At 69.5% G+C, this 55,505-nt stretch carries 52 protein-coding genes (1 of these 52 running past the window's edge); 4 read left to right on the forward strand and 48 right to left on the reverse strand.

Annotation, left to right across the window (positions count from 1 at the left end):
- Positions 1 to 177: 177 nt before the first annotated feature.
- From DFP85_RS17380 to yrfG, 9 genes are all read right to left on the reverse strand, one after another.
- On the reverse strand, positions 178 to 1,089 hold the full coding sequence (locus DFP85_RS17380; RefSeq protein ID WP_133637686.1) for an alpha/beta hydrolase: 912 nt from the start codon (positions 1,087 to 1,089) through the stop codon (positions 178 to 180).
- Between the two features lie 6 nt (positions 1,090 to 1,095).
- Positions 1,096 to 1,632, reverse strand: a complete 537-nt coding sequence (locus DFP85_RS17385) for a disulfide bond formation protein B (protein WP_133637687.1) — start codon at positions 1,630 to 1,632, stop codon at positions 1,096 to 1,098.
- Entirely contained in the window at positions 1,629 to 3,302 is a 1,674-nt protein-coding gene (gene gshA / locus DFP85_RS17390) for a glutamate--cysteine ligase (protein WP_133637688.1), read from the reverse strand. The genes DFP85_RS17385 and gshA overlap by 4 nt, the downstream gene beginning before the upstream one ends.
- A gap of 33 nt (positions 3,303 to 3,335) precedes the next feature.
- Positions 3,336 to 5,720, reverse strand: coding sequence for a Tex family protein (locus DFP85_RS17395; protein WP_133637689.1), 2,385 nt, complete (start codon positions 5,718 to 5,720; stop codon positions 3,336 to 3,338).
- Between the two features lie 56 nt (positions 5,721 to 5,776).
- Entirely contained in the window at positions 5,777 to 6,274 is a 498-nt protein-coding gene (msrB, locus tag DFP85_RS17400) for a peptide-methionine (R)-S-oxide reductase MsrB (RefSeq protein WP_133637690.1), read from the reverse strand.
- Positions 6,275 to 6,410: 136 nt separating this feature from the next.
- A complete protein-coding gene (locus DFP85_RS17405) occupies positions 6,411 to 7,979 on the reverse strand; it encodes a phosphoenolpyruvate carboxykinase (RefSeq protein ID WP_133637691.1) in 1,569 nt (522 codons plus the stop codon).
- Between the two features lie 270 nt (positions 7,980 to 8,249).
- Positions 8,250 to 9,125, reverse strand: a complete 876-nt coding sequence (gene hslO, locus DFP85_RS17410; protein WP_133637692.1) for an Hsp33 family molecular chaperone HslO — start codon at positions 9,123 to 9,125, stop codon at positions 8,250 to 8,252.
- 12 nt (positions 9,126 to 9,137) lie between these two features.
- Positions 9,138 to 9,524, reverse strand: coding sequence for a ribosome-associated heat shock protein Hsp15 (gene hslR / locus DFP85_RS17415; RefSeq protein WP_133637693.1), 387 nt, complete (start codon positions 9,522 to 9,524; stop codon positions 9,138 to 9,140).
- Positions 9,517 to 10,206 carry a GMP/IMP nucleotidase gene (gene yrfG, locus DFP85_RS17420; protein ID WP_133637694.1) on the reverse strand — a complete coding sequence of 230 codons (690 nt, stop codon included), beginning with the start codon at positions 10,204 to 10,206 and terminating at the stop codon, positions 9,517 to 9,519. Before yrfG ends, hslR begins: the two co-directional genes overlap by 8 nt.
- 140 nt (positions 10,207 to 10,346) lie before the next feature.
- Here yrfG and nudE point away from each other — a divergent pair, with 140 nt between their 5' ends.
- The gene (nudE, locus tag DFP85_RS17425; RefSeq protein ID WP_106229833.1) at positions 10,347 to 10,952 is read left to right on the forward strand and encodes an ADP compounds hydrolase NudE; all 606 of its coding nucleotides are present in this window, start codon (positions 10,347 to 10,349) and stop codon (positions 10,950 to 10,952) included.
- A gap of 5 nt (positions 10,953 to 10,957) precedes the next feature.
- Here the strand turns inward: nudE and DFP85_RS17430 are convergent, their stop codons facing one another.
- The 14 genes from DFP85_RS17430 to nrdR form a co-directional block, all read right to left on the reverse strand.
- Positions 10,958 to 12,046 (reverse strand): oxidoreductase, encoded by a 1,089-nt coding sequence (locus DFP85_RS17430; RefSeq protein ID WP_133637695.1) that lies wholly within the window; start codon positions 12,044 to 12,046, stop codon positions 10,958 to 10,960.
- A gap of 82 nt (positions 12,047 to 12,128) precedes the next feature.
- Positions 12,129 to 13,973, reverse strand: a complete 1,845-nt coding sequence (gene ilvD / locus DFP85_RS17435) for a dihydroxy-acid dehydratase (protein ID WP_133637696.1) — start codon at positions 13,971 to 13,973, stop codon at positions 12,129 to 12,131.
- Positions 13,974 to 14,070: 97 nt separating this feature from the next.
- Entirely contained in the window at positions 14,071 to 14,724 is a 654-nt protein-coding gene (locus DFP85_RS17440) for a thiamine ABC transporter ATP-binding protein (RefSeq protein WP_133637697.1), read from the reverse strand.
- Complete coding sequence (gene thiP, locus DFP85_RS17445; protein ID WP_208108544.1) at positions 14,708 to 16,411, reverse strand: thiamine/thiamine pyrophosphate ABC transporter permease; 1,704 nt, start codon at positions 16,409 to 16,411, stop codon at positions 14,708 to 14,710. Before thiP ends, DFP85_RS17440 begins: the two co-directional genes overlap by 17 nt.
- Complete coding sequence (gene thiB / locus DFP85_RS17450) at positions 16,387 to 17,385, reverse strand: thiamine ABC transporter substrate binding subunit (RefSeq protein WP_133637698.1); 999 nt, start codon at positions 17,383 to 17,385, stop codon at positions 16,387 to 16,389. The genes thiP and thiB overlap by 25 nt, the downstream gene beginning before the upstream one ends.
- 110 nt (positions 17,386 to 17,495) lie before the next feature.
- Positions 17,496 to 19,928: an endopeptidase La gene (gene lon / locus DFP85_RS17455; RefSeq protein WP_133637699.1), complete on the reverse strand. Its 2,433-nt coding sequence runs from the start codon at positions 19,926 to 19,928 to the stop codon at positions 17,496 to 17,498.
- A gap of 78 nt (positions 19,929 to 20,006) precedes the next feature.
- On the reverse strand, positions 20,007 to 21,266 hold the full coding sequence (locus tag DFP85_RS17460; RefSeq protein WP_133637700.1) for a DUF945 family protein: 1,260 nt from the start codon (positions 21,264 to 21,266) through the stop codon (positions 20,007 to 20,009).
- Between the two features lie 78 nt (positions 21,267 to 21,344).
- Positions 21,345 to 21,818, reverse strand: coding sequence for a phosphatidylglycerophosphatase A family protein (locus DFP85_RS17465; RefSeq protein WP_071942094.1), 474 nt, complete (start codon positions 21,816 to 21,818; stop codon positions 21,345 to 21,347).
- Positions 21,815 to 22,774 carry a thiamine-phosphate kinase gene (gene thiL / locus DFP85_RS17470; RefSeq protein WP_133637701.1) on the reverse strand — a complete coding sequence of 320 codons (960 nt, stop codon included), beginning with the start codon at positions 22,772 to 22,774 and terminating at the stop codon, positions 21,815 to 21,817. The genes DFP85_RS17465 and thiL overlap by 4 nt, the downstream gene beginning before the upstream one ends.
- A gap of 13 nt (positions 22,775 to 22,787) precedes the next feature.
- Positions 22,788 to 23,291, reverse strand: a complete 504-nt coding sequence (gene nusB, locus DFP85_RS17475; RefSeq protein ID WP_133637702.1) for a transcription antitermination factor NusB — start codon at positions 23,289 to 23,291, stop codon at positions 22,788 to 22,790.
- Positions 23,288 to 23,788 (reverse strand): 6,7-dimethyl-8-ribityllumazine synthase, encoded by a 501-nt coding sequence (ribH, locus tag DFP85_RS17480; protein WP_133637703.1) that lies wholly within the window; start codon positions 23,786 to 23,788, stop codon positions 23,288 to 23,290. The genes nusB and ribH overlap by 4 nt, the downstream gene beginning before the upstream one ends.
- An 81-nt stretch (positions 23,789 to 23,869) precedes the next feature.
- Positions 23,870 to 25,033, reverse strand: a complete 1,164-nt coding sequence (gene ribBA / locus DFP85_RS17485) for a bifunctional 3,4-dihydroxy-2-butanone-4-phosphate synthase/GTP cyclohydrolase II (RefSeq protein WP_133637704.1) — start codon at positions 25,031 to 25,033, stop codon at positions 23,870 to 23,872.
- Between the two features lie 274 nt (positions 25,034 to 25,307).
- Complete coding sequence (gene ribD / locus DFP85_RS17490; protein ID WP_133637705.1) at positions 25,308 to 26,456, reverse strand: bifunctional diaminohydroxyphosphoribosylaminopyrimidine deaminase/5-amino-6-(5-phosphoribosylamino)uracil reductase RibD; 1,149 nt, start codon at positions 26,454 to 26,456, stop codon at positions 25,308 to 25,310.
- Positions 26,456 to 26,941, reverse strand: coding sequence for a transcriptional regulator NrdR (gene nrdR, locus DFP85_RS17495; RefSeq protein ID WP_133637706.1), 486 nt, complete (start codon positions 26,939 to 26,941; stop codon positions 26,456 to 26,458). The genes ribD and nrdR overlap by 1 nt, the downstream gene beginning before the upstream one ends.
- A 142-nt stretch (positions 26,942 to 27,083) precedes the next feature.
- Between nrdR and DFP85_RS17500 the strand changes: the two genes are divergently transcribed.
- A complete protein-coding gene (locus DFP85_RS17500) occupies positions 27,084 to 28,919 on the forward strand; it encodes a sugar phosphorylase (protein ID WP_133637707.1) in 1,836 nt (611 codons plus the stop codon).
- On the opposite strand, the gene DFP85_RS17505 is transcribed toward DFP85_RS17500, so the two are convergent.
- Positions 28,920 to 29,384, reverse strand: coding sequence for a copper chaperone PCu(A)C (locus DFP85_RS17505; protein ID WP_133637708.1), 465 nt, complete (start codon positions 29,382 to 29,384; stop codon positions 28,920 to 28,922).
- A gap of 219 nt (positions 29,385 to 29,603) precedes the next feature.
- Between DFP85_RS17505 and dsbG the strand changes: the two genes are divergently transcribed.
- The gene (gene dsbG, locus DFP85_RS17510) at positions 29,604 to 30,368 is read left to right on the forward strand and encodes a thiol:disulfide interchange protein DsbG (RefSeq protein ID WP_133637709.1); all 765 of its coding nucleotides are present in this window, start codon (positions 29,604 to 29,606) and stop codon (positions 30,366 to 30,368) included.
- Positions 30,369 to 30,451: 83 nt separating this feature from the next.
- Here the strand turns inward: dsbG and DFP85_RS17515 are convergent, their stop codons facing one another.
- From DFP85_RS17515 to DFP85_RS17580, 15 genes are all read right to left on the reverse strand, one after another.
- Positions 30,452 to 31,417 (reverse strand): c-type cytochrome, encoded by a 966-nt coding sequence (locus tag DFP85_RS17515; RefSeq protein WP_133637710.1) that lies wholly within the window; start codon positions 31,415 to 31,417, stop codon positions 30,452 to 30,454.
- Positions 31,414 to 32,100, reverse strand: coding sequence for a c-type cytochrome (locus DFP85_RS17520; RefSeq protein WP_243737339.1), 687 nt, complete (start codon positions 32,098 to 32,100; stop codon positions 31,414 to 31,416). The genes DFP85_RS17515 and DFP85_RS17520 overlap by 4 nt, the downstream gene beginning before the upstream one ends.
- A 5-nt stretch (positions 32,101 to 32,105) precedes the next feature.
- The gene (locus tag DFP85_RS17525; RefSeq protein ID WP_133637712.1) at positions 32,106 to 33,500 is read right to left on the reverse strand and encodes an ATP-binding protein; all 1,395 of its coding nucleotides are present in this window, start codon (positions 33,498 to 33,500) and stop codon (positions 32,106 to 32,108) included.
- Positions 33,497 to 34,198 carry a response regulator gene (locus DFP85_RS17530; RefSeq protein WP_133637713.1) on the reverse strand — a complete coding sequence of 234 codons (702 nt, stop codon included), beginning with the start codon at positions 34,196 to 34,198 and terminating at the stop codon, positions 33,497 to 33,499. Before DFP85_RS17530 ends, DFP85_RS17525 begins: the two co-directional genes overlap by 4 nt.
- Before the next feature lie 185 nt (positions 34,199 to 34,383).
- On the reverse strand, positions 34,384 to 34,812 hold the full coding sequence (locus tag DFP85_RS17535; protein WP_133637714.1) for a DUF6691 family protein: 429 nt from the start codon (positions 34,810 to 34,812) through the stop codon (positions 34,384 to 34,386).
- A complete protein-coding gene (locus DFP85_RS17540) occupies positions 34,809 to 35,270 on the reverse strand; it encodes a YeeE/YedE family protein (protein WP_133637715.1) in 462 nt (153 codons plus the stop codon). Before DFP85_RS17540 ends, DFP85_RS17535 begins: the two co-directional genes overlap by 4 nt.
- A 113-nt stretch (positions 35,271 to 35,383) precedes the next feature.
- The gene (locus DFP85_RS17545; protein WP_133637716.1) at positions 35,384 to 37,147 is read right to left on the reverse strand and encodes a SulP family inorganic anion transporter; all 1,764 of its coding nucleotides are present in this window, start codon (positions 37,145 to 37,147) and stop codon (positions 35,384 to 35,386) included.
- 30 nt (positions 37,148 to 37,177) lie between these two features.
- On the reverse strand, positions 37,178 to 38,431 hold the full coding sequence (locus tag DFP85_RS17550) for an NAD(P)/FAD-dependent oxidoreductase (RefSeq protein ID WP_243737340.1): 1,254 nt from the start codon (positions 38,429 to 38,431) through the stop codon (positions 37,178 to 37,180).
- A 48-nt stretch (positions 38,432 to 38,479) separates the two neighbouring features.
- Positions 38,480 to 38,899: a protein tyrosine phosphatase family protein gene (locus DFP85_RS19155; RefSeq protein ID WP_243737341.1), complete on the reverse strand. Its 420-nt coding sequence runs from the start codon at positions 38,897 to 38,899 to the stop codon at positions 38,480 to 38,482.
- 41 nt (positions 38,900 to 38,940) lie between these two features.
- Positions 38,941 to 39,810, reverse strand: a complete 870-nt coding sequence (locus DFP85_RS17555; protein ID WP_133637717.1) for an MBL fold metallo-hydrolase — start codon at positions 39,808 to 39,810, stop codon at positions 38,941 to 38,943.
- A 161-nt stretch (positions 39,811 to 39,971) separates the two neighbouring features.
- The gene (locus DFP85_RS17560; RefSeq protein ID WP_133637718.1) at positions 39,972 to 40,883 is read right to left on the reverse strand and encodes an MBL fold metallo-hydrolase; all 912 of its coding nucleotides are present in this window, start codon (positions 40,881 to 40,883) and stop codon (positions 39,972 to 39,974) included.
- Positions 40,884 to 41,099: 216 nt separating this feature from the next.
- Positions 41,100 to 41,291, reverse strand: a complete 192-nt coding sequence (locus tag DFP85_RS17565) for a YgaP family membrane protein (RefSeq protein WP_133637719.1) — start codon at positions 41,289 to 41,291, stop codon at positions 41,100 to 41,102.
- Positions 41,292 to 41,320: 29 nt separating this feature from the next.
- Complete coding sequence (locus tag DFP85_RS17570; protein ID WP_424955100.1) at positions 41,321 to 41,815, reverse strand: DsrE family protein; 495 nt, start codon at positions 41,813 to 41,815, stop codon at positions 41,321 to 41,323.
- 70 nt (positions 41,816 to 41,885) lie between these two features.
- Positions 41,886 to 42,473 (reverse strand): rhodanese-like domain-containing protein, encoded by a 588-nt coding sequence (locus tag DFP85_RS17575; RefSeq protein WP_133637720.1) that lies wholly within the window; start codon positions 42,471 to 42,473, stop codon positions 41,886 to 41,888.
- Positions 42,474 to 42,659: 186 nt separating this feature from the next.
- On the reverse strand, positions 42,660 to 44,069 hold the full coding sequence (locus DFP85_RS17580) for an MBL fold metallo-hydrolase RNA specificity domain-containing protein (protein ID WP_133637721.1): 1,410 nt from the start codon (positions 44,067 to 44,069) through the stop codon (positions 42,660 to 42,662).
- A 293-nt stretch (positions 44,070 to 44,362) separates the two neighbouring features.
- On the opposite strand from DFP85_RS17580, the gene DFP85_RS17585 reads away from it, so the two are divergent.
- Positions 44,363 to 44,872, forward strand: coding sequence for a gluconokinase (locus DFP85_RS17585; protein ID WP_133637722.1), 510 nt, complete (start codon positions 44,363 to 44,365; stop codon positions 44,870 to 44,872).
- Between the two features lie 101 nt (positions 44,873 to 44,973).
- Here the strand turns inward: DFP85_RS17585 and DFP85_RS17590 are convergent, their stop codons facing one another.
- The 9 genes from DFP85_RS17590 to DFP85_RS17630 form a co-directional block, all read right to left on the reverse strand.
- Complete coding sequence (locus DFP85_RS17590; RefSeq protein WP_133637723.1) at positions 44,974 to 46,275, reverse strand: TRAP transporter large permease; 1,302 nt, start codon at positions 46,273 to 46,275, stop codon at positions 44,974 to 44,976.
- Complete coding sequence (locus tag DFP85_RS17595; RefSeq protein WP_133637724.1) at positions 46,275 to 46,874, reverse strand: TRAP transporter small permease subunit; 600 nt, start codon at positions 46,872 to 46,874, stop codon at positions 46,275 to 46,277. The genes DFP85_RS17590 and DFP85_RS17595 overlap by 1 nt, the downstream gene beginning before the upstream one ends.
- A 75-nt stretch (positions 46,875 to 46,949) precedes the next feature.
- Complete coding sequence (locus DFP85_RS17600) at positions 46,950 to 47,981, reverse strand: TRAP transporter substrate-binding protein (RefSeq protein WP_133637725.1); 1,032 nt, start codon at positions 47,979 to 47,981, stop codon at positions 46,950 to 46,952.
- 71 nt (positions 47,982 to 48,052) lie between these two features.
- The gene (locus DFP85_RS17605) at positions 48,053 to 48,847 is read right to left on the reverse strand and encodes a FadR/GntR family transcriptional regulator (protein WP_133637726.1); all 795 of its coding nucleotides are present in this window, start codon (positions 48,845 to 48,847) and stop codon (positions 48,053 to 48,055) included.
- Between the two features lie 78 nt (positions 48,848 to 48,925).
- Positions 48,926 to 50,164, reverse strand: a complete 1,239-nt coding sequence (locus tag DFP85_RS17610; RefSeq protein ID WP_133637727.1) for a glycosyltransferase family protein — start codon at positions 50,162 to 50,164, stop codon at positions 48,926 to 48,928.
- Positions 50,161 to 51,078, reverse strand: a complete 918-nt coding sequence (locus DFP85_RS17615) for an HAD-IIB family hydrolase (RefSeq protein ID WP_133637728.1) — start codon at positions 51,076 to 51,078, stop codon at positions 50,161 to 50,163. Before DFP85_RS17615 ends, DFP85_RS17610 begins: the two co-directional genes overlap by 4 nt.
- A gap of 216 nt (positions 51,079 to 51,294) precedes the next feature.
- Entirely contained in the window at positions 51,295 to 52,560 is a 1,266-nt protein-coding gene (glyA, locus tag DFP85_RS17620) for a serine hydroxymethyltransferase (RefSeq protein ID WP_133637729.1), read from the reverse strand.
- A 141-nt stretch (positions 52,561 to 52,701) separates the two neighbouring features.
- On the reverse strand, positions 52,702 to 54,096 hold the full coding sequence (locus DFP85_RS17625; protein ID WP_133637730.1) for a hypothetical protein: 1,395 nt from the start codon (positions 54,094 to 54,096) through the stop codon (positions 52,702 to 52,704).
- 73 nt (positions 54,097 to 54,169) lie between these two features.
- On the reverse strand, positions 54,170 to 55,505 hold the 3' portion of the coding sequence (locus DFP85_RS17630; RefSeq protein ID WP_133637731.1) for a polyphosphate:AMP phosphotransferase. The gene runs 92 nt beyond the window's last position; 1,336 of the gene's 1,428 nt are visible here — the last part of the coding sequence; its start codon lies beyond the right edge, outside the window; it ends in the stop codon at positions 54,170 to 54,172.

Genomic DNA, 55,505 nt, shown 5'->3' on the forward strand with positions numbered 1-55,505 from the left:
GGCTCGAGGCCATTCGGTCCTACTCGGGATACACCCAGGCTGTGAGCGGTGGTAGCTAATCACCCCTCACTGGAGAGACACAAGGTCCTACGCCAGGGAAGGCGTCGGTAGCGTACAGGGAGGTATTCACAGCGCCTCCTCGCAGGCTTGTCGACGGATCAGCCCCGAGTGATACCTCTATCTGCGATAGCCTTGGGGGTGGAAGGCGGTGATCCCCTCGACGAAGCGCCCACCGGGGCGATAGTGCTCGAGAAGCGAGAAGTGGTCATCGCCTTCCAGCACGGCTGACTCGACGCCGATACCCTGCCCGCGTAAGTGCTTGGCGTAGGCCTGCATCTGGCGCGCGAACTCGCTGGACTCCTCGCCGCCGGCGACCAGCTGCACCCCCGCTGGGGCGCGGCAGGGCTGCCGCACCGGGCTGTAGTCGCTCACGTCGCGGCCGGTGAGCTGCAGCTTGGGCTGCAGCCATGACCAGGGAAAGGGCCCGAGGTCATAGAGGCCACTGACGCACAGCGTCCCCTTGATCAGGTCGTCAGGCAGGCCATAGTCGCCTTCCCAGTCGGTGGCCAGCAGCATGGCGCAGAGGTGCCCGCCGGCGGAGTGGCCCGAGACGCTGATCTGGCGCGGGTCGACACCCAGTGCCCCCGCGTGCTGATAGACCCACGCCAGCGCCGCCCGGGCCTGGCGCACCACCTCGCCGAACGCCACCGCGGGGCAGAGGGCGTAGTTGACCACCGCCACGGTGATGCCCGACGCCACCAGGCCGTCGACGACGAAGCCGAATTCCTTGTGGCTGAGCGAGCGCCAGTAGCCGCCATGGAAGAAGAGGTGGCAGGGGACAGGCTTGCCCTCCTCTCCCCCCTCTGCTCTCTCCTCCGCTCTCCCCTCCCCCCTGCCCTCGGCGTGGTAGAGGTCCAGGCACTCGGCGAGCGTGGGCCCGTAGGGCAGGTCGCGCGTCACCCGGTGGCGCTGGCGAGACGCCGCACTCCGATCATGCCAGTCGGCGAGCAGTACGGCGGGGTCCCGACCCCGCATGGGGTCGTAGGCGCGGTCGATCGCCTCCTGGGTCGCCAGGTCGCGATAGAGCATGGCGCCCTAGCCCTGCCAGCGATAGCCGCGGCGCGGGCGATTGGCCGCCAGCAGCAGGCCCAGCGGGGCCAGGGCGAGCACCAGGAAGCCGGCCAGGGTCCAGCCGGGCAGCGAGATGCCGAGCAGCAGGAAGTCGATCTCGGCGCACTCTCCCGAGCCCGAGAGCACCTGGGCCAGCACCTGCTGCAGGGGCAGGATCTCCATCATGTAGTCGAGCCCCGGGCCGCAGCTCGGCACCTCGTCGGCCGGCAGCGACTGCAGCCACAGGTGGCGCCCCGCCACGGCGACGCCGCCGCCCACGGCGGCCAGCGACAGCAGGCCGTAGATCACTGCCCCCGCGCGGCCCACGGGGTCGTGGATCGCGGCGACGAGGAAGACGGCGGCGGCGGCCAGCACGGCCACCCGCTGGAAGATGCACAGCGGGCAGGGCTCCAGCCCGACGACATGCTCGAGCCCCAGGGCCACGGCCATCATCAGCACGCAGAAGGCGAGGCCCGCGAGGCTCCACTCGCGGACCGAGAGGCGCCGAAGGTCGTCGATCATGACGTCTCTCCCGTCTGCAGCGGCGTGACGGCCCGCACCTCGCGGGCACGCTCGAAATAGCGGGACAGGAAGGCGTCGAAGCCCTCGGTCTCACCTGCCTCGAGGTCACGCTGCTGCGCCAGGGAGGTCGCCACCAGCTCGTCGAACAGCGCCTCCCGAGACGGGTCCATGGGGGTATCACGGAAGGCTTGCGCCTGTTCCCGGGCGAGGCCCAGCATGGCCTCGACGAAGGACTCCCCGCTAGACTCGAGGCGCGCCAGCAGGCGCGCGGAGGGCGTCAGGGCGGGGTCGTCGAGGCGCGGCGACAGGGCCGCCAGCGCCTCGCCGTGAGGCTCGCCCTCTTCCAGGCGATCGAGCAGCTCGGCCACCGCCACCATCTCGGTGAAGATCTCGCCGCCCCAGTCGGCGATGGAGCGGTGCCGGCCATCCTGCAGCAGGCGCAGCTCGGGGTCCCGGCCACGCTCGACCACCAGGCGGCGATTGTCGTCGAGCCGGTCGCACTCGTCGTCGGGGATCCAGGGGCTCTCGCTGAGCAGGCACCACATCAGGAAGGTGTCGAGGAAGCGGATCTGCGGCTCGTCCACCCCCAGCGGCAGGAAGGGGTTGAGGTCCAGGCAGCGCACCTCGATGTACTCCACGCCGCGAGCCTCCAGCGCCTGGCTGGGGGTCTCGTCATGGCGTGCCACCCGCTTGGGGCGGATGTCGCTGTAGTACTCGTTCTCGATCTGCAGGATGTTGGCGTTGAGCTGGCGCCACTCGTCGCCCTCCTTCACGCCCAGCTTCTGGTAGTCCTGCCAGGGCGTGGCGATGGCGTGGCGCAGGGTATTGACGTAGTTGGAGAGCGAGTTGAAGCAGATCTTCAGCTGCTCCTGGACCTTGTTCTGGTAGCCCAGGTCCGACATGCGCAGGCTGGTGGCGTGGCGCGACACCAGGGTGTCCTCGCCATGCCGCTGGAGCTTCTCGGGCAGCTCGCCGCTCGGCAGGAAGCTGCGGTCCAGCGCCGGCGAGGCGCCGAACAGGTAGAGCAGCAGCCAGCTGTGGCGGCGGAAGTTGCGGATCAGGCCGAAGTAGCGCGACGAGCGGTAGTCGCGCAGGGGGGTGTCGAGGTCACCCTCGAGCTCGCGCAGCAGCTGCCAGAGGTCATCGGGCAGCGAGACGTTGTAATGCACCCCGGCAATGGACTGCATGATCCGCCCGTAGCGCAGGTCCAGGCCCTTGCGGTAGACGTGCTTCATGGTGCCCACGTTGGAGCGGCCGTAGTCGGCGATGGGCACGCTGTCGTTGCCGTCCAGGCGCGCCGGCATGCTCGCCGGCCAGATCAGCTCGTCGTCCAGGTGCCGATAGCTGAAGCGGTGCAGGTCGGCGAGGAAGCCCATGGCATCGACTGGCCGACAGTAGACCGGGGTGATGTACTCCAGCAGCGCCTCGGAGTAGTCGGTGGTGATATGCGGGTGGGTCAGCTTGGAGCCCAGCGCGGCGGGATGGGGGGTGGCGGCGATGCGCCCCTCGCCGTCGACCCGCAACCCCTCCTTCTCGATGCCGCGGCGCAGGCGCCGGACCCGCCCCTGGTCGGCCAGGGACTTGAGGCGATCGACGCGGCTGGTGAACGATTCGGACAAGATGGTCACCCCATGTGTGGAAAGGCGGGCGCCATCGCGCCCGGCAAACATCAGATTATGGTGCCGTCAGGCGACGCTTCAAGGTCAGCGCCCCTTCTTGGCCTGCAGCAGGGCCGCCCCCAGGGCGCCCATCTGGCTGGCCGGCTCGGCCGCCTTGCCGCCGCGACCAGCCTTCCCGGCTCCCTGGCCCCGGGCGTTGCCACGTCCGCGGCGCGGCGGGTCGGAGGGCTGGTCGTCACCCCGGTCGTCCGGCTGGTCATCGAGGCGCATGGTAAGGCCAATGCGCGAGCGCGCGAGGTCCACGCTCATCACCTTGACCCGCACGATGTCGCCGGCCTTGACGACGGTCCGGGGGTCCTCGATGAACTTCTCGGAGAGCGCCGAGATGTGCACCAGGCCATCCTGGTGGACGCCGATGTCGACGAAGGCCCCGAAGTGGGTGACGTTGGTCACGCTGCCCTCGAGGATCATGCCGGGCTCGAGGTCCTTCAGGGTCTCGACCCCCTCGCGGAACTCGGCCGCCTTGAACTCGGGGCGTGGGTCACGCCCCGGCTTGTCGAGCTCGGCGAGGATGTCGGTGACCGTAGGCACGCCGAAGCGCTCGTCGGCGAACTCAGCGGGCTTCAGCGACCTGAGGGTGGCGCTGTCGCCGATCAGCCCGGCCAGGGGACGCCCGCTGCGCTGGGCGATGCGCTCCACCAGCGGATAGGCCTCGGGGTGCACGGCGCTGGCATCCAGCGGGTTGTCGCCGTTCATGATGCGCAGGAAGCCGGCGCACTGCTCGAAGGTCTTGGGCCCGAGGCGGCTGACCTCGAGCAGCGCCCGACGGCTGGTGAAGGGCCCTTGAGCGTTGCGCCGCGCGACGATATTGTCGGCCAGGGCCGCATTGAGGCCGGCGACCCGCGACAGCAGAGCGCTCGACGCCGTGTTGAGGTCCACCCCCACGGCGTTGACGCAATCCTCGATCACCGCCTCCAGGCTCCGGGAGAGCTGCAGCTGCGAGACGTCGTGCTGGTACTGGCCCACGCCGATGGACTTGGGCTCGATCTTGACCAACTCGGCCAGCGGGTCCTGCAGCCGCCGGGCGATGGAGACCGCACCGCGGATGGTGACGTCGAGGTCCGGCAGCTCCCGGGAGGCATACTCCGAAGCGGAGTAGACCGAGGCGCCCGCCTCGCTGACCATCACCTTGGAGAGCACGCGCTTCCCCTGCCCTTCTTGTGAAGAGAACCGTTTCACCAGCTCACCGGCGAGCCTGTCGGTCTCGCGGCTGGCGGTGCCATTGCCCACGGCGACCAGCGCCACGTCGTGCCTCTCCACCAGCCTGGCCAGCTCGGACAGCGACGCGTCCCAGGCATTGCGGGGCGCGTGGGGATAGATGGTGGCGTGCTCCAGGAACTGGCCGGTGGCATCCACCACCGCCACCTTGCAGCCGGTTCGCAGGCCAGGGTCGATGGCCAGGGTCGCCTTCTGTCCCGCCGGAGCAGCCAGCAGCAGGTCCTTGAGGTTGGCGGCGAACACCTCGATGGCCTCGAGCTCCGCGCGCTCGCGCAGCCGACCCATCAACTCGGTCTCCAGGTGGGTGTAGAGCTTGACCCGCCAGGTCCAACGCACCACCTCAGCGAGCCAACGGTCGGCGGGCCGGTCCTGGTCGCCGCTCCCGTTGAAGATACCGAAGTGCCGGGCGATGGCCACCTGTGCCGGATGGAGCGGGGCCTCCTCCTCGCCGGGCAGGCGCAGGGCCAGCGCCAGCACGCCCTCGTTGCGCCCACGGAACATCGCCAGCGCGCGGTGCGAGGGCACCTTGGCGAGCCGCTCGTCGTGCTCGAAGTAGTCGGAGAACTTGGCGCCCTCCTGCTCCTTGCCGGCGATCACCCGTGAGGAGAGCTCGCCCTCGTGCCACAGCCGTTCGCGCAGCTGGCCGACCAGCTCGGGGTCCTCGGCGAAACGCTCCATGAGGATCTGCTTGGCGCCGTCCAGGGCCGCCTTGGCGTCCTCGACGGCGGGGATGTCGCCTTCTGCGGGACGAAGGTAGCTTGCCGCCTCGGCCTCGGGGACCAGGGTCGGGTCGGCCAGCAGGGCATCGGCCAGCGACTCGAGCCCCGCCTCCCGGGCAATCTGCGCCTTGGTGCGCCGCTTCTTCTTGTAGGGCAGGTAGAGGTCTTCCAGGCGCTGCTTGGTCTCGGCGGCACGGATGCTGGCGGCGAGGTCATCGGTGAGCTTTCCCTGCTCGTCGATGGCGGCCAGTACCGCCTCGCGGCGCTCCTCCAGCTCGCGCAGGTAGGACAGGCGCTCGTGGAGTTGGCGCAGCTGGATGTCATCGAGCCCGCCGGTGACTTCCTTGCGATAGCGGGCGATGAAAGGCACGGTGGCCCCGCCGTCGAGCAGTTCCACCGTCGCCTTGACCTGCGGCGGGCGAACGGCGAGCTCCTCGGCGAGGCGGCTGATGATCTTGTCGTGTGCGTCCATGAAATCCTTGGCAATCAAACGTCCAGACGATCGCGACAAGGTACCACAATCGGGATTCAGGCGGGGGCGAATCGCAGCGCCAGGCCGTTGTTGCACCAGCGCAGGCCGGTGGGCTCGGGGCCGTCGTCGAAGACGTGGCCCTGGTGGCCGCCGCACCGCGCGCAATGGTACTCGGTGCGGGGGAAGACCAGGAAGTAGTCGACGCTGGTCAGCAGGTGCCCCTCGACGTGCTCGAAGAAGCTCGGCCAGCCGGTCCCCGAGTCATACTTCATGGCGCTGGTGAACAGCAGCAGGTCACAGCCGGCACAGCGGTACTCGCCCTCGCGGGTCTCCTTGTCCAGCGGGCTCGAGAAGGCCGGCTCGGTGCCCTCCTCGCGCAGGATTTCGAACTGCTCGTCGCTCAGGCGCTCCCGCCACTCGGCCTCGGAGAGCTCCAGCACCTCGAGCCCCTCGGCACGCGAAAGGTCAGGCTTGGGCCGCGCCGAGGCCAGCCCCGGCAGCAGGCCGGCGAGGCTGCCGGCCCCCAGCACGCCTAGAAAATGCCGTCGTTTCATGGTCTCTCTCCGTCGGTGATCGAATCCTGGCGCCAGCCTTCCCCTCGAGATGACGCCAGGACGCAAACGGGGGAAGGAGCTGCCTCCTTCCCCCGCTCAGACCGTCGATGCCACCGACGGTTCGCCTTCGCGCGCCTCAGGTCAGGCTGGGGCCCGCCTTGGCGATCGCCTCGTTGACGCCCTCGAACTTCTTGAAGTTGTCGACGAACTTGGCGGCCAGCTCCTGGCGCTTGCGGTCGTAGGCGTTCTTGTCCTCCCAGGTCTCGCGCGGATCGAGCAGGCGGGAGTCGACACCCGGCACGGCGGTGGGCACCGCCAGGTTCAGGCCCTCGACCTGGCGCGTCTCGACGTCGCGCAGCACGCCGGACTGGATGGCGCTGATGATGGCGCGGGTGGTGGGGATCGAGAAGCGAGAGCCTCCCTCCCCGTAGGCACCCCCGGTCCAGCCGGTGTTGACCAGGTAGACCTGGGCATCCTTCTCGGCCACGCGCCTGACCAGCAGCTCGGCGTACTCGCGCGCCGGACGCGGGAAGAAGGGCGCGCCGAAGCAGGTGGAGAAGGTCGCCTCGAGCCCGGCGGTGGAACCCACCTCGGTAGAGCCCACCTTGGCCGTGTAGCCGGAGAGGAAGTGGTAGGCGGCCGCCTCCTTGGAGAGCACGGAGACCGGGGGCAGCACGCCGGACATGTCACAGGTGAGGAAGACGATGGCGTTGGGCTCGCCGGCGCGGTTCTCGGGCACGCGCTTATCGACGTGCTCCAGCGGGTAGGCGGCGCGGGAGTTCTGGGTCAGGCTGTCGTCGGCGTAGTCCGGCTCGCGGCGGTCGTCGAGGACCACGTTCTCCAGCACGGTGCCGAACTTGATGGCCTGCCAGATGATCGGCTCGTTCTTCTCGGAAAGGTCGATGCACTTGGCGTAGCAGCCGCCCTCGATGTTGAAGACGGTGCCCGGCCCCCAGCCGTGCTCGTCGTCACCGATCAGGTAGCGGGCCGGGTCGGCGGAGAGGGTGGTCTTGCCGGTGCCGGAGAGGCCGAAGAAGAGCGTGGTCTCGCCATCCTCGCCGACGTTGGCGGAACAGTGCATGGGCAGCACGTCGGCGGCCGGCAGCAGGAAGTTCTGCACCGAGAACATCGCCTTCTTCATCTCGCCGGCATAGCGCATGCCGGCGATCAGCACCTTCTTCTGGGCGAAGTTGAGGATCACGCAGCCCTCGGAGTTGGTGCCGTCGCGGGCCGGATCGCACTCGAAGAAGGGGGCGTTGAGGATGGTCCACTCGTCCTTCACGGACGGGTTGTAGGCCTCGGGGCGCACGAACATGGTGCGGCCGAAGAGGTTGTGCCAGGCGGTCTCGGTGGTGACACGCACCGGCAGGTAGTGGACCGGGTCACTGCCCACGTGGAGCTCGGACACATAGTGCTCGCCGTCGGCCAGGTAGGCATCGACGCGGGCCCAGAGGGTATCGAACTTCTCGGCGTCGAACGGGCGGTTGACGCTGCCCCAGTCGATCTGGCCGCTGGTGCTCGCCTCGTCGACGATGAAGCGATCCTTGGGCGAACGGCCGGTGCGCTCGCCGGTGTTCACCACCAGGGCGCCGTTGGCGGCCAGGCGCCCTTCCCCGTTGGCCACTGCCCGCTCGATCAGCTCGGCGCTGCAGAGGTTGACGTGGGAAATGGCGGCTTGCTGGGGGGCGGCTTGAGTCGTGGTCATGTCGTGTCCTGGGCCTTGCGGCCGCTTCTCTCTCGTGTGCCGGGCGTCGGTGACGCAACGTGGGTCATGCCATGATCGCCGTGCGCGGGTCATTGCCGTCTTGTGCTGGGCGATCGACCGGAAAAAACGGCGCCATTATGGCAAAAACCCGGCCGCCGGGAAACGCTGTTCTTGGGCGAAGTTCATGTAGTTTTACTACTACATCGGCACCGTTCACTACCGCTCACCCGATAACGCATGCTGCAACGCAGCGCCGCGGCATGACACTTCTCAGTGCAGGGTCGGCGGCTCCCCCTCGGGGCCCTCGAGCATCGCCTCGACCTCGGACGCCGGGAAGTGGTAGCGGGTATGGCAGAAGTGGCACTGGGTATCGATGGCCCCCTGCTCGGCCAGTACCTCGTGGAGTTCCTGCGCGCCCAGGGTCATCAGCGCCGAGGCGATGCGCTCGCGGGAGCAGGTGCAGCCGAAGCGCAGCGCCTTGGGGTCGAAGACCCGCACCGTCTCCTCGTGGTAGAGACGGCGCAGCACCTCGAGCGGTTCGAGGCCGAGCAGCTCCTCCTCCTTGACGGTATCGGCCAGGTGCACGGTGCGCTCCCAGGCATCCACGTCCTGGTTCTGCGACTCATCGGGCAGGCGCTGCAGCAGCAGGCCGCCGGCCCGTCGACCATCGGCGGCCAGCCACAGCCGCGTCGGCAGCTGCTCGGACTGGGCGAAGTAGGCGGCGAGGCAGCCGGCCAGGCTGTCGTATTCGAGGGCCACGATGCCCTGGTAGCGGTGGCCGTCGGTGGGGTCCAGGGTGATCATGATCTGCCCCTGACCCACCAGCTCACGGAAGCCGGCGTTCTCGCCGGGAATCGCCGCGTCCTCGGCCAGGCGGGCAATGGCACGCAGCTCGCCGCCGGGGTTGGATTCGGCCATCAGCAGGGCGAGCGCGCCCTGGCCGCGCACCTCGATGCTCAGGGTGCCGTCGAGCTTGACGGTGTCGGTGAGCAGCGCCACCGCGGCGAGCAGCTCGCCGAGCAGGTGGTTCACCGCCGGCGGGTAGTCGTGGCGCTCGAGCACCTCGCCGTAGGCGCGCTCGAGGGTGACGATCTCGCCACGCACGTTGGTCTTGTCGAAGAGGAAACGCTGGATCTGGTCGGTCATGAGGCTCTCTGTCTAGTCATCCTGCTGGCGCTGGAAGCGTTGGATCTCCCGGCGCTGCTTCTTGTCGGGGCGCTTGAGCGGGTGCTGCATGACCTGGTTAGTGAGGCGCCGGGCCTCGGCCTCGCGCTCGCGGCGCGCGACGCTCTCCTCGGTCTCGCGGTAGAGCGCGCGGGCCTCGGGGGCACCACGGCGCTGGTCGGAGAGCGCCAGCACCTCCACCTCCAGGATGTCCCAGCCCTGGGGCACACGGATCAGGGCGCCGACCTCGACGGCCTTGCTGGTCTTGGCGCGCCCGCCCTCGTAGTGGACCTTGCCTCCCTCGATGGCCTTCTTGGCGAGTGCCCGGGTCTTGAAGAAGCGCGCCGCCCACAGCCACTTGTCGAGCCTGATGCTATCCATGGACACCTCCCTCGCCCGCCGAAGGCGGCAGGTTGTCGGGCAGGATGCTGGCGAAGCGGTCCAGGGCGATGAACTCCTCGAGCTCCCGCTCCGGCCGGCGACTGTCGGGCTGCTTGATGCCCAGCAGGTGGCGGATGCCGAACTCCCGGGCACTCTCCAGCACCGAGGCGTTGTCGTCGATGAACAGGGTACGCTGCGGGTCGAAGGGCTCGACCTCCTGCAGGGCAAACCAGAAGGCCTGCTCCTCCTTGGGGACCCCGAGGTCCGCCGAGGAGACGATGGCATCCAGGTAATCCTCCAGCCCGGTCAGCGGCAGCTTGAGCGCGAGGCTCGCCCGGTCGGCATTGGTGGCCAGCACCACCCGGGGATGGGCCGCCTTCAGCCAGCGGAGGAAGTCCAGGGCGTCGCTGCGCAGGCCGATCAGGTGCTGCACCTCCCGCTTGAGCGCCACCACGTCGACCCCCAGCTCGCGGCTCCAGTAGGCCAGGCTGTACCAGTTGAGGGTGCCCTGCTCACGGATGATCCGTGCGCGCAGCTCCTCCTGGGTCGCCTCGTCGAGGCGGTGCAGCTCCACGTAGCGCCGCGGCAGGTGCTCGAGCCAGAAGTGGCTGTCGAAATGCAGGTCCAGCAGGGTGCCGTCCATGTCCAGCAGGACGGTGTCGATGGCGCGCCAGTCGATCATCGCTACTCCGGGGGTGAGTCGGGGGCCGTTGGGACGTAGTATTGTATCGAATCGCCATCCGGGGCGCACAGCGCCGCTCTGGCCTCCACCACATGCCCCTTTCGCCCGCCCCTGTCGCTCTCCAACAAGGAAGTCCGCCCATGTCCGACCCGCACGACGCCTCCCGGCCCTGGCCCGTCAAGCCCCACATCCTCGACCGGCGCAGCGTGGCACGCAGTCGCCTGTTCCACGTCGAGGAGCTGGACCTGCGCTTCTCCAACGGCGCCGAGCGCACCTTCGAGCGGCTCACCGGCACCGGCCAGGGCATCGGCGCGGTAATGATCGTGGCCATGCCCGACCCGGAGCACGTGCTGCTCATCCGCGAGTATGCCGCCGGCTTCGAGGACTACGTGCTGACCCTGCCCAAGGGGCTCGTGGACCCCGGCGAGGACATCGTCACCGCGGCCAACCGCGAGCTGATGGAGGAGTGCGGCTTCGGCGCCAACCGCATCGAGCCGCTGGTGGAGCTGTCGCTGGCCCCCAACTACATGCGCCATCGCATGCAGGTGCTGCTGGCCAGCGACCTCTACCCCAGGCGCCTGCCCGGCGACGAACCGGAGCCGCTGATCGTGGAGACCCACGCCATCGACGAGCTCTCGGCCCTGCTGGCCCGGGAGGACTTCCACGAGGCCCGCGCCATCGCCGCGCTGTTCATCGCCCGGGACAAGCTGCGCAGCGAGGCGCCGGTGGACGCCGGGCTCTGGTGAGCCCTCTAGCGTGAGTGCAGCCGGCGCAGGGCACTCTTGCCGTCCTTGAGCTTGACCCAGCGCCCCTGGCGGTAGCTGTCGAGCCCGGTCTCCAGCAGGGTCATCACGTCCAGCGCCGACTCGCTGGTCACCGGCGGCGGGGTGCCCTCGAGCAGGGTCCTCGCGATGCCGGCATAGAAGGCGGGGTAGTCCCCCGGCACGGCCGGTGCCTCGCGGCTCGCCAGGGAGGTCGCTTCGCCCTCCCCCTCGTCGAGGGTCAGGGTGCCGGGCGAGGGATCCACCCCCCAGCCCGGCGACGGGGCCTGCCCTTCCTTGAGCCAGGCCTCCTGGGGGTCGAGCCCGTACTTCACGAAACTGCCCCGGGTGCCGTGGACTCGGAAGCGCGGGGTCGGCTCGGCCACCAGGGAGCTGGCCTGCAGGCTCACCCGCAGGTGGTCGTACTCCAGCAACGCCAGGAAGTCATCGTCCACCTCGGCCCCCTCGCGCGAGCTGGCGAGCTCCAGCAGGATCGCCTTGGGCATGCCGAAGAGCTGCCGGGCCTGGTCGAGCAGGTGCGGGCCGAGGTCATACCAGATGCCCCCGCCCGGCTTGTGGTGGTCACGCCAGCGGTCGGTGACCCGGGGACGGAAGCGGTCGAAGCGCGATTCCAGCGCCACCACCCGCCCCAGGGTCCCCTCGTCGAGCAGCGCCTTGAGGGTCAGGAAGTCGCTGTCCCAGCGACGATTGTGGAAGACGCTCAGCAGGCGATCGGCGCCATCGGCCTGGGCCTTGAGCAGGCGGGCCTCGGAGGCGCTGACGCTGAAGGGCTTGTCGATCACCACGTGCCTGCCGGCCGTCAGCGCCGCCTTGGCCAGCGGGAAGTGGGTGTCGTTGGGAGTGGCGATCACCACCAGGTCGATGTCTCGTCGGGCAAACAGCGGCGCCGCCTTGGGCAGCACCTCGACCTCGGGGAGGTCGGCCTTGACGCGCTCGGCATCGCCGCTGACCACGGCGGTCAGCTCCAGGCCGGGCGCGGCCTGGATCAGCGGGGCGTGGAAGGTGCGCCCGGCCATGCCGTAGCCGACCAGGCCGACGTTGAGGGTCTGTGTCTTCATCGTGCGGGCTTCCCTGCAGGGGTCATGGGGCCCGGCCTTCGGCAAAGGCTCGCGTCGCCTGGCGTCCGGCCGGGTCTCAGGCTCAGTCTAGCCGGGTCAGGTCGCGCACCGCACCCTTGTCGGCGGAGGTCGCCAGCAGGGCATAGGCCTTGAGCGCCGCCGAGACCTTGCGGTCGCGCTGGATACTCGGCTTCCAGGCCTCGCTGCCCTTCGCCTCCTCCGCCTCGCGACGGCGGGCGAGCTCCTCGTCGGGGAGCTTCACGTCGATGCGCCGATTGGGGATGTCGATGCGGATGAGGTCGCCGCTCTCCACCAGCCCGATGGCGCCGCCGGCGGCGGCCTCCGGCGAGGCGTGGCCGATGGAGAGCCCCGAGGTGCCACCGGAGAACCGCCCATCGGTGAGCAGCGCGCACGCCTTGCCCAGCCCCTTGGACTTCAGGTAGCTGGTCGGGTAGAGCATCTCCTGCATGCCGGGGCCGCCCCTGGGCCCCTCGTAGCGGATGACGACCACCTCGCCCTCCTTCACCTGGCCACCGAGGATATGCTCCACCGCCTGGTCCTGGGACTCCACCACGTGGGCCGGGCCCTCGAAGACCAGGATCGACTCGTCGACGCCGGCGGTCTTCACCACGCAGCCGTCCTCGGCGATGTTGCCCTTGAGCACCGCCAGCCCCCCCTCGCGGGAGAAGGCATGCTCGAGGTCACGGATGCAGCCGCCGGCCCGGTCGCCGTCGAGGCTCGGCCAGCGGGCAGCCTGGGAGAAGGCCTCCTGGGTGGGGATGCCACCCGGGCCGGCCTTGTAGAACTCCACCACCTCGGGGCTCGGCGAGCGCATGATGTCCCACTCGTCCAGGGCGTCCTTGAGGGTATCGCCGTAGACGGTGGGCACCCGGGTATCCAGCACCCCGGCGCGGTCCAGCTCGCCGAGGATGGCCATGATGCCGCCGGCGCGATGGCAGTCCTCGATATGGTACTGCTGGGTGTTGGGGGCCAGCTTGCAGAGCTGCGGTACCTCCCGGGAGAGACGGTCGATGTCGGCCATGGTGAAGTCCACCTCGCCCTCCTGGGCGGCGGCCAGCAGGTGCAGGATGGTGTTGGTGGAGCCGCCCATGGCGATGTCCAGGGTCATGGCGTTCCTGAACGCCGCCTTCGAGCCGATGGCCCGCGGCAGCAGGTGCGCCTCGTTGCCCTCGTAGACCCGCTTGGCCAGTTCGACGATGCGGCTTCCCGCCTCTTCGAACAGCCGGCGGCGGTCGGCGTGGGTGGCAAGCACGGTGCCGTTGCCCGGCAACGCGAGGCCCAGGGCCTCCATCAGGCAGTTCATGGAGTTGGCGGTGAACATGCCCGAGCAGCTGCCGCAGGTCGGGCAGGCGCTGCGCTCGATCTCCTCGATCTCCTCGTCGCTGTAGCGGTCGTCGGCGGCCGAGATCATCGCATCGATCAGGTCGATGCCGTGGTCGAGCAGCTTGGTCTTGCCCGCCTCCATGGGCCCGCCGGAGACGAAGATCACCGGGATGTTGAGGCGCATGGCGGCGTTGAGCATCCCGGGGGTGATCTTGTCGCAGTTGGAGATGCAGACCAGGGCATCGGCGCAGTGGGCGTTGACCATGTACTCGACGCTGTCGGCGATCAGGTCGCGGCTCGGCAGCGAATAGAGCATGCCGTCGTGGCCCATGGCGATGCCGTCGTCCACCGCGATGGTGTTGAACTCCTTGGCCACGCCGCCCGCCTTCTCGATCTCGCGGGCCACCAGCTGCCCCATGTCCTTCAGGTGTACGTGGCCCGGCACGAACTGGGTGAAGGAGTTGGCCACGGCGATGATCGGCTTGTGGAAGTCGTCATCCTTCATGCCGGTGGCACGCCACAGGGCGCGGGCGCCGGCCATGTTGCGGCCGGCGGTGGTGGTGCGGGAACGATACTCGGGCATGGTGTCCTCTTCTCATCGTGCAGCCGCCTTGTGCCGGCGGCTCGGGTGTCCAGTCAGCCCCAGATTCTGTCACGCGCCCGGCCGTCAGGCCAGTCGCTCAGGCCAAGGGGCGCAGCCGGCCGCCCTCCAGCCGGCAGCGCCGGTCGGCCAGCGCCTCGATGTCGTCGCGGTCGTGGCTGACCAGCACCACCGCCGCCCCCGCGGCCTTCTGGCGGCGCACCAGGGCCCAGAGGCCGTCGCGGGTCGCCTCGTCCAGGCCGGAGAAGGGCTCGTCGAGCAGCAGGACCCGGGAGCCGCGCAGCAGCGCTCGCAGCAGCGCCACGCGCTGGCGCTGGCCGCCGGAGAGCTCCCCGGGCAGGCGGTCATGCAGCCCCTCGAGCCCCACCTCGGCCAGCCCCTCATGGATGCGGGCACGCTGCTCGCGGGTTAGCTTCATGTCCGGCGCCAGCCCCAGCCCCACGTTGAGCCAGACCGGCAGCTGGTCGAAGAGGTTGTGCTCCTGGAAGACGGTGGTAATGCCGCGCTCCCAGGGCGGCAGCGCCAGCAGGTCCTGGCCCTGCCAGGCGAGCGTGCCGCCGGCGGGCTCGAGGAACCCCGCCAGCAGCCCCAGCAGGGTGCTCTTGCCGGAACCGGACGGCCCCTCCACCGACAGACACTCGCCCGGGGCGAGCCGGAAGCTGAAGTGGAAGTCCGGCGTCTCGCCGGGCTCAAAGCGGTCGTAGTGGAAGCTCAGGTCACGACACTCGAGCATGGCGCTCCTCGCGGGTGTGGCGGTTCCAGGGGTAACGGGGCGGACGACGGGTCAGCCAGCCCAGCAGCACGAAGACCAGCACCACCAGCACCAGCAGCACCAGTGCCGTGGCGGCGGCGCCCTGCCAGCGATAGCCGCCCAGCTGCTGGTAGAGCAGCATCGGCAGGGTCGGCGCCGAGGGGCTGCCGAACAGGGCGATAACGCTGAAGTCACCCAGCGACAGGGTCATGGCATAGGCCAGCGCCAGGGCCAGGGGGCGGCGCAGCCGCGGCCAGACCAGCCAGCGCAGCCGGGCCCGTCCGCGGATGCCGAACTGGTCGGCCAGGCGCTCCTCGGATGCCGACAAACCCGGCAGGGCCCCGCGCACCACCTGCATGGCGAAGGGCAGTGCCATGAAGGCATTGACCAGCACCACCAGGGCATAGCCCTGCCAGCCGCTGCCCAGGGTCGGGCGCAGCAGCAGGAAGAGCCCGGTGCCCAGCACTAGGGAGGGGATCACCAGGATCAGCTGACCGCCCCCCTCCATCAGCAGCGCCGCCCCGCCGTGGCGGCGGGCCTTGAGCCAGCGGCTGCCCACCAGCAGGGCCACCGCCAGCGACAGGGCCCCGGCCCCCGCGCCCAGGGCCATCACCAGGCTGCGCGCCGCCGCCGGCCACAGGCTCGCGCTGCTCGGCAGCTCGGGCAGCCCGCTGAGTCCCGCCAGCACCACCGCGGCGAGCGGCGGCAGCAGCAGTGCCGCCAGGGCGGTGAGCCAGGCCGCATCGGTGAGCCGCGAGACGCCGACGCCGTCGCGCCGGTGCCAGCGCCCGCCGGCCGGCAGGGCGGCGCTGCCGACCACCAGCGAGGGCGACCCGCCCCGGGAGAGGGCCAGCAGCCACAGCGACAGGCAGATGACCAGCTGGGTCAGCGCCAGCAGGGCCGCCAGGGCCAGGTCATGGTCGAACTTGAGCGCCTGGTAGAGCGCCACCTCCAGGGTCGAGGAGCGCGGCCCGCCGCCCAGCGTCATGACGATGGCGAAGCTGGTGAAGCAGAGGGTGAAGACCAGCGCCGCCAGGCGCGGCAGCAGCGGTGCAAGGCGCGGCCACTCCAGGGTGCGCCAGAGGGTCGCCCGCGTCAGCCCCAGTTGGGAGGCCAGCCGCCAGTGCGCCGCGGGGGCCGTCTCCAGAGCCTGAAGCATCAGCCGGGCCGAGAGCGGCAGGTTGTAGAAGACATGGGCCAGCACGATGCCGGAGAGCCCATAGAGATAGCCCGACTCCGCGCCGGTCAGCCACTCCCAGAGCGGCGCCGCCCAGCCGCGCCGGCCGTGCACCGCCACCAGGCCGAACAGGCCGATCAGCGTGGGCAGCACCAGCGAGAGCTCCATGGCCCGCAGCAGCAGGGCGCGACCCGGGAAGCGCGGTCGCCGCGCCAGGGCCAGGGCCACCGGCACGGCGAGCCCCACCGCCAGCAGGGTCGAGAGGGTCGCCTGCCAGAGGGTGAAGCGCAGCACGGCGGCCAGCCACGGCTCCTGCCACAGCGCGGCCGGGTGCAGGCCGCGGGCCTGCCACAGCAGCGCCCCGAGGCTGCCGAGCCCCAGCCCCACCACCGCCGTCAGGGCGGCGAGGCCGAGCCCCGGCGGCCAGCGCGAGAGCGTGGCCCAGCGTGAGGCTGTAGTCACCTCGCTCAGCGCACGCTGGCGTTGAGCCACTCGCGGATCCAGGCACGACGGTTCTCGCGCACCTCCTCGGGGGTAAAGGTCAGGCTCCGTGGCTGGATCAGGCGGTCGAACACCTCGGGCAAGTCGTCACCCAAATCGATGGCCGGGTTCATGACGTTGCCCAGGGGGATATGGCGCTGGAAGTCCGGCGTCAGCATGAAGGCCAGGAAGTCGCGGGCCAGCGCCGGCTGCTCGGTATTCGCCACCATGGCGGCGGTCTCCACCTGCAGGTAGTGGCCCTCCTCGAACTCGGCGGCCTGGTAGCGGTCGGTCTCCTCCACCGCCATGTGGTAAGCCGGCGAGGTGGCGTAGGAGAGCACCATGGGCGCCTCGCCGTTCATGAACAGCGAGAAGTAGGCCTGGCTCCAGCTGTTGGTGACGGTCAGCACCCGCTCGTTGAGCTTCGCCCAGACGGCCGGGGCCTCCTCCCCGTAGACGTGCTTGATCCACAGCAGCAGGCCCTGGCCGGTGACGCTGGTGCGTGGGTCCTGGAGGATCAGCTGGACGTCGTCCGGGGCCTCGAGCAGTTCACGGAAGCTGCCCGGCGGCTGGTCGAGCTGTTCGGTGTCGTAGACGAAGGCGAAGTGGCCCCAGTCGTAGGGCAGGAAGGTGTCATCAGCCCAGTCGATGGGCAGCGCAAGGGGAGCTGTGTCGACCCGGTGGGGAGCCAGCAGCTCAAGCTCGCGGGCCTCGGCCATCAGGTTCATGTCGAGGCCGAGCACCAGGTCCGCCGCGGTGCCCTCCCCCTCCAGACGCAGGCGCTGGAGGATGTCGACGCCGCCGTCCAGGGCCACGAAGCGCAGGTCGCAGTCGCCGCAGCGCGCCTCGAAGGCGGCCTCGATGCCGGGCCCGGGTCCCCACTCGGAGACGAAGGAGTCGTAGGTATAGACGGTAAGCGTTCGCTCGGCGGCGGATGCGGTGCCCGCCGCTACCAGTGTCAGGATCAGGGCTGCCGGTCTTGTCATGGGATGTCCCGTTGTCATGGATAACCCCGGCATCGGCTCGGCACCGACCCGGGGTTGTCTTGCCGCTTACCGCTCATGACGTGCGGCGCAGGCCGAGCCGGCTTTGCCGGTCAACCGAACACCACCCTGGCCACGTCACGGTAGCGGCCGGCGAAATGCACCGTCATGCCCTCCTTGAGGTAGTCGGGCAGCTCGTCGTAGTCGCGCCGGTTGGCCTCGGGCAGGATCAGCTCGAAGATGTCGCTGCGTCGGGCGGCGATCACCTTCTCGCGAATGCCGCCCACCGGCAGCACCTGGCCGGTCAGGGTCAGCTCGCCGGTCATCGCCAGCGGTCGGTCAATGGACCGGTGCCGGGCCAGCGACAGCAGCGCGGTGGCCATGGTGACCCCGGCGGAGGGGCCATCCTTGGGCGTGGCCCCCTCCGGCACGTGCAGGTGGACGAAGGCCGAGTCGAAGAAGTCCGCATCGGCGCCGTACTCGCCCAGGTGGCCGAGCACGAAGCTGTAGGCGATGTTGGCCGACTCCTTCATGACGTCGCCGAGCTGGCCGGTGAGCTTGAAGCCGCGGTCCAGGGCGTGCACCTTGCCGGCCTCGACGGAGAGCGTGGCGCCGCCCATGGCGGTCCAGGCCAGGCCGGTGACCACGCCCTCGCCCTTCATCACCTGCTCCTTGCGGAAGATCGGCGGCCCCAGGTACTGCTCGAGATTGTTCACCGAGACCCGTACCGACTGCTGGTCATTCTCCAGCAGCTTCACCGCCGCCTTGCGCACGATGCGGTGCAGCTGCTTCTCGAGCTGGCGCACCCCCGCCTCGCGGGCGTAGCCCTCGATCACCTGGCGCAGCGCCGCCTCGGTGAGGTTGATGCGCTTCTTGGGCATGCGGTCGCGCTTGAGCAGCTTGGGCCACAGGTGGTGCTTGGCGATGGCCACCTTCTCCTCGGCGATGTAGCCGGAGAGGCGGATCTGCTCCATGCGGTCGAGCAGCACCGGGGGGATCGCGTCCAGGGTGTTGGCGGTGCACACGAAGAGCACCTTGGAGAGGTCCAGGCGCACGTCGAGGTAGTGGTCCAGGAAGTCGACGTTCTGCTCCGGGTCGAGCACCTCGAGCAGGGCCGAGGCGGGGTCGCCCTGGAAGGACTGCCCCATCTTGTCGATCTCGTCGAGCATGATCACCGGGTTCTCGACCTCGACCTCCTTGAGGGCCTGGGCCAGCTTGCCGGGCATGGCCCCGATGTAGGTACGGCGATGCCCCTTGATCTCGGCCTCGTCGCGCATGCCGCCCACCGAGAAGCGATAGAACTCGCGGCCCAGGGCGTCGGCGATGGAACGCCCCACCGAGGTCTTGCCGACCCCGGGGGGGCCGACCAGCAGCAGGATGGAGCCCCCCACATCACCCTTGAAGGTGCCCTCGGCGAGGAACTCGACGATACGCTCCTTGACGTCCTTCAGGCCGTCATGGTCGCGGTCGAGCACCGACCGGGCATGGGCCAGGTCGAGCTGGTCCTGGCTGCGCACCCCCCAGGGCATGGCGGTGAGCCAGTCCAGGTAGTTGCGGGTGGTGCCATATTCCGGCGAGCCGGTCTCCAGCACCGAGAGCTTGTCGAGCTCGTCGTCGATGCGCTCCATGACCCGCTCCGGCACCACGCGCCCCTCCAGGCGGGCACGGAAGGTGTCGACATCGTTCTCGCGGTCGTCCTTGGAGATGCCAAGCTCGCGCTGGATCACCTTGAGCTGCTCGCGCAGGAAGAACTCCCGCTGGCGCTCCTGCATCTGGGCATTGACCTGGTCGCTGATCTCGCTCTGCAGCTGGGCGACCTCGATCTCCTTGCGCAGCAGGGGCAGTACCTTCTGCATGCGGGCCATCACCGGCATGGTCTCCAGCACGTCCTGCAGCTCGGGGCCCTTGGCCGAGGTGATGGCCGCGGCGAAGTCGGTCAGCGGGCCGGGCTCGTGGGGGCTGAAGCGGTTCAGGTAGTGCTTGAGCTCCTCGCCGTAGAGCGGGTTGATCGGCAGCAGCTCCTTGATGCCGTTGATCAGCGCCATGGCATAGGCGCGGGTCTCGTCCTCCTCGACGTCCACCGGCTCGCGGGGATAGCTCACCTCCACCAGGTAGGGCGGCGTGCGGGAGAGCCAGCGCTGGATGCGGAAGCGGCGCACGCCCTGGGCGATGAACTGGATCTGCTGCTCCTCGCCCTGCAGCTTGTGCACCTTGACCGCGGTGCCGATCTCGGGGAAGTCCTCGTCGCCGAGCTCCTCGACTCCCGTCTCGCCGACGAAGGCCAGGCCCACGGTATGGTGCGGCGTGTTGCCGACGCGGCGGATGGTCTCCTCCCAGCGCTCGCGGTTGACCACCAGCGGCTGGACCTGGGCGGGAAAGAAGGGCCGGTTGTGGATCGGCAGCAGGTAGATGCGCTCGGGCAGCGAGTCGCTGGCGGGCACCACCGCGTGGTGGCCCTCCTCGCCCGGCCGCTCGTCGTAGGAGGCGTCGTCGCTGTTGGCCTGGATCCAGTCCAGGCCATCCTGCGCTTCGTGGTCGTCGCTCATGCGTTCCTCGTCCTGGATCGTCGGGATGGGTTCCCGGGGCTGCCCTCAGGAATGCGGGCACCGGCGCCCGACTTCAAGTCACTGCAGTCGCTCGAGGGCCGGCGGCAGCGGGCGGCCGTTGATCCGCACCCGGCCACGCACCACGTCGACCTCCAGGTCCTGGGTGTCCAGCGGCAGGCCGAGCCACAGGGCCACCACCTTGGGCACCTGGTGCCAGGTGAGGTCACCGTAGAGCCGCGCCCGCCAGCGGGCCTGCTCGCTGGCCTGGTCATCGGGATCTGCGAGTGCGACCAGGCTCAGCTCCTCTAGCCGGCGCGAATCGAAGAACAGCGCCCCGTCACCCCGCGCGTCCAGCCCCAGCATCGGGCTGTCCAGGGCGATGGCATGAATGTCCAGGCGTGGCGAATCCTGGAGCATGGCCAGCAGCTGCGGCTCCAGGCGCGCGAGCAGCTCGCGGCCGTCCTGGGCGGCATCGCCCCGGGCCGCCTCGTCGCGCAGTACCGCCAGCACGCTGCGCAGGGCGTCGGCGTTGACCCGCGACAGCTCCAGGGCAACACGGCCGGCGAGCAGCACCTGCTCCGCCGTCACCAGTCGGTCCAGGGTCAGCTCGCTCTCGACGCGCAGCTCCTGCTCGTCGAGGACCGTGCGGCTGTGCAGGACCAGCCCATGGGCCTCCAACTCGAGGTCCGGCTGATGCCAGCCCAGTCGCTCCACCTTGAGCAGGTCCTGCTGGCTGAAGTGGTAGGCGCCCTCGGTATAGGCGTAGCGGCTCTCCAGGGTGGTCGGCCCCGCTTCCAGGGTGACCGGGCCATCGCTGAGCCGCCAGGGCGCAAGCCGGGCCTGCAGCCGCCAGTCGCCGTAGACGCCGCCGAAGGTGATCCGCCCGCCGCGAAAGTCGAGCTCGCGCCCCGCCTGGCTGACGATGAAGGGCGCCAGCTCGAGGTGCCCCTCCAGGGTCGCGCCGAGAGTGCGATAGCGGGCCTGCAAGGTGGGCGGGGTCGAGGGAAGCGCGTCGCCGAACAGGCGCCGGTCGCCCGGCCCGAAATGCGGTCTCAGTTCGCCGTCGATGCGGGTGCTGATCACCCCGTGACGCGCCACGTAGGGCAGCTCCAGGTGCCAGGCCTGGCCGAAGCGGGGGGTCAGGTGGAGGGTGCCGCGGGACTCGAGCCAGCCGCGGTCGACGTCGCTGCGTTTCACCGCGAGCTCCCCCCGGGCGGCGAGGTCATCCAGGGCCCGGGCGAGTTCGCGCTCGAAGAGCACGCCGGAGAGGTACTGGGCGATGCCCCAGAGCAGCGCCAGCCCCACCACCAGCGGGACGATCAGTCGTTCCTTGCGCATCATGGCATTCCTTACCCGCGCCTTGTGCGGACCACTCCTGTGTCGTCGGGACGCTGACGAACTTTCGTTGCCGCCGGATCAGTGGAGCCAGAACCACAGGTGCATGGTACTCCATGCATAGGCGGCCGCGAGGACATCGTCGATCATGATGCCGAAGCCGCCGGCCACCCGCCGGTCCGCCCAGCGGATCGGCCAGGGCTTGAAGACATCGAAGATGCGGAAGACCACGAACCCCCAGAGGGCGGCCTCCCAGGAGAAGGGCACCGCCGCCATGGTCAGCCAGTAGCCGACGAACTCGTCCCAGACGATGCCCGAGTGGTCGTGGACCCCCAGGTCGTGGGAGGTCTTGTCGCACAGCCAGATGCCCCACAGGAAGGTCACCGCCACCAGGCCCAGGTACCAGCCCAGCGGCAGCTCGGACATCAGCCAGTAGAAGGGGATCGCGGCCAGGGTACCGAAGGTACCGGGCGCGAAGGGCACGGTGCCGCTGCCCAGCCCGAAGGCCAGGAAGTGCACGGGGCGTCGCCAGACGCTGGCGGGGGCCTGGTTCATGGGGCACCCTCTCCCGGGAAGTGCTGCCAGCCCCGCTCGCCGGTGACTGTCACCCCCCGCAGGCCGGGCTGGTCGCTGACGCGACCGATCACCGTCAGGGGCAGGTCCAGGGCGGCCAGCCGGGCGCGGGCCTCGTCGAGGTGTTCGGGGGGCAGGCCGAGCAGCAGCTCGTAGTCGTCGCCGCCATGGAGCCCCGCCTGCCGGGCCCCCTCCTCGCCCAGCGCTGCCACCAGGCCCTCGGCCAGGGGCAGCGTGTCGGGCATCAGCTCGGCCCCGACACCCGAGGCCTCGAGGACATGCCCGAGGTCGGCCAGCAGGCCGTCGGAGATGTCGATGGCGGCACTGGCCAGGCCGCGCAGGGCCAGGCCTGCCTCGAGGCGCGGCAGCGGGTGGAGATAGCGTTCGAGCAGCGGATGGCCGGTGTCCCGCTCGCCGCGGCGCCATAGGGCCAGCCCCCCGGCACCGCCTCCCAACGCACCGGTCACCGCCAGCAGGTCGCCCGGCCGGGCCCCGCTGCGGGTCAATGCCTGCTCGGCGGGCACCTCGCCCATCACCGTCACGCCGATGGACAGCGTCCCGCGGGTCACGTCGCCGCCCACCAGGGCCGTGCCGGTGACATCGCAGAGCTCGTGGAAGCCCCGCGCGAAATCCGCCAGCCAGGCATCGTCATCGGCCGCCGGCAGGGTCAGCGACATCAGGCACCAGCGGGCACGGGCGCCCATGGCGGCGAGGTCGCTCAGGCTTACCGCCAGCGCCCGGCGGCCGACCGCCACGGCCGGCGCATCCTCGGGAAAGTGGATGCCGGCCACCGAGGTATCGACGCTGACCGCGAGCCGCTGACCCGGCGTCGGGGCCAGCAGGGTGCAGTCGTCCCCCACGCCCAGGGTCACGCCGGCCTCCGCCCCCGGCGGGTCGGGGGTAAAGAAGCGGGTGATGAGCTCGAATTCGCTGTGCATCAGGGACGGACCTTCAGCGGCGGCGCGCGGAGACCTCGGCGGATCGCAGTCGCACGGCGAGCTTGTCGAGGATGCCGTTGACGTACTTGTGCCCGTCGGTGGCGCCGAAGGACTTGGCCAGCTCGACCCCCTCGTTGATCACCGCGCGATAGGGCACCTCGAGGCGACGCGAGAGCTCGTAGGCACCCAGGCGCAGGATCGCCAGCTCGATGGGATCGAGGTCCTCCAGGCGCCGGTCGAGCAGCGGCGCGATGGCGGCGTCGAGCTCACGGCGCTGGTCGGCCACGTTGTGCAGCAGCTCGTGGAAGAGCGCCAGGTCGGCGATCTCCATCACCTTGTGCCAGTTCTCGTGGTCCTCGAGATCGTCGTCGGCCACCTGGCTGCGGAACTCGGCCTCCACGGCGCTGATCGACTTGCCGGTCATCTGCCACTGGTAGAGGCCCTGCACCGCCAGCTCACGCGCCGCATGGCGGGACTGCTGGGCCTTCGACGGGGCCCGGGAGCGCTCGCCGCTCATGCCTCACCCCCGTCGTCGGCATCGTCGCCGAAGCAGCGCAGCAGCGAGACCATCTCCATGGCCGCCATGGCCGCCTCGGCGCCCTTGTTGCCGGCCTTGGTGCCGGCGCGCTCGATGGCCTGCTCGATGGACTCGACGGTCAGCACGCCATTGGCCACCGGGGTGTCGAACTCCAGCTGAAGGTTGCCCATGGCGGTGTTGCAGCCGCCGGCGACGTACTCGAAGTGCGGGGTGCCGCCGCGGATCACCGCCCCAAGGGCGATCACCGCATCAGGGCGGGCTACCTGCAGCACGCGCTTGATGGCCAGCGGCAGCTCCCAGGCGCCGGGCACGTGGACGATATCGATGCCCTGCGGGTCGACGCCATGGCGCACCAGGCTGTCCACGGCGCCCTCGACCAGGCTGTCCACCACATGATGATTGAAGCGGCCGACCACGATCACGTAGCGGCCATCGACGTCGACGAAGCTGCCTTCGACTTGGGAAATCGGTTGCATGGTTCTGTGTCCTGAGAGATCCGGGGCTTGAGGGTCCGGCAGGCATGACCGGGGGGCCATGCCACGATATGAAAGGCGGCGCTAGTTGTCGCCCTGCCCGGCAGTCGCCTGCTCGCCGGGCTCCAGTCGTTCCACCACCTCGAGGTCGAAGCCGGAGAGGGCCGAGAACTTCCAGGGCGAGCTCAGCAGACGCATCCTGCCCACCCCCAGGTGGCGCAGGATCTGCGAGCCGGTGCCGATGGTCAGGTAGTTGCCGGCGCCATCGGAGTCGCTGGTGCGCGGCGGCCGCCGGCGCTCGAGGAACACCTCGAGCATGGCATGGAGGTCCTGGCGCGGACGCCCGTCGTCGAGCAGCACGAAGACGCCGTGCTCGGCCTGCGCCACCTCGGCGACCGCCTGCTGGGCGGTCCAGCTCGGCTTGTCGCCCTTCTGCAGGGCGAGCAGGTCGCGCATCGGGTTGGCCAGGTGCACGCGAACCGTGGTCAGCGCCTCGGGGTGCGGATGGCCCTTGACCAGCGCCAGGTGATGGGCGCCCTGGATGCTGTCGCGGAAGACGTGCAGGTTGAGCTCGCCGAAGGCGGTCTGCACCGGGGTCGACTCCACCGGCTGCACGGTCTGCTCGTTGTGGATGCGGTAGTGGATCAGGTCGGCGATGGTGCCCATCTTCAGGCCATGCTCGACGGCGAAGCGCTCGAGCTCCGCCCGGCGGGCCATGCTGCCGTCCTCGTTCATGACCTCGCAGATCACGCCGCTGGGATCGAGGCCGGCCAGGGCGGAGAGGTCGCAGGCCGCCTCGGTATGGCCGGCGCGTCGCAGCACTCCGCCGGGCTCGGCCATCAGCGGGAAGATGTGGCCGGGCTGGACGATGTCGGCGGCCACCGCGTCACGGGCGACCGCGGCGCGCACGGTGCGCGCCCGGTCGGCGGCGGAGATACCGGTGGTCACACCCTCGGCGGCCTCGATGGAGAGGGTGAACTTGGTCCCGAAGCCGGAGCCGTTGTCGCGCACCATCAGCGGCAGCTGGAGACGCTCGCAGCGCTCGCGGGTCATCGGCAGGCAGATCAGGCCCCTGGCGTGGCGCGCCATGAAGTTGATGTGCTCGGCCTCGACCTTCTCGGCGGCCATGATGATGTCGCCTTCGTTCTCGCGATCCTCGTCATCCATCAGGATCACCATCCGGCCCTGACGAATGTCCTCGACCAGTTCTTCGATGGGGGCCAGGCCCCCGGATGAGGAGTGCACCATGGAGTCTCCATTGATTCAGCGTGGTGGCTGTCGTCATCCGACGACGAGCGGGTCGCCATCGGGCGTCGCCACCTCGAAACCGCGTCAGGGTACCGTGGCGCGTCGACGGGCGCCAGTAAACAGCCCTGTCGCTGGGCGCAAGTTCATCCAACTCGGAGCTGACCCGGCAACAGGTCTACGAGGAGGCGCTGTGAACCCATCCTTGGGCGCTACCGACGCCATCCATGGCGTAGGACCTCCTCTGCGACCTGTCCCCGGCGCTCCTCGCACAAGGTCACTGCGATGTCTGCGTACGCCGCCGTAGCCGGGCGGTGATGCGCCAGTCGCTGCCCACGGCGCGGATATCGAGGATCTCCAGTCCCTTCTGCTGGGCCATCAGGGTCAGGCCCGGCAGCTCGAAGAGCGGACGGGCCTCACCGCCGAGCAGGGTCGGCGCCACGAACAGCTGCATCTCGTCGATCAGGCCGGCCTGGAGCATGGCACCGGCCAGCGTCGCCCCGGTTTCCAGCAGCACCTCGTTGGCCTGCTCGGCCTCGGCCAGGTGGCGCAGCAGGGCGTCGAGGTCGACGCGGCCGTCGGGGCCCGCGTCCATCGCCACCACCTCGGCGCCGGCGGCCTGGAGCCGCTCGCGCCGCTCGGGGTCGTGGTCGCCCAGGGTGGCCACCAGGGTGCGGCCGGGTTCGCGCAGGCAGGCCGCGGCCAGGGGCAGGCGCAGCCGGGAGTCCACCACCACGCGCAGCGGCTGGCGGGCAGCGAGCGCCTCGCCCTCGGGCAGCTCGAGCTGCTCGGGGCGCACGGTGAGCCGCGCGTTGTCGAAGATGATCGACTCGACCCCGGTGAGGATGGCGCTGGAGCGGGCACGCAGGCGCTGCACCTCGCGGCGGGCCTGGGGCCCGGTGATCCACTGGGACTCACCGGAGCGCATGGCGGTGCGGCCGTCGAGGCTCATGGCCATCTTCAGGCGCACGAAGGGCCGGCCGTGGGACATGCGCATCACGAAACCGGGATTGAGCGCCAGCGCCTCCTCCTCGAGCAGGCCCACCGCCACCTCGATGCCGGCGGCACGCAGCCGGGCAATGCCCCGGCCGGCAACCCGGGGGTTGGGGTCCTGCATGGCCACCACCACCCGCGTCACGCCGGCCTCGACCAGCGCCAGGGCACAGGGGCCGGTGCGCCCCTGATGGGAGCAGGGCTCCAGGGTCACGTAGGCGGTGGCGCCGCGGGCCTGCTCCCCCGCCGCTCGCAGGGCGTGGATCTCGGCATGGGGCTCGCCGGCCCGCTCATGCCAGCCCTCGCCGACCACCCGGCCATTCTTGACCAGCACGCAGCCCACCCGGGGGTTGGGGTCGGTGGTATAGCGCCCGCGGCGCGCCAGCGTCAGGGCGCGCGCCATCCAGGTCTCGGGGAAGGCATGCTGCGCCATCAGGAGGCTCCCGACGGGTCCGTGGGGAAGCCGGGTTCCTGGGCCAGACGGTCGATCTCGGCGCGGAACTCGTCGATGTCCTGGAAGCTGCGATAGACCGAGGCGAAGCGGATGTAGGCCACCTGGTCGAGGCGCTTGAGGGCCTGCATCACCTCCTCGCCGATGTCTCGGGCATGGATCTCGCGCTCGCCACGGGCGCGCAGGTTCTGGCGTATCCGCTCCACCGCCGCCTCGATGGACTCGGCGCTGACCGGTCGCTTCTCCAGCGCCCGCAGCATGCCGGCGCGCAGCTTGGCCTCGTCGAACACCTCCCGCGTGCCATCGGACTTGATCACTCGCGGCATCACCAGCTCGGCGGTCTCGTAGGTGGTGAAGCGCTCGCCGCAGGCCGCGCACTGGCGCCGCCGCCGTACCTGGTCGCCATCCGCCACCAGCCGAGAGTCGGTCACGCGCGTGTCGTTGGCGCCACAGAAGGGGCAATGCATAGGGATAACCCGAGGTCGTTGGAAAGGCTGTCGCCGCATTGTAACGGTTCGCGAGGAGAGCGCCCAGCGACGCAGCGCCGCCCCGAGATGGCACGCGACCTGCAAGGGAGTGGCATTCCCTGGCCGACCACCGGAGCCCACCATGCCCCTGCCCCGCTCCCTCGCCCACCCCCTGGACGAGGCCGCCTTCGGCGCCCGCGCCCGCGAGCACCTCGACCTGCTCTACGGGCCCCGCCGGGAGGAGGTGCTGCGCCGTCTGATGACGCTGCTCTCGCACCATCGCGGTGCCATGCCCTCCGCTGGGACGCCAGGCGACGCCCCCTTGTGGAGCGAGCGAGACCAGTGGCTGATCGCCTACGGCGACAGCCTGCTCGACGGCGACACCCCGCCCCTGGCGGTGCTCCATGACTTCCTCGCGGCACGCCTGCCCGACAGCTTCAGCGGCGTGCATGTGCTGCCCTTCTTTCCCTGGAGCAGCGACGACGGTTTCTCGGTGATCCACTACCGGGAAGTGGACCCGGCCCTGGGCGACTGGCGCCACCTGCGCCGGCTGGCCGAACGCGGGGACCTGATCGTCGACCTGGTGCTGAACCATGTCTCCCGGGAGTCGCTGTGGTTCGTCGACTACCTCTCCGGCAGCCTGCCGGGGCGCGACTACTTCATCGAGATGGACCCGGCCACCGACCTCTCCGCGGTGGTGCGGCCGCGCAGCTCCCCGCTGCTGGTGCCGGTGCCGACCCGCCGCGGCACGCGCCACCTCTGGGCGACCTTCTCCGAGGACCAGATCGACCTGAACTTCGCCAATCCCGACGTGCTGCTGGAATTCATCGGCATCCTGCTCTTCTACCTGGCGCAGGGCGCAAGGGTGATCCGCCTGGACGCCATCGCCTTCCTGTGGAAGGTGCCCGGCACGCCCTGTGTCCACCTGCCCGAGACCCATGAGGTGGTGCGCCTGCTGCGGGCCGTGGTCGACCACATGGCGCCGGGCACCCTGCTGCTGACCGAGACCAACGTGCCCCACCGGGAGAACCTCAGCTACCTTGGTCTGCATCGCCTTTCAGGCGGGGGTCTGGAGCGTCATTCAGACGGGGGACTCGATCGGCGCTCAGACGGGCAGGAAGAGGGTACGGAAGTCCCGGACGAGGCGCACCTGGTCTACCAGTTCCCCCTCCCGCCGCTGCTGCTGCATACCCTCACCAGCGGCGAGGCGGCCACCCTCGCCCGCTGGCTGGAGAGCCTGCCCGACCTGCCGCCAGGGTGCAGCTACGTCAACTTCACCGCCAGCCATGACGGCATCGGCGTCCGCCCGCTGGAGGGCTGGCTGCCGGACCACGAGGTCGAGGCCCTGCTGGAGCTGATGCACCGCTTCGGCGGGTTCGTCAGCATGCGCACCGACTCCCGGGGCCAGGACATCCCCTACGAGATCAACATCACCTGGTTCGAGGCCATGAAGGGCACCCGCCGGGGGGCCGACCCCTGGCAGGTGGAGCGCTTCCTGTGCAGCCAGCACCTGATGCTGGCCCTGCAGGGCATTCCCGCCCTCTACGTGCATTCACTGACCGCCACCCTCAACGACCTGGAGGGGGTCGAGCGCAGCGGCCGCCTGCGGGCGATCAACCGCCGCCGCTGGCAGCGCCGCGAGCTCGAGGAGCTGCTCGACAGCCGCAACACGCCGACCCGCGAGGTGTTCCTGGCCCTGACGCGTCGCCTGGCGGTGCGCCGCCGGGAGCCCTGCTTCCATCCGGACGCGCCCCAGCGCGTGGTGCCCGCCCCGCCGGCGCTGCTGGTGGTGGAGCGAGGGCCACTGCCCGATGGCCGACGCCTGCTGGCGATCCACAACGTCACCGACCGGCGCCAGCCGCTCGAGCTGGACGTTCTCGACGGCCCCGGCTGGATCGACCTGCTGGAGGATGTGCCCTGGACGCGGGAAGCGAGCCTGGCCCCCTACCGCAGCCTGTGGCTGCTGGCTCCGGGCTGATCAGTGCCCCGCGTGCTCGCCATCATCCTGCATCTCCATGGGCTGCACCCGCTCGACCGGGGCCTCGACGGTCAGGGTCTCGCCGTTGTCGAGGGTCAGGGTGAGCTCGACGCTCTCGCCCTCGACCGGGATCCTGGCCAGTTCGAAGAGCATCAGGTGCCAGCCGCCGGGCGCCAGCCGCACGGTCTCGCCGGCAGGCACCGGGATCGTCTCGACCTGACGCATCTGCATCACGCCATCCACCATCACGTGGTTGTGAAGCTCCAGGCTGCCGGCCAGGGGCGAGCTGCCCCCGACCAGCGCCAGGTCCGTCTCGCCCGGGTTGGTCAGTGCCATGAAGGCGGCGGTGGTCGGCGACCCCGGCGGCACCGCCCGCACCCGGGCCTCCTCAACGGTGAGGGACTGGGCCAGGGCAGTGGCGCTGAACAGCGAGAACAGGACCAGCGGCAGGGCTGCGATGCGCATGTCGGTCGACTCCATGGGCTCAAGGGAACGCATCGAGCTTACCCTGCCTCGCCGTTGACGGGGAGCGGGCTGCGACATCGCGTCCCGCCGGCGGGGGCAGGCATTAATCCATGGCTAATGGGCGCGTGGCAGGATGGGAACTCTCGGCCCCCCAGCGGGTCCCCACGACACCCCCTGGCGACGTTCCTTCATGACAGTTCTTCATCACAGGATAACGCAATGCGCTCTCTCCCCCTCTCCCTGACGGCCGGCCTGATCACGCTCTCGCTGACCTCGGCGCTCGCCGCCGAGGAGCACTGGCCGGCCCCGGTCCAGGCCCTGGTGGACCAGGGCCTGGAGATCCACGGCGAGTTCGCGGCCCCGGGCGGCCTCAGCGGCTACGCCGCCAGCCACCGGGGTCGCGAGATGGCCGTCTACCTCACGCCGGACGGCGACCATGCCGTGGTCGGCACCCTGCTCGACGCCGAGGGCAACGACCTCTCCGCCGCGCCACTGGACGAGCACGTGCGCAGAGTCCAGGAGGCCGAGGTGTGGAAGCAGCTCGAGGAGAGCCACTGGATCCAGGACGGCGACCCACAGGCAGGGCGCGTGATCTACACCTTCACCGACCCCAACTGCCCCTACTGCGCCCGCTTCCACGACCAGAGCCGCCCCTGGGTCGAGGCCGGCGAGGTGCAGCTGCGCCACATCATGGTCGGCATCCTGAAGAGCGACAGCCCGGCCAAGGCGGCTGCGCTGCTCGGCGCCGAGGATCCCGCCGCGGCCCTGCAGGCACACCAGGAGAGCGACAGTGGCATCGCCGCCTCCGCCCAGTCCCGCGAGATCGAGGAGCAGGTCTATGCCAACAACCAGCTCTTCGAGGGCCTGGGACTGATGGCCACGCCCACCACCTACTACCGCAACGAGGCCGGCCGCCTGGATAAGGTCGAGGGAGCGCCAGACGAGGCGCGCCTCGAGGCGATGATGGGCTCGCCGCGCCCCTGACGCCGCTGCCCACACTTCCCTGCCACGCAAACGGGCCCCGCTGCCATCGGTAGCGGGGCCCGTCGCGTCGTCACCGGAGCGGATCAGCCGTCGAGGGGAGTCGGGTTCTCGCCGAAGTCGGCATGGTCGCCCAGGCGACGGCCGTCGATCTCGTCCCCGTAGAACCCATGGTGGTTGTGGAAGATCTCGTCGGTCTCGTCCACGGACTCCAGGGTGCGGCGCCGCGGGTCCTGGGGCCGTTCGTGGCTGTTGATGAAGGCCGCCACGTCCCAGGCCTGCTGGTCGGAGAGCGAGTAGGGCTTGCCCAGCGGCATGTTGGCCTTGATGAAGTTGGCGGCGGTATTCACCCGGTGCATGCCGGCGCCCCAGTTGTAGGCCCCGTCGCCCCACAGCGGCGGGAAGACCTGTCGCTCGCCGACCTTCTGGCCCTGGCCCTCCTCACCGTGGCAGACCGCGCACTGCTGGGCATACACCTCGGCACCGCGCTCGCGGTCGGCGCCCTGCTCGGTCTCCTCGAGCTTGGGATAGCCGCGACCCGGCATCGACTCGTTGATCGGCGCGCCAGTGGCCATCCAGTGCAGGTAGGTCTGCATGGCGACCAGCGGCTCGCTGCCGTACTCCGGCGGCTTGCCGTTCATGGAGTAGGTGAAGCAGCCCTGGATGCGCTCGGCCAGGGTATTGACCTTGTCGTTCTTGCCCCGATAGGCCGGGTAGACGCCGAAGGAGGCCCACATCGGCGCCGAGTTGGCGAGCCGGCCGGCATCGAGGTGGCAGTTCGCGCAGTTCTGGTCGTTGAAGACGTACTCGCCGCGCAGTGCCTGGGTGTTGACGAAGAGGTCGCGGCCCTTGCGCACCATCTCCCCGTACTGGTTGTCGGGGATGTCGCGCTCGTGGGGTGGCTGGAAGGTGATCTCGCCCTCGGGAGCCTCGGGCAACGGGACCTGGTAGTCGCGCTCGGTCGCGTCGTCCTGGGCAACCGCGGCCAGGGAGAGGCTCAGGGCCGAGGCCAGGGTGCCGGCGATCAGCAGGTGGGATGTGCGCTGGTTCATTGACCGTCCTCCTCTTGCGCCCGGGTCTCTCGCTCGGCGATGCGCTCCGGCAGGGTGGCGTAGTAGTCGGCGATCATCGCGACCTGCTCCTCGTCGAGCCGCTCGGCGATGCCCACCATCAGGTCGTTGGGGTCGTTGTGGCGCTTGCCGTCGCGCCACGCCTCGAGCTGGCTGACGATATAGCCCGCGTGCTGGCCCGCCAGCGGCGGGAAGGTGGCGCCGACGCCCTGGCCATTGGGGCCGTGGCACTGGCTGCAGGCCGGGATCATCTTGCCCTCGGCCCAGTCACCGCGCTCGGCCAGCCACTCGGCCTCGTCGGTCGGATCGGCGGCACGGTAGGCAGTGGGCAGTTCCGGCCAGGGCTCCATCTCGGCGTAGTAGACCGCCACATCGGCGATCTGCTGGTCGTCCAGCATGTTGGCAAAGGCCATCATGGTGGCACTCTCGCGCCGTCCTTCCTTGATGTCATGCAGCTGCTTGGCGATGTACTCCGCCGGCAGCCCCGCCAGGCGCGGCCAGGACTCGCCCTGGGGGTTGTTCATGCCCATGCCGTCGGCCTGGTGGCAGGCCACGCAGGCACCGGCCGCCTGCTGGCCGCGCTCGGCATCGCCCTCCAGGGCCTGGGCCTGACCGGCGGCCAGGCCCAGGCCCAGCAGCAGGCCGAGCCCGCTCGCGATCCTCATGCTCGTCATCTCGGGTCACCCTCGTCGTTGTCATTGATCCCTTGCGGGGTTCCTTCCCGGGCCGGCCCTGCCGGTCCCGTCGACCTCGGCGTCAGCGGCAGCGTCAGCCGGGCCTCCAGCCCGCCCCCCTCGGGGCGGGAAAATGCCAGCCCTCCACCGAAGCGCTCGGCGATGGCGGCGACGATGGCCAGCCCCAGGCCACTGCCCTGCCGGCGGCTGGCCCGCCAGAACCGGCGCGGCAGCTGCTCGAGCTGGGCATCGTCGACCCCGGGGCCATGGTCCCTGACCCCATAGGTCAGCGTCTGGCCATCCGCGTCGAGGCGGGCGGCGACCTCCACGGGGCTCTCCCCGGGACCGTGGCGGAGGGCGTTGTCCACCAGGTTGCGCAGCGCGGTGATCGCCAGTTCGCGAGGCACCGCCAGTTCCACCTCGGGCCAGGCCTCGGGCAGCGCGAAGCGCTGCCGGTCGCTTGCCGAGGCGTCGCGCAGCGCCAGCTCCACCACGTCGGCGGCGCGGCTGGCCTCGCCGTCCTCGAAGTGTAGCCGCCCTTCCACCCGCGCCAGCATCAGCAGCTGGTCCAGGGTCCGCGACAGGCGCGCCACGCCCTCCTCGGCATGGTCCAGCGACTGGCGTGCCGCCTCGCCCTCGACCCGGCTGGCCACCTGCAGGTGGGTCTTGATGGCCGTCAGCGGGGTGCGCAGCTCGTGGGCGGCGTCGTTGGTGAAGCGCTGCTCGCGCACGATGGTCTGCTGGATGCGCGCCAGCAGGCCGTTGAGTGTCTCCACCAGCGGGCGGATCTCCACCGGCACGCCATGGGTCGCCACCGGCGCCAGGGCATCCGGATGGCGGCGGGCCAGCGCATCGCGCAGCCTGCCCAGCGGCCGCAGCCCCCTCACCACGCCGAGCCACAGCGCCAGCAGGCTGCCGGCCAGCGCCACCACGAAGGGCACCACCGCCACCTGCAGCACGTTGCGCATCAGCAGGTCGCGCTCGTCCATGCGGTCGGCGGTGGTGATGGTCAAGCCGCCCCGCTCGTAGGTGAACACTCGCCAGGTCACGCCGCCCTCCTCGCGGTAGGCATGCCCCGGCTCCCGGGCCTGCAGGATGTCTTCCATGTCGGTATGGGTGCGCGCGATGATCTCGCCGCGGGGCGAGTGCACCTGGCAGGCCAGCCCCTCGATGGGCGGAATCGAGAGGGCACGCTGGTCGGCCTGTTCCCAGACGTCCAGCGGCAGCTGGGCCATCAGCCCGGCCACCATGCGGGCCGACTGGGCGAGCCGCTGGTCCAGGGTCTTCTCCACCTGCTGGTGAAGGTCGCGCATCAGCCAGGCGGCGGCCAGGCCCCACAGCAGCAGCAGGGTCAGACCCAGGGTCAGCACCAGGCGCGTGCGCAGGCTCATGCCCGACCGGCCCCGTGGCGGTGCGGCACCTCCACCGCGGAGGGCTTGCCCAGCCGGTACCCCAGGCCGCGCACCGTCTCGATCACCCGGCTGCCGAGCTTGCGGCGCAGGTGGTGGATGTGCACGTTGAGCGCATTGCTCTCCACCTCCTCGTTCATGCCGTAGAGGCTGTCCTTGAGCTGGCCGGCGGTCAGCACGCTGCGCGGCGCCTGGAGGAAGGCCTCCAGCAGCACCAGCTCGCGGCGCGAGAGGCTCACCGCCCGCCCCGCCACGCTGACCTCGCGGGAGACCGGATCCAGGCACAGCGGGCCATGCTCGACCAGCGCCCGGGAGCGCCCGGCGGCCCGGCGCAGCAGGGCCTGCAGGCGCGCCACCAGCTCGTCCAGGTCGAAGGGCTTCACCAGGTAGTCATCGGCCCCCACATGCAGTCCCTCGATGCGATCGCTCACCGCGTCGCGGGCGGTGAGGATCAGCACCGGGGTATCCACGCCGGCCCTGCGCCACTCCTCGAGAAGCAGCATGCCGTCACCGTCGGGCAGGCCCCGGTCGAGGATGACCACATCGCTCGACACGGTTTCCATGGCCGAGCGTGCCTCGGCCATGGAGCTCACATGGTCGATGACGAAGTCATAGACGGCCAGGCCGGCCTGGATGCCCGACGCCACCAGGGCATCGTCCTCGATGAGCAGTACGTGCATGACTGGGAATCCTCGTGATGTGCGACATCCTGTCACCCGGCCATTAAGAAGGCGTTAAGCCGTCATAAGGCTAGAACGATTCGCGCTCGTCCATTGGTCGCAAGCTCAGGGTCGCAACTTCCGGGTCGCAGAAAAGCCCCCGCCGGCAGGGCCGGCGGGGGACGGTGGCCGGTGTTCAGGCAGTGTCATCCCCTGGCAGGGATCGCCCGGGCCAGGAACCAGCCGGCCACCATGGCCACCAGCATGGCGAGAAGCGGGCCGGTGAGCCCGGCGATGGACGCGAAGGCCGGTCCCGGGCAGTAGCCGGAGAGGCCCCAGCCGATGCCGAACAGCGCGGCTCCGCCGATCAGGCGACCGTCGATGTCCTGACGGGTGGGCAGCTGGAAGCGCTCGCCGAACACCGGGTTGGGGCGACGCAGCACCAGCCGGTAGCCGATGAAGTTGGTGATCACGGCGCCGCCCAGCACGAACATCAGCGTCGGGTCCCAGGCCCCGGCGACATCCAGGAAGCCCAGCACCCGGGCCGGGTCGGTCATGCCGGAAATGGCCAGGCCGAGACCGAAGATCAGCCCCGCGACATAGCCCATGATCGTCTTCAGGGTCTCGGTCTTCATGCACCACCTCCGATCACGTGCCGGACCACGAACACGGTGACGATCGCCGCCACCAGGAAGGTCACGGTAGCCACCATCGAGCGCACCGAGAGTCGGGAGAGGCCGCAGACGCCATGGCCGCTGGTGCAACCGCTACCCAGGCCCGTGCCCAGGCCGACCAGCAGGCCGGCGACGAGCATCAGCGGCACGCCGCCGGCGGGCTCGCCGATCACCTCGCCCGGGGCGCCGGCCACGTTGCCGAGCCCGCCACCGGCCAGCAGCACCAGCACGGGGCCGCTGACCAGCCCCAGCACGAAGGCCAGGCGCCAGGCGCTGTCCCCCTGGGGCCGGGCGGTGACCAGGGTGCCGATGATCCCGCTGATGCCGGCGATGCGGCCCAGGGTGGCCATCAGCCAGGTGGCCGAGAGGCCGATCAGCACACCGCCGATCAGCCCCTGAAGGCTTGCCGTCCAATCCACGTCATATCTCCTCTAGTGTCAGGGTACCGGTCGTCCATCCGGTTCAGCGGCCCGCGCCGAAGCGCCCTGCCCCGCCTGTCGTCGGCGAAAACGGGGCGATGCACGCGCCGGCCCTACTTGCTGGCTGCCAGCCCGGCCTCGCCGCAGACGCGGTCCGAGACCGCGTCGACATTGTCGCGCAAGGCCCGCCAGGCGTCATAGGTGCTCAGGAACACCCTGCCGGTCAGCTCATGGCAGAATTCCGTATGCTGCAGCCGATCCATCACCGGCCCCTTGACCTCGGCCAGGTGCAGGGTGACGGCGGAGTCCTTGAGCCGCGCATTGATCGCCTCCAGGCTCTCCAGCGCCGAGGCATCGATGACGTTCACCGCCTGGCAGGCCAGCACGATGTGCTCGAGGCCCGGCTGGCGGGCCGCCAGCGCCATCACGGTGTCCTCCAGATAGCGGGCATTGGCGAAGTAGAGGCTCTCGTCGACCCGCAGGATGGCGATCCGCTCGTCGGTCTCGACCTCGTGGCGCCGCACGTTGCGAAAGTGCTCGCTGCCGGGCACCCGCCCCACCACCGCGCTGTGCGGGCGGCTGGTGCGATACAGGTGAAGGCCGAGCGACAGACCCACGCCGACCAGGATCCCGCTCTCCACGCCATGGGCCAGGGTCAGCACCAGGGTGGCCAGCATGGCCACGCCATCGGCCCGGGAATAGGCCCAGGTGCGCCGAATGGCGGGCAGGTCGATCAGGGTGCCCACCGCGACGATGATCGTGGCGGCAAGCGTCGCCTTGGGCAGGAAAGCCAGGGGCGTGGTCAGCGCCAGCGTGGCCACGGCGATGCCCAGGGCGGTGAAGGCGCCAGCGAGAGGCGTGGCGGCACCGGCCTCGAAGTTGACCACCGACCGGGAGAAACCGCCGGATACCGGCGAGCCGCCGCTGGTGCCCGCCCCGATATTGGCGAGCCCCATGGCGATCAGCTCCTGGTTGGGGTCGATCCGCTGGCGCCGCTTGGCGGCCAGGGTCTGGGCCACCGAGACCGACTCGACGAAGCCCACCAGGCTGATCAGCACCGCCGCCGGCAGCAGGCTCGACCACAGCTCGGGATCCAGGCTCGGCAGGGCCAGGGAAGGCAGGCCGCTGGGCACCTCGCCGACCAGGGCGACACCCTGCTGGCCGAGGCCCAGCCCCCAGGCCAGCAGGGTGGTGGCGACCACCGCCGAGACCGGCGCGGCCTTTGCCACCAGGTCGGCGACCGTTGCCGACAGCCCCAGGCGCCTCAGGCCGCCCTTCAGATGGCGTCGGCACAGCAGCAGGTAGCCCCAGACACCGAGCCCGATCGCCAGTGTGATGACGTTGGTGTCCGCAAGCCCCGCGACCAGCGCCGAGCCCATCTCCACCAGGTTGTGGCCGGACGCTTCCACGCCCAGCACGTGTCTCAGCTGGCTGGCGGCGATCAGGATGCCCGAGGCGGTGACAAAGCCCGAGATCACCGGGTGACTGAGGAAATTGGCGAGGAACCCCAGGCGCAGCACCCCCATGGTCACCAGGACCAGGCCGGAGAGGGCCGCCAGCACCAGGGCCGCCCCGACGTACTCCGCACTGCCGGGAGTGGCGATGCCGGAGAGCGCCGAGGCGGTCATCAGCGAGGCCACCGCCACCGGCCCCACCGCCAGGGTGGCGCTGGTGCCGAAGAGGGCATAGAGCACCAGCGGCAGCATGCTGGCGTAGAGCCCCACTTCCGGCGGCAGGCCGGCCAGCAGGGCATAGGCCAGCGCCTGGGGCACCAGCATCAGGGTGACGATCACCGCCGCCACCAGGTCACGCGCCAGCACATCGCGCCGGTAGCCGTGCAGCCAGCCGATCAGGGGAATCCAGCGTGAAGGGATCATGAAGGTCTCGTCATCTGCGGTGAATCCTGCTCAGTGACGTCGCGCCGGTCGGGCCAGCCACTCGTGTCCCTTGAGCATGCCGTTCCAGTAGAGCCAGGGCAGCTGCTTGGCCTTGAGCCACCAGGCCCGGCGAGTCGCCCGGGTGCCCTCGTTGACCCAGCGCGGGAAGGTCGGCTGCAGGGCGCCACCATAGCCGAACTCGGCCAGCACGATGCGCCCTCGCTCCACGGTCAGCGGGCAGGAGCCATAGCCCAGGTAGGCCGCCGACAACGGTGTCGCGTCCAGGGTGGCCAGCAGGTTCTCGGCCACCACCGGCGCCTGCTTGCGCACCGCCGCCGCGGTCTTGGCATTGGCCGTACCGCTGGCGTCGCCCAGGCCGAACACCGCCGGGTAATGGGCGTGCTGCAGCGTCTCGGGATCGAGGTCCAGCCAGCCACCGGCATTGGCGAGCCCCGATTCGGCAATGAAGGCCGGGGCCTTCTGGGGCGGCACCGCATGCAGCATGTCGAAGGGGCGCTCCGCGGTGCGCTCCCCGTCCTCGCCGGATACGACGAACCGTGCCGTGCGCGATGGGCCATCCACGGCCACCAGGCGATGACCGAAGGCCTTCTCGATGCCGTAGCGCGTGATGTAGCCCTCGAGGGCCGGCACATAGTCCGCCACGCCGAACAGCGCTTCCCCGGCGTTGCAGAAGCTCACCTCGATCCCGTCCAGGCGCCCCCGGCGATGCCAGTGGTCGCAGGAGAGGTACATGGCCTTCTGCGGGGCACCGGCGCACTTGATCGGCATCGGCGGCTGAGTGAACAGCGCCCGGCCCTTCTCCAGCGACTGCACCAGCGACCAGGTGTAGGGCGCCAGGTCGAAACGGTAGTTGGAGGTCACGCCGTTCTGGCCCAGCGTCTGCTCCAGCCCCTCGATCGCGCCCCAGTCGATGACCAGTCCGGGCGCCACCACCAGCCGGGAATAGCCGAGGCGCCGGCCATCGGCCAGCACCACCTCGCCGCCTTGCGGGTCGACGCGTTCGGCGCCGACCGCATACCAGCTGGCCCTGTCGGGAATCACATCGCCCATGGGACGGCGAGTAATGGCGGCCGGGAATACCCCGCCGCCCACCAGGGTCCAGCCAGGCTGGTAGCTGTGCGTCTCGGCAGGGTCGACGATGGCGATGTCCAGGTCGCCGCGGCGCTTCAGCAGGCTCGCGGTGACTGCGATGCCCGCCGCGCCGCCGCCGATGACGACGACATCATGATGACGGGACGAACTCTCGGGGGTCGGGTGGTGCATGGCATGGCTCCAGGGCGTCGTTATCGTTGTCGTGGGGGGGGGCGCCTGTCAGTTCTCGAGCATCTCGCGGATCGGCTGCGGATCATGGCCGGCCTTGTGGGCCGCGGCCAGCAGCGCCGGGATATCGCAGCCGGCCTCCCGGGAGCGGGCATGGGCCCAGAGGTGCACGGCCCGCTTGCCGGTCCTGCAAAAGGCGAGGATGGGAGTGGGCAAGCCGTCGAGGGCCTGGCCGAAGGCCGTGATGTCGGCCTCCGAGTATTCGCCCGGGGTGACCGGGATAGAGCGCCATTCAAGGCCCAGCTCGGCGGCTCGGGCACTCAGGGCGCGGTCGTCGGGGTGGTCCTCGGCCTCGCCGGGACGGCGGTTGCAGATCACCGAGCGGAAGCCGCGGCGGGCGACCTCGTCAAGATCGGCGGGCGTCACGGCATCGGTGATGGCGAAGCCGGGTTCGAGTTCATGGATCTGCATGGGCGCTCTCCTGGGGAGATGAAGTCCGGGAAGATAGTCGATCAGAACTTGTTGATCGGCACCTTGAGGTAGACCTGGCCGTTATCCTCGGCCGGCGGCATATGGCCGGCGCGCATGTTGACCTGCACCGAGGGCAGGATCAGCCGGGGCATGTCCAGGGTCGCGTCGCGCTCGGTCCGCATCTTCACGAACGCCTCCTCGCTGACGCCTTCGTGGACATGGACGTTGTGGGCGCGCTGCTCTGCCACGCTGGTCTCGTGCTGGTACTCCTCGCGCTCCGGCGCCTTGTAGTCGTGGCACAGGAAGAGGCGCGTCTCGCCCGGCAGCGCCAGCACCTTCTGGATGGAGCGATAGAGGGTGCGGGCGTCACCGCCCGGGAAGTCGCAGCGGGCGGTGCCGTAATCGGGCATGAACAGGGTATCGCCGACGAAGGCGGCATCGCCGATCACGTAGGTCAGGCAGGCCGGGGTGTGACCCGGGGTGTGCAGCACCCGCCCCTCCAGGTTGCCGATGGTGAAGGTGTTACCCTCCTCGAAGAGGCGGTCGAACTGGCTGCCGTCACGGGCGAACTCGGGGCCGGCATTGAAGGCCTTGCCGAAAACGTCCTGCACCACGGTGATGTTGGCGCCGATGCCGGTCAGCCCGCCCAGCCTCTCGTGCAGGTAGGGCGCGGCAGAGAGGTGGTCGGCGTGGACGTGGGTCTCGAGGATCCACGCCACCTCGAGGCCGTTGTCACGCACGAAGGCGATGATCTCGTCGGCGGAGCGCACGTCGGTGCGGCCGGCGGCGTAATCGAAGTCGAGCACCGAATCGAGGATCGCACACGCCTTGCTGTCGGGATCCTGCACCACGTAGCTGAAGGTGTTGGTGGGCTCGTCGAAGAAGTGGGTCACGCTTGGCTGCTGGGACATGGGGAACGACCTCCATCGAATGTCACTGGCCGGGTGGTGAGGTCAGCTTATCGCAATCAAAGTTCTAAGAATAGATTATTTTGCTATATATAACCGGCGATGGATGACATCCCTGCCATCCGGGAGGCCCGTCGCCGCGGCGACGGGCCTGTTGCAGGCAGTCATTCCCAGGCGGCGCCTTCCAGGGCATCCAGCGGGATCTTCAGGTAGCGCTTGCCGTTGGCCTCGGGCTCCGGGAGTCGACCGCCCAGGGTATTCACCTGCAGGGAGTGCAGGATCAGCTTGGGCATCGGCAGCTCGCTGTCGCGCTCATCGCGCATTGCCGCGTAGTCATCCTCGGTGACGCCGCCGGCCAGGTGCTTGTTGGTCTCGCGCTGCTCGCGCACCGTGCTCTCCCACTGCGGCTCGCGGCCGTCGGGCATGTAGTCGTGGCCGGTGAACAGCCGGGTCTCGTCGGGCAGCGCCAGGATGTCCTGGATGGACTGCCAGAGCTGGTGGGCATCGCCCCCCGGGAAGTCGGCCCGAGCAGTGCCGAAGTCCGGCTGGAAGATGGTGTCATGGACGAAGGCGGCATCGCCGATCATGTAGGTGATCGAGGCCAGGGTATGGCCCGGCGAGAACATTACCCGCACCTCCAGCTCGCCGATGGGGAACGCATCGCCCTCGGCGAACAGCCGATCCCATTGCGAGCCGTCCGCGGGGAAGTCGGGCCAGTGGTAGATCTCCTTCCACAGCTTCTGTACCTCGACCACCTTCTCGCCGATGGCGGTGGGGGCGCCTGTCTTCTCACGCAGGTATTGCGCCGCCGAGAAGTGGTCGGCATGGGGATGGGTATCGAGAATCCACTGCACCTCGAGCCCCTGCTCCTTCACATAGGTCAGCAGCTCGTCGGCATGGTGGGTGGCGGTGGCCCCGGACTTCTCGTCGAAGTCATGGACCGGGTCGATGATCGCGCACTGGCGGGTCGCCGGGTCGCTCACCACGTATTGCACGCTGAAGGTGCGCGGGTCGAAGAAACCGGCCACGTCGGGAGTGCCGGCACCACTGCTCGGGGAGAGGGCGAAGGTCTTCATGGGTCACCTCCTGATGGCGCCCGGCCTCGACCGGGCGGTGATTTCAAATTCGGGAATAAACTTAGCACATTGTGCTCTATACACCGATTGAGGCCGTGCATGGTCGCGATAGTTCCAGACTGCCCCGAAATCAACCTGCTCGCCCCCAACGCAAGGCGCCCGCAACCCGGAGGTCGCAGGCGCCTTGTGGAACACTACCGTCCCGAGCCGCGCTGCCTACTCGTTCGGCTTGCGGGTATTGATACCCAGCAGTTTCCAGGCCGGGCAGAAGTTGAACAGGCCGGTGGCCAGCGGCACCACGCCGATCCAGCCCCAGACGCCGATGGTGCCGGTCAGGGCCAGCAGGATCAGCACGGCCCCGACCACGATACGGGCCATCTTGTCGATACCGCCCACGTTGCTCTTCATGACGGACTCCTTGGGTTCGCTTCGGACGCTCAGAAGCTGTAAACGGGGATGGACGGGTCGCGCATCATCTCGGCCATCGGACCGGGAGCGGCCACGCCGACGCCCTCGCGCAGGTTGTCCTCGCCCAGATCGCTGTTGGGCAGATAGATCGCGCAGACATCCACCTGGGCGCCCTTCTCCATCAACATCTGCAGGATACCTTCCGGCTTGACCTGGCCAGCCGGATTGCTCGGGGGCGTGTTGATCGCCTCGGCACTTTCATAGCCCTCGACGGCCAGGTGGCCGGCGGCGTCGCAGAGCAGGATATGCAGGTCGGTGCCCTGCTGCTGCATGGCGTTGGAGAGGATCATCGCCATGCCCTGGGTCTGCAGTGAATCGCTGGTCAGGATCACCAGTGCCTTGTCGTCCATGGCCTTGCCGCCCTCGGCCTCGCCCCCGTGGCTGTCGGCCATGGCGGCAGCGGAGAGGCCGAGGACGGCAGCGGCGGCGGCGGCGGCCAGGGTCAGTGTCTTCGTGATGGTCATGTGTTCACCTTGTCGTTTCGTTCGGGATGGCAGGCTTCACCCTGACGGGCCGGAGGCCTGCTGATGGCATTCACTCCGCCGGGCGCCAGGCGACGTCGGGGTCGATCTCGTAGCTCCAGGGCAGCCCGGAATTGCGCCAGCCATTGACCGCCCTCACGCCCCTGGAATCGCCCTCCTCGAGCTTGCCGCCCTCGAAGCCATCGGTCACCGAGTAGACCTGGCTGAAGCCCATCTCGGCGATCAGGTCGGCAGCCGGTGCGCTGCGGGTGGAACCGGAGCGGCACATGACGATGATCGGGTCGTCCTCGCCCATCTCCAGGGCCTCCAGCTCGGCGCGCACCTGGGCCTCGAAGTCGGCATTCCTGACCATCGGCCAGCTCTTCGCCTCCTCGTCGAAGTTGTCACGGTCGGCCAGCACCCAGGGCACGTGGATATCGGTGGGCTCGGCGAAGCCGGTGAACTTGATCTCGATGGGGTCGCGCACGTCGACCAGCACGGCCCGGTCGTTCTCCTGCATCAGTTCATGGGCCTCGCTCGCCGTGACGTAGAGCCCCAGTTGGGTCTCCCGGTAGGCGGGAACCTCTTCCTCGGCCAGTGCCGGGGCGGCAACCAGAGTCGCCGCCAGCAGGGAACCAACCAGCAGGTGCGTCATTTTCATAACAAAACCCTCTAAGCAAATAACTTTTTCCTTTAGCACTGAAGTCTAGTCCAATGCCGCATCGTCTGCATGAGGCATCTGGACGCACCTTGATTCAGGTCAACGTGGCGGGAGCAAGGAGGACAATGGGCAGCCGGAGGAGACCATCAGGGTGAGCCAGCGAAGCGCATCGCTGGGCGGGCCCGCTCAGAGCTCGATACGGTCACCGTAGGCGGGAATCTCGGCATCGATGTCGCTCTCGGCCAGCGCCGCCTGCAGCGCCAGCTGGGCCCCGGGCTCGCCGTGCACCAGGTAGAAGCGGGGGCGGTTGCGGAAGGCCCCGGCCCAGCCCAGCAGCTGGGTCTGGCCGGCATGGGCCGAGAAACCGCCGATGGTGTGGACCTTCGCCTTTACCGCCAGCTCCCGGCCCATGACGCGGATCCGCTCGGCGCCGTCGACGATCTGGCGCCCCACCGTGCCCGCGGCCTGGAAGCCCACGATCACCAGCCGGGTATCGGGCTTCTCCAGGTTGTAGCGGAAGTGGTGGATGATGCGCCCGCCGTTGCACATCCCGGCCCCGGCGATGATGATCGCCCCGCCGTGGATGCGGTTGATGGCCATGGACTCCTCCACCGTGCGGGTCATGCGCAGGATCGGCAGGTACTGGCTGGTATCGCCGCTGGCCGCCACGTTGAGCACCTTGAGGTCCTCGGGATCCAGCGACTTGCGTGCCCGGTGGTAGAGCTCGGTGACCTTGATCGCCATGGGGCTGTCCAGGAACACCATCTGCTGGCGTAGCCGCCCCTCGTGGTAGAGCACGCTCAGGTGATAGAGGATCTCCTGGGTACGCCCCACGGCGAAGGCGGGAATCAGCACGTTGCCGCCGGCGGCATGGGCCTCCTCCAGCACGCGGGCGAACTCCTCGAGGGTCTCCTCCAGCGGTCGATGGTCGCGGTCGCCATAGGTGCTCTCCATCAGCACCAGGTCGGCGTCATAGAGCTTCTCGGGATCCTTCATCAGCACCGAGCTGGAATTGCCCAGGTCCCCCGAGAAGACCAGCCGCTTCGTCTGCTCTCCGGAGGGTAAGGCCAGCTCGACGATGGCCGACCCGAGGATGTGGCCGGCGTCGCGGAACACCAGGCTGGCCCCGCCGGGCAGTTCGACCGGCTGGCCATAGGGGTGGGACTCGCAGAGCGCCAGGGTCTGTTCCACGTCCTCCAGCGCGTAGAGCGGTTCGACCAGCGGCTTGCCGTTGCGCTTGCGCCACTTGTTCTCCCACTCGACGTCCTTGGCCATGATGAAGGCGGCGTCCTGGAGCATGATCTCCAGCAGGTCGCGGGTGCCCCGTGTGCAGTGGATCGGCCCACGATATCCCTCCCGCACCAGCTTGGGCAGCAGCCCCGAATGGTCGAGATGGCCATGGGAGAGCACCACCGCCTCGAGCTCCCGAGGCAGGCTTCCGAAGGACCTGGCGTTGGCCTCGTCGGCGTCGCTACCGCCCTGATGCAGGCCACACTCCAGCAGCAGCTTGTGCGAGCGGCCATTGCCGTCCAGTTCGATGAGATAGCGCGACCCGGTGACCTCCTTGACCGCGCCCTGGAAGGTGAGTGTCGACATGGTCTCGCTCCTTGTAGCCGAGGAACTGCGGGTAGCCGAGGAACAGGGCGAGGAGACGTCCCCGGCCTGCTCCCTCACCTCAGCATAACGGATTCGCGACCGACCGGCGTCATTCGAGCCACTCCCCTTGACGAGGGTCATACCGCATCGGGCAGGCCGTCAAACAGGTTCTCCCGATACCAGGAAAGGCATGACGACATGCCTGGCAAAGGCAAGAGATTCACTGGCCATTGCTGGCGTTCTTTCGCTATGATGAACGTCATATATTCCACCCATACAATGGAAGAAGACAGATGAAATCCACGCCGATATTCGCGCTGGTCATGGGGGTTTCAGGGTCCGGGAAGTCTCACGTCGGCAAGCGCCTTGCCGAGGCCATCGGTGCCGACTTCATCGATGCCGATGACCACCACAGTGCCAGCAGCATCGCCAAGATGTCGCGTGGCGAACCCCTCAACGACGGCGACCGGGAGGGCTGGCTCGAGACCCTTGCCGGTTTCTTCCGTGACCATGCTCGCCAGGGGCGTTCGCTGGTGATCGGCTGCTCGGCGCTCAAGCGCCGCTACCGCGACCAGCTGCGTACGGGAGCGCCGGCACTGCGGATCCTCTATCTGCACGGCAGCCGGGAGCTGCTGCTGGCACGACTGCGCGCCCGCCAGGGGCATTTCTTCCAGGGCGATCACATGCTGGACAGCCAGCTTCGCGACCTGGAACTCCCAGGCGACGACGAGGCGATTCGCCTGGATATCTCCCTCTCACCGGAGGAGATCGTGTCACGATTTATCGAGCGAATCGACGCCTGACCCCTGCCCTTTTTTGGCAGGAAACGCCAGCAACGAGGCAAGGAAAAGGGAGGCCATTCGGCCTCCCTCTTTTCATGCCTTCTTTTGCCTCTCTCCTGCTGCTATAGCGGCCAGATGGCGAGCTGCGGCCAGATGAGAAGGGCCGCCAGCACGCACAGCTGGATCGCCATGAAGGGCAGCACCGAGACGTAGATGTCCTTCAGGCTGATGTCCGGCGGCGCCACGCTCTTCAGGTAGAAGGCGGCGGGGCCGAACGGTGGCGACAGGAACGACACCTGCATGTTCACCGCGAACAGGATGCCGAACCAGATCGGGTCGTAGCCCAGCTGGGTGACGATGGGCAGGAAGATCGGCAGGGCCAGCATGGCGATGCCGATCCAGTCCAGGAACAGCCCCAGCACCAGCATGATCGCCATCATCACCAGGATGATCACGATCGGCGCCACCTCGAGCCCCAGGATCATCCCCGAGACGAAGCGGTTGCCGCCCATCAGGTTGTAGACCCCCACCAGCGCCGCGGCGCCGATGCCGATCCAGATGATCATGCCGCAGGTGAAGAGCGTCTGGCCCAGGCTATGGTGCAGCATCGCCACGCTGAACTCGCCGCGCAGCACGATGGCCAGCATCACCCCGAACACCCCCATGGCCGCCGCCTCGGTGACCGAGGCGATGCCGCCATAGATGGTGCCCAGCACCAGGAAGGCGATCATCCCCGGCAGCAGGATCGCCTTGACCGCCTCGAGCTTGCTGGTGAAGGGGTTGTCCTGGGTCTCGGCGGTGAGCGGCGGGCCCATCGCCGGGTTCTTCAGGCAGCGCACCAGCACGTAGGCGATGTAGGAGCCCATCAGGATCACCGCCGGGGTGATCGCCGCGGTGAACAGCTCGGCGATGGAGACGCTGGCGATCAGGCCGTAGATGATCAGCACGATCGACGGCGGCATCATGGTGCCCAGCGCCCCGCCGGCGCACACCACGCCGATGGAGAGTCGCTTGTCGTAGCCCAGGCGCAGCATCTGCGGCAGCGCCAGGATGCCCAGCAGCACGATCTCGCCGCCGATGATCCCCGACAGCGCGGCGAGGAAGAAGGCCACCACGATGGTCTGCACCGCCACGCCGCCGGGTAGCCGTCCGGCGAACACCCGCATGGCGTTGAACAGGTCCTTGGCAATGCCCGAGCGGTCGAGCAGCGAGGCCATCAGCACGAACATCGGCACCGCCACCAGCGAGTACTCGGTGATGAAGCTGAACACCCGGCTGGTGACCAGCGGCAGCGCCGTCTCGCCGAACCAGCCGAAGGTGAAGACCATCGCCACCAGGCCGGTGATGAAGGCCAGCGGCAGGCCGGTGACCAGCAGGCCGAAGATGGCGGCGATCATCAGGATCGTGGCCGTCCCGATATCCATCAGCGTGTCTCCTTATCGGTAGGCTCGGGGGCCGCAGGACGGGCGCGAATCGACTGCACCAGGTGCAGCAGGGCCTGCAGGGTCATCAGCGCCAGGGCGAAGAGGATCATGCCCTTCACCAGCGCCGGAAAGGGCGGGTTCCAGGAGGTGCCGGAGCGCTCCAGCTGCCACTCGCCCAGCGGGTTGTGGGAGGCGCGCCAGAACATGTGGAAGGCGGCATAGCTCATGGCCAGGCAGAAGCCCAGGGTCACCAGGTCGTTGAAGCGGTCCATCCAGCACCTGAGGCGCGGGCCGGCGCTGTCATAGAGGACCTTGACGCGGATATGGCTGTTGCGGGCCAGCGCCGCGGGGCCGCCCAGCGCGAAGGTCACGGCGACCAGGAAGACCACGGACTCGTGCACCCAGGAGGTAGGATTGTTGAAGCCGTAGCGCAGGAACACCTCGACCACGCTGATGCCCATGGCGATCAGCACCAGCCAGGCGGCGCCGCGGGCGCCCCGGGCCACCAGGCGGTCCAGGGCGGTGCGTTCGGGACCGAGTTCCTCGGCCTGATCGACCAGCTCGGCCGGGTCGCGGTTGTCGGGAGAAAGTTGGGTCATGACGGGTCTCTTCACGCATCGTCCGGGCGGGGCCCGGACGATGGTCGGCTTGCCAGGGGGTGGATGTCGGCCGGCTTACATCAGGTTGCGGGCCTGGAGGAACTCGACCACGGAGTCGTAGATCTTCTGGTTCATCTCGCTGCGCTCGGCCCACTCGGCCCACTCTTCCTTGGCGATGGTGCGGAACTTGGCGCGTTCCTCCGGGGCCATGTCGATCAGCTCGATCTCCGGGTTCTGGCGCGCCTCGGCCACCGCCTCGAGGTCCAGCTTCTTGAGCTCGAAGACCATCTCGTAGGCCAGCTTGTCCACCGAGGTCTCCAGTATCGCCTGGAGGTCTTCCGGCAGGCCGTCCCAGATCTCCTTGTTGAGCGACACGGAGACCATGGGCAGCGAGTGGAAGCCCGGGTAGTTGGGGTAGTTGGCGAAGCTGTGCAGCCCCTGGCTGTGGTTGGTGGAGAACACCGTGTAGTCGGCGGCGTCGATCACCCCCTTCTCCAGCGAGGTGTAGACCTCGGAACCCGGCAGGTTCACCGGAGCGGCACCGGCCTTCTCGAAGATGTTGTAGACCATGCCCTCCGGGGCGCGGACCTTGAGCCCCTCGAGGTCCTCCACGGTGCGGATCGGTCGCTTGGAGGGGAAGGACTCGAGGCCGGTGGCGGCGGCGCCGATCAGCTGCACGCCGTAGGGGTTGACCAGCTCGTTGTAGAGTTCCTCGCCACCGCCGTGGTTCATGTACTCCAGGAACTCCAGCGGGTCGCCCCAGGCGCCCACCAAGTTGCCCAGCATGCCGAAGGCCGGGTCGCGGCCGGAGAAGTAGCTGGGGTCGGTGAGATGGCCCTGGAGGATGCCGGACTGCACGGCATCCAGGGTCTGGTTGGCCTGCACCACGGCGTTGACGGGCAGGATCTCGATCTCGATGCGGCCGTCGGACATGGTGTTGACGTTCTCGGCCCAGGCCTTCTTGAGCTCGAACTGCGGCTCGCCCGAGGTCTCCGAGGTCTGGAAGGTCCACTCGTACTCGGCGGCCTGGGCGGAGAAGGCCAGTGCGCCGAGCACGGCGGCGGTCAGGCCCTTGAGGGCAAAGGAGCGTGGCGTGGTCTGTTGCATGGTGCGTTTCCTTCTTCAGCGCATGAGGGTTGTTGTTGTCGGTGCGGGACACCGGGAGGGAGGCGAACCGGTCAGCCCGGTTCGGGAACGTCTGCGCCCGGCAGGCGCAGGCGTGGCGGAGGATGGTCGAACAGGCTCTCGAACCCCAGGTCCAGCCCGGTGCGCTCTAGCACCGAGAGGGCCGCCTGCTCGGCCGCATCGGGCTGGCGCAGGCGGATCGCCTCCATCAGCCGGCGGTGGCGCTCCATGCTGTCGCTCAGCTCCGCGGCGCTGTGGTTGGAGGTCTCCACCAGCAGGCCGATGGCCGGCTTGAGCATGTGGCTGAGCTGGGCCCACAGCAGGTTGTGGGTGGCCGCGAAGATCGCCTCGTGGAAGGCCACGTCGTGCTCGTCGTGGCTGCGCCCCTCGCAGCGGCGATCGGGCGCCTCCAGGGCGCGGATCATGTTGTGCCAGGCGGTCTCGATGGCGAGCAGGTCGGCGGCGGTGGCATGTACCGCCGCCAGGCGCGCCATGAAGGGCTCCACGGCCACCCGGAAGGCGAAGATGTCGCGCTGGATGCGCGGGTTGGGCTGGGCGAAGCGGGCCATCCAGTCGCTGACCCGGGGATCCAGCAGGTGCCAGTCGGTGAGCTCGCGCACCCGGCTGCCCTGCCCCGAGATGCGCGTCAGCATGCCGGCCGAGACCAGCTGCTGCAGGGCGCTGCGCACGGTGCTGCGGCTGACGCCGTAGCGCGCGCAGAGGTCCAGCTCCCGAGGCAGGAAGCGGCCCGGCGGGTGCTCGCCGGCGAAGATCGCCCGGGCCAGGTCCTCGGCGATATCGGGCTTGTGGGCGAGCGTGCGCCCGGTCGGGGGCTGGCGCGATGGCATGGGGCTCTCGACGACTCCTGTACGACTTGATGCAAGCTATGTCGGACATAGGGTCGCCCAGATGCTGCGGCCGTGCCTTTAGACTTTGGTCACAGACGGCTCCCCTGCGGCGTTGTCGCGCTCCACCGCCTGGACCATGCGCTCGGGCAGGTCGGGGATCGCCGCCCGGACCCGGTTCCAGCTGGGGATGAAGGGCCGCTCGCCGGGGTTGTCGAGAAAGGCGCTGCCGGCCTCGAGCAGGTTGGCGGCGAACAGCTCCACCGCCTGCTCCTCGGCGTGGCGGTCGAGCCGCAGGCCATTCATCACGGCATCGTGGTCATAGGCCTCGATCAGGTCCAGCGCCAGGCGGTAGTAGGTCGCCTTCAGGGTGCGAAAGCCCTCGGCGCTGAAGGTCACGCCCTGGGTAGCGAGCTTGCGGTAGAGCGCCTTGGCGATGTCCAGGCTCATGCGGTTGAGGCCGCCGGAGGCGTCCTCGGCGGAGACCGGCTGGTGCTTGTGGTCGTAGGCATCGGCCAGGTCCACCTGGCAGAGCCGCTTGGTGGAGTAGTTGCGGTGCACCTCGGAGAGCACGCCGATCTCCAGCCCCCAGTCGGCGGGAATGCGGATGCCGTCGAGCACCTCGCTGCGCATGGAGAACTCGCCGGAGAGCGCATAGCGGTAGCTGTCCAGGTACTCCAGGTAGGGCAGCGGGCCGTGCATCTGCTTGAGCGCCCGCAGCAGCGGGGTGACCATCAGCCGCGAGACCCGGCCGTTGAGCCGGCCCTCGGCGATGCGCGGGTAGTAGCCCTTGCAGAACTCGTAGTTGAAGTGGGGATGGGCCACCGGATAGAAGAGCCGCGCCAGCAGGCCGCGGTCGTAGGTGAGGATATCGCAGTCATGCAACGCCACCACCCGGCCGCGGCCGGAGGCCTGGACGTAGCCGGCGCAGTACCAGACGTTGCGCCCCTTGCCGGGCTGCTGAGGCGCCAGGCCCTGCGCCTCGAGCTCGGCATCCAGCGCCCGCAGCCGGGGACCGTCGTTCCACAGGATGCGGTGGTGCTGGGGCAGGCGGGCGAAGAAGTCCCGGGCCTGCAGGAACTGCTCGCGGTCGGCCCGATCGAGACCGATCACCACCTCGGCGAGGTAGGGCACCCGGCGGAGCTCCTCGACGATATGGGCCAGCGCCGGCCCCTCCAGCTCGGTGAAGAGCGACGGCAGGATCAGGCTCATGGGGCGACGGGCGGAGAAGGCGACCAGCTCCTCCTCGAGGGCCGCAAGCGGCCGGCGAGTCAGGTTGTGGAAGTCGGTGATGATGCCGTTCTGGTGGAAGTCGCTCATGCCGTCGCCCTCCCGGCCCCGCCACGGCTGGCGTGCCTCACCGCCGGCCCTGGCCGGCGGTCGGCTCGCCCCCACCAGTGGGCCACCCCCTCGGCCCAGCCGGCGGGGCCGGTGGCCTCGCTGCAATAGAGCGCCGGCTGGCGGGGGGGCGACACCGCCAGGCCATGGCAGCCACGGATCACTACCGCCTGGTCCACCGTCTCGAGCATGGGAATATCGTTGGGACCGTCACCCAGCGCCAGAGTCTGGGGACGGCAGCCACGCAGCGCCTCGAAGCGCTCGATCAGCCAGGCGACGGCGCTGCCCTTGTGGCAATCCCCGGTGACGTGCCAGAAGCGCCCGCCGCGCACCAGGCGCAGGCCGTCGCCCTCGAGCCCCGCCCGGAAACGCGCGAGGCCGTCGTCCGAGTCCTCCCAGAGCAACGGCTCGCTGCCCTCGCGCAGCCGCGCCAGACGCGCCTCGGGCTCTGACAGGCCGGTGAAGGCCACCAGGTCGTCGAGGGGCATCTCGCTCATGGTGGTGAAGCGAACTCCCAGCCGCTCCCGCCAGACCCAGAGGCGCTGGCGGATGAGGCCGATATCGACGCCCAGGGTCCTGATCGCCATGCCATCGGCGGCAGCGCCGCGATCCAGCCGGGCATGGCACCAGGCCGGCGGCAGCCCGGCCAGGGCGCCGTTCTCGGCGATGAAGGGCGCCTCCTCGAGGCCGAGTTCCCGACGCAGCGGCACGACCTCGCTGCGGGTCTTGCTGGTCACCGGGATCACCGGCACCCCGAGTTCCTTCAGGCGCGCCAGCCAGTCGCGGGCCGGCGACCAGTCGTAGCCGTGGTGGTCGAGCAGCGAGCCATCCAGGTCGGTGAAGAGCAGGCGCGGGCGCCGGGCGGGATCAGGGGGCGAGGCGGGTATCGAGGGCATGGCGTCACAGGCTCCGGGTCGTGGACTCGCCATGCCCCATGCAGGGCGCGTGCCAGGGCGGGACAGAGCACCCGTCCCTTGGGCCTCACGGTGAGGCACGCCCGGGGGTCGAGACGGCTGCACCCGTCGCAGGCACGAAAACGCCCCGCCATGGTGCATCCTGGCGGGGCGTTCGGGGCCCTGGCCTCAGCCGGGGTCAGTCAGCGACAGGGCGTCTCAGCGGTAGACCGGCAGGCGGGCGCAGACCGCCTCGACCTTGGCCTTGACCTCGGCCTCGATGGCGGCGGTGTCGTCCCCCGCCGCCATGACGTCGAGGATGTCGCAGATCCAGCCGGCGAGCTCCTGGCACTCCGCCGCGCCGAAGCCGCGGGTGGTCACCGCCGGGGTGCCGATGCGCAGGCCCGAGGTGACGAAGGGGCTCTGCGGGTCGCCGGGCACGGCGTTCTTGTTGACGGTGATGTGGGCGCGGCCCAGGGCGGCGTCCGCGTCCTTGCCGGTCAGGCCCTGCTTGATCAGCGAGAGCAGGAAGAGGTGGTCCTCGGTGCCGCCGGAGACCACCTCGAAGCCGCGCTCGATGAACACGGAGGCCATGGTCTGGGCGTTCTTCACCACCTGCTGCTGGTAGGTCTTGAACTCGGGCTCCATGGCCTCCTTGAAGCAGATCGCCTTGGCGGCGATGACGTGCTCCAGCGGGCCGCCCTGCCCGCCCGGGAAGACCGCGGACTGCAGCTTCTTCTCGATGGCCTCGTCGCCCTCGGCGGAAAGGATCAGGCCGCCACGCGGGCCGCGCAGGGTCTTGTGGGTAGTGGTGGTGACCACATGGGCGTGGGGCAGCGGGGTCGGATAGACGCCGGCGGCCACCAGCCCCGCCACGTGGGCCATGTCGACCAGCAGGTAGGCACCCACCTCGTCGGCGATCTCGCGGAACTTCGCCCAGTCGATGACCTGGGAGTAGGCGGAGAAGCCGGCGATGATCATCTTGGGCCGGTGCTCGCGAGCCAGGGCCGCCACCTCGGCATAGTCGATCAGGCCGCCCTCGCCCAGGCCGTACTGTACGGCGTGGTAGTGCTTGCCGGAGAAGTTGGGCTTGGCGCCGTGGGTCAGGTGGCCGCCGGCATCGAGGCTCATGCCCAGGATGGTGTCGCCCGGCTTGACCAGCGCCTGGAAGACCGCACCGTTGGCCTGGGAGCCGGAGTGGGGCTGGACGTTGGCATAGCTCGCGCCGAACAGCTCCTTGGCGTAGTCGATGGCGAGCTGCTCGACGATGTCCACGTACTCACAGCCGCCATAGTAGCGCTTGCCGGGATAGCCTTCCGCGTACTTGTTGGTCAGCTGGCTGCCCTGGGCCTCCATCACCCTCGGGCTTGCGTAGTTCTCGGAGGCGATCAGCTCGATGTGCGCTTCCTGGCGTGCGACTTCCTTCTGCATCGCATCGAACAGGGCGTCATCGAAACCGGCAATCTGCATGTCACGGCTGAACATCGGCGGGAAACCTCGCAAAACGGGGGAATCTGGGGGGCACATGATACCCCAGCCCCCGGTGGCTTTCACATGAAAGGCGGTCATGGCCAACCGCTGGATCCTTCATGGGTGCAGGGCGACGCGGCCGGCCCGCCGATCGCCTCAACGACTCTCCACCTGCATCTCGAGCCGCCCGGGCAGTGCCAGGGGATCGGCGGAGAGGGCCTCCAGCTCGCTGTCGGCGGGCAGGGTCAGCTGGACAGCGAGCTCGCGTGCCTCGCCGGCCATCATCGCCACCAGGCCGGTGAGGATGGCCTCGACCTCGGGGCCGAGCATCATGCCGAAGCCCTGCGCCTGGGTACGCGCCTGCTCCAGGAAGACCGCCTCGCTGATGCCCTGGCTTGCCGCCATGACCACCGGCAGCCGACCGAAGAGCCCCAGGTCCGACAGGGTCGCGTCGACCCGCCCGCCCAGCAGGGTCACACCCTCCAGGCTCTCCATCTCGGCCAGGAAGGCGGCCGGCGCCGCGCCTTCGGGCAGGCGCACCGGCAGGTCGGCATCCAGCACCCAGCCGAAGGCCTCCTCGGCGGTGACATCCAGCTCGCCGAGCAGCCGGGTGGCGTCGCCTTCCATCTCCCAGCGTCCGGTGGAGACCGCATCGAGGCGCAGTGTTCCGCTGCCCCCGGTCAGCACGTTGCTGGCCATGCGCAGCCGGGTGCGCTCCTCCTCGGGGGCCAGGGCGATCATGCGGGCCAGGTCAAGCTCCAGCGCCTCGAGGCGCATGCCGCCCTCGCCGTCCTGCAGGTCGCCATCGACCTCGAGCCCCGCCAGGGTCGCCACCAAGCGGTCGGAGTCGATCGCCAGGTCACGCAGCTCCAGGCGGTCGAGCTCCCGCTCCTCCTCCGGCCCCTCGAGGCCACGCAGCCCCTCGACCCGGGCGAACGCCAGGGAGACGGTGCCGCTGCCGAACTCTCCCTCTCCCTCGGCCTGCCCCTCGACCCCGTTGAGCTCCAGGCTGTCGATGGCCTCGCGGGACAGGCCGGTGGCCTGCAGGCGCTCGACGCTGACCCGGCCATCTCCCTCGCCGAACCCCTCCCCCAGCTCCTGGCCGGCGAACTCGGCGGCCAGCGCCTCGATCTCGAGCCCGGCGATCCGCAGGCCCGCCGGCCAGCTCTCCTCGTGGAGAGGCAGCACCGCCCGGGTGGGGTCATCGAGGCGCAGGGTCGCGGCGCTCAGCTGCGTCCGTTCGCGGCCGGGGGTCTCCAGGCGGAGGCCCTCGAGACGCACCTCGTCGGGGCTGTCGTAGTCGCCACTGACCACATAGCGGTCGAGCCACAGCTGCTGTCCCTCGGGGCCGACGAAGTGCAGCTCCCGCGCGGTGACGCGGTCGCGAAGCAGCGCCGCCGAGACCTCGCCGATCTCGAGGCGTCCTTCGCTGGCGAACAGCGCCCGCAGGTCGGCCTCCAGGCGCTCGGCCGGGCCGGGCTCGGCAAGAGCCGGCAGGGAGACGGACAGCGTCAGGGCGGCAAGGATGGCCTTCCAGGGCATCGGGCGCATGGGCGCACCTCCGGTGTGGGCGTGGCGGGAACTGGTCAGCAGTCTAGCGTCATCGCGTCGCGGCAGGCCAGACTCAGTGCGGCGAGGCCAGGCGCATCTCCAGCCGGCGATTGACCTCCTCGATCACGGCGAGGCGCGCCCGGCGCTTGTCGTCGCAGGCGATCAGCGTCCATTCGGCGCCCGGCGACTGGGTGCGGGCGAACATCTCGTCGATGGCCCGCTCGTAGTCCTCCCAGCGCTCGCGGTTGCGCCAGTCCTCGTCGGTGAGCTTGTGACGCTTGTGGGGCGTGGCAGCCCGGGCCTCGAAGCGGCGCAGCTGCTCCTCCTGGCTGATGGCCAGGAACAGCTTGCCGAGCACGGCGCCATGGGCCAGCAGCTGGCGCTCGAACTCGCGGATCTCCGCATAGGCACGCCGCCAGGCCGACTCCGGGGCCAGCCCCTCGACCCGCTCCACCAGCACCCTGCCGTACCAGCTGCGATCGAAGATGGCGATGCGCCCGTCGGCCGGCAGGCGGCGCCAGAAGCGCCAGGCCCAGGGCAGCGCCAGCTCCTCGTCGCTGGGGGCGGCGATGCGATGGACCCGGTACTGGCGGGCATCCAGTGACGCGGTGACCCGGTGGATGCTGCCCCCCTTCCCCGCCGCGTCGAGCCCCTCGAAGGCCAGTACCACCGGGATGCGCCGGCGGGCCATCTCCCGGGCGTTGATGGCCAGGCGTCCCTGGGCCTCGACGAGCCGTTCGGCATAGTCCGACTTCTTCAACGGCGCCGCCCCCCGGGGCCCGGCATGACGTATCGAGGGCGGTGCCGGGGTCTCGCAGGGTACGCTCTCAGTCACCTCGGCGGGCCGAGCGGGCGGCGCGACCAGGGTCTCGTGCAGCAGGGCCCCCACCCGCTGGAGCTGCGGGGCGGGGTCTTGGAAGGCGAGCCGCCGCCAGGGGGCATGGTCGGCCGCGGTGGCGTCGCGCATCTCGCGGCCCAGCGCGGCGATGGCGGCATGCTGCAGGTGGCGCTGCCAGTCGGTGGCGCTCAGCTGCCAGGCACGGGCCGGGTCCGCCTGCAGTGCCTGCAGGTGACGACGCTGGGCAGGTCGGTCGATGTCCATCCACAGCTTGAGCAGCACCACGCCCTCGGCGGCCAGTTCGGCCTCGAAGGCTCGGATCTCCGCCAGCCTGTCGCGGAAGGCACCCGGCGAGAGACGCCGTTCGGCGCGGGCGAAGAGCGCGTCGCCGTACCAGCCATGGATGAAGATGCCGATGCGGCCGCGATCGGGGACCCGCCGCCAGAAGCGCCACCAGTAGGGTCGCTCGCGCTCCTCGCTGCTGGGCGCCAGGGCATGCACCTCGGTGTGGCGATTCTCGAGCCAGTGGTTGAGCTCGTTGACCAGCCGCCCCTTGCGGGTGACGGCATGG

This window comes from Halomonas ventosae (assembly GCF_004363555.1).
Taxonomy (GTDB): Bacteria; Pseudomonadota; Gammaproteobacteria; order Pseudomonadales; family Halomonadaceae; genus Halomonas; species Halomonas ventosae.

Bases quoted from the DNA above. Each gene is read 5' to 3' on its own strand.
- gshA (WP_133637688.1), bottom strand. From the start codon at position 3,302: ATGTTTGCCGGGCGCGATGGCGCCCGCCTTTCCACACATGGGGTGACC.
- DFP85_RS17600 (WP_133637725.1), bottom strand. From the start codon at position 47,981: ATGCAACAGACCACGCCACGCTCCTTTGCCCTCAAGGGCCTGACCGCC.
- dsbG (WP_133637709.1), top strand. From the start codon at position 29,604: ATGCGCTCTCTCCCCCTCTCCCTGACGGCCGGCCTGATCACGCTCTCG.
- DFP85_RS17515 (WP_133637710.1), bottom strand. From the start codon at position 31,417: ATGAACCAGCGCACATCCCACCTGCTGATCGCCGGCACCCTGGCCTCG.
- DFP85_RS17530 (WP_133637713.1), bottom strand. From the start codon at position 34,198: ATGCACGTACTGCTCATCGAGGACGATGCCCTGGTGGCGTCGGGCATC.
- hslO (WP_133637692.1), bottom strand. From the start codon at position 9,125: ATGACCGACCAGATCCAGCGTTTCCTCTTCGACAAGACCAACGTGCGT.
- DFP85_RS17465 (WP_071942094.1), bottom strand. From the start codon at position 21,818: ATGAACCAGGCCCCCGCCAGCGTCTGGCGACGCCCCGTGCACTTCCTG.
- DFP85_RS17565 (WP_133637719.1), bottom strand. From the start codon at position 41,291: ATGAAGAGCAACGTGGGCGGTATCGACAAGATGGCCCGTATCGTGGTC.
- DFP85_RS17440 (WP_133637697.1), bottom strand. From the start codon at position 14,724: ATGCTCGAGTGTCGTGACCTGAGCTTCCACTACGACCGCTTTGAGCCC.
- msrB (WP_133637690.1), bottom strand. From the start codon at position 6,274: ATGAAACGACGGCATTTTCTAGGCGTGCTGGGGGCCGGCAGCCTCGCC.
- hslR (WP_133637693.1), bottom strand. From the start codon at position 9,524: ATGGATAGCATCAGGCTCGACAAGTGGCTGTGGGCGGCGCGCTTCTTC.
- DFP85_RS17595 (WP_133637724.1), bottom strand. From the start codon at position 46,874: ATGACCCAACTTTCTCCCGACAACCGCGACCCGGCCGAGCTGGTCGAT.
- DFP85_RS17580 (WP_133637721.1), bottom strand. From the start codon at position 44,069: ATGTCGACACTCACCTTCCAGGGCGCGGTCAAGGAGGTCACCGGGTCG.
- DFP85_RS17575 (WP_133637720.1), bottom strand. From the start codon at position 42,473: ATGAAAATGACGCACCTGCTGGTTGGTTCCCTGCTGGCGGCGACTCTG.
- nudE (WP_106229833.1), top strand. From the start codon at position 10,347: ATGTCCGACCCGCACGACGCCTCCCGGCCCTGGCCCGTCAAGCCCCAC.
- DFP85_RS17545 (WP_133637716.1), bottom strand. From the start codon at position 37,147: ATGATCCCTTCACGCTGGATTCCCCTGATCGGCTGGCTGCACGGCTAC.
- DFP85_RS19155 (WP_243737341.1), bottom strand. From the start codon at position 38,899: ATGCAGATCCATGAACTCGAACCCGGCTTCGCCATCACCGATGCCGTG.
- DFP85_RS17585 (WP_133637722.1), top strand. From the start codon at position 44,363: ATGAAATCCACGCCGATATTCGCGCTGGTCATGGGGGTTTCAGGGTCC.
- thiL (WP_133637701.1), bottom strand. From the start codon at position 22,774: ATGCACAGCGAATTCGAGCTCATCACCCGCTTCTTTACCCCCGACCCG.
- yrfG (WP_133637694.1), bottom strand. From the start codon at position 10,206: ATGATCGACTGGCGCGCCATCGACACCGTCCTGCTGGACATGGACGGC.
- DFP85_RS17570 (WP_424955100.1), bottom strand. From the start codon at position 41,815: ATGACCATCACGAAGACACTGACCCTGGCCGCCGCCGCCGCCGCTGCC.
- DFP85_RS17560 (WP_133637718.1), bottom strand. From the start codon at position 40,883: ATGAAGACCTTCGCCCTCTCCCCGAGCAGTGGTGCCGGCACTCCCGAC.
- ribBA (WP_133637704.1), bottom strand. From the start codon at position 25,033: ATGGTGCACTCCTCATCCGGGGGCCTGGCCCCCATCGAAGAACTGGTC.
- ribH (WP_133637703.1), bottom strand. From the start codon at position 23,788: ATGCAACCGATTTCCCAAGTCGAAGGCAGCTTCGTCGACGTCGATGGC.
- lon (WP_133637699.1), bottom strand. From the start codon at position 19,928: ATGAGCGACGACCACGAAGCGCAGGATGGCCTGGACTGGATCCAGGCC.
- DFP85_RS17625 (WP_133637730.1), bottom strand. From the start codon at position 54,096: ATGCGCCCGATGCCCTGGAAGGCCATCCTTGCCGCCCTGACGCTGTCC.
- DFP85_RS17430 (WP_133637695.1), bottom strand. From the start codon at position 12,046: ATGAAGACACAGACCCTCAACGTCGGCCTGGTCGGCTACGGCATGGCC.
- nrdR (WP_133637706.1), bottom strand. From the start codon at position 26,941: ATGCATTGCCCCTTCTGTGGCGCCAACGACACGCGCGTGACCGACTCT.
- DFP85_RS17405 (WP_133637691.1), bottom strand. From the start codon at position 7,979: ATGACCACGACTCAAGCCGCCCCCCAGCAAGCCGCCATTTCCCACGTC.
- DFP85_RS17460 (WP_133637700.1), bottom strand. From the start codon at position 21,266: ATGCGCAAGGAACGACTGATCGTCCCGCTGGTGGTGGGGCTGGCGCTG.
- DFP85_RS17520 (WP_243737339.1), bottom strand. From the start codon at position 32,100: ATGAGGATCGCGAGCGGGCTCGGCCTGCTGCTGGGCCTGGGCCTGGCC.
- DFP85_RS17500 (WP_133637707.1), top strand. From the start codon at position 27,084: ATGCCCCTGCCCCGCTCCCTCGCCCACCCCCTGGACGAGGCCGCCTTC.
- glyA (WP_133637729.1), bottom strand. From the start codon at position 52,560: ATGTTCAGCCGTGACATGCAGATTGCCGGTTTCGATGACGCCCTGTTC.
- DFP85_RS17535 (WP_133637714.1), bottom strand. From the start codon at position 34,812: ATGAAGACCGAGACCCTGAAGACGATCATGGGCTATGTCGCGGGGCTG.
- ilvD (WP_133637696.1), bottom strand. From the start codon at position 13,973: ATGCCCGAGTATCGTTCCCGCACCACCACCGCCGGCCGCAACATGGCC.
- DFP85_RS17610 (WP_133637727.1), bottom strand. From the start codon at position 50,164: ATGAGCGACTTCCACCAGAACGGCATCATCACCGACTTCCACAACCTG.
- DFP85_RS17605 (WP_133637726.1), bottom strand. From the start codon at position 48,847: ATGCCATCGCGCCAGCCCCCGACCGGGCGCACGCTCGCCCACAAGCCC.
- DFP85_RS17385 (WP_133637687.1), bottom strand. From the start codon at position 1,632: ATGATCGACGACCTTCGGCGCCTCTCGGTCCGCGAGTGGAGCCTCGCG.
- DFP85_RS17550 (WP_243737340.1), bottom strand. From the start codon at position 38,431: ATGCACCACCCGACCCCCGAGAGTTCGTCCCGTCATCATGATGTCGTC.
- DFP85_RS17395 (WP_133637689.1), bottom strand. From the start codon at position 5,720: ATGGACGCACACGACAAGATCATCAGCCGCCTCGCCGAGGAGCTCGCC.
- DFP85_RS17525 (WP_133637712.1), bottom strand. From the start codon at position 33,500: ATGAGCCTGCGCACGCGCCTGGTGCTGACCCTGGGTCTGACCCTGCTG.
- DFP85_RS17615 (WP_133637728.1), bottom strand. From the start codon at position 51,078: ATGCCCTCGATACCCGCCTCGCCCCCTGATCCCGCCCGGCGCCCGCGC.
- nusB (WP_133637702.1), bottom strand. From the start codon at position 23,291: ATGAGCGGCGAGCGCTCCCGGGCCCCGTCGAAGGCCCAGCAGTCCCGC.
- thiB (WP_133637698.1), bottom strand. From the start codon at position 17,385: ATGACAAGACCGGCAGCCCTGATCCTGACACTGGTAGCGGCGGGCACC.
- DFP85_RS17590 (WP_133637723.1), bottom strand. From the start codon at position 46,275: ATGGATATCGGGACGGCCACGATCCTGATGATCGCCGCCATCTTCGGC.
- DFP85_RS17380 (WP_133637686.1), bottom strand. From the start codon at position 1,089: ATGCTCTATCGCGACCTGGCGACCCAGGAGGCGATCGACCGCGCCTAC.
- DFP85_RS17505 (WP_133637708.1), bottom strand. From the start codon at position 29,384: ATGCGCATCGCAGCCCTGCCGCTGGTCCTGTTCTCGCTGTTCAGCGCC.
- DFP85_RS17555 (WP_133637717.1), bottom strand. From the start codon at position 39,810: ATGTCCCAGCAGCCAAGCGTGACCCACTTCTTCGACGAGCCCACCAAC.
- ribD (WP_133637705.1), bottom strand. From the start codon at position 26,456: ATGGCGCAGCATGCCTTCCCCGAGACCTGGATGGCGCGCGCCCTGACG.